Here is a 53,497-nt window from a genome sequence, read left to right on the forward strand (position 1 = left end):
CGCCAACGCCCAGGGCCTCTGCCACGTCGCCGACGTGAACTACGGGGCCGACGCCGGCGCCCGGGCGCAGCGCGAGCGCTGCCTCGCCGCGACCACCACCGGCACCAGCTTCACCCGGCACCTCCTGAACGCGCTCGGCTGGTTCTGAGCGATCGCGGCAAGCCTCTGTGAACCGTCCGGATCGATTCGCCCTGATCGGGGCGGCGCACACGCACTCGTGACTCGGGTCGCCCCGCGCCGGGCCGCTAGACTGGCCGCGGTGCATCATTCGAGGCGAGGGGCAAATGACCAGCGCATTTTCCACGGCGTTCCGCGCGACCGTGCCGGCGATTGCGGTTCTGCTCGCGGGACTCTCGTCGGCCGTGGCCGGGGACACGCCTATCCGGTCCGGATGGACCGAGATCGGCCCCTCGACGGCACAGTTCGGGCCGGTGCCGGTCATCCGGCTCGGCGCCATCGTCACGGCCGAGATGGCCGGTCCGGTGGTGATCCTGCGGACCGTCAAAGGCGAGATCCCGATCGATCGCGAGGCGTTCCTGCCGTATCTGACCGGTACGCCAGCCCCCGTGATGGCCCAGGGCGAAGATTAGAACGCTCCGCGCGCGCCGGCGCGTCGCCACGCGCGCTCTGCTATGATGGCCTGCGACGGGCCGGTCGGCGGGGCGGCCCGGGCGGAGCCGGCATGAGCCACGACATCTCCACCAAGGCGCAGGCGACCCGCGCGCACACGGCCCGCGCGGACTCGACCGACGTGCCGAGCCTCTATGACGCGGACATCCTGCTGTGGTCCGAGCAGCAGGCCGCGCTGATCCGCGCGCTCGGCCGCCGCCGCGACCTCCCGAACGACCTCGACATCGAGAACGTCGCCGAGGAGATCGAGAGCGTGGGACGGTCCGAGCTCGCCGCCGTCGAGAGCAAGATCGAGCTGATCATCTTGCATGTCCTGAAGCTGGTCCTGGAACCGGACGCGCCGCCGACTCGCCATTGGCGGGCCGAGATCGCCGGCTTCCATGCCGACCTGCGGCGCCGCTACAGCGCCTCCATGCGCCAGCGCATCGACCTCGACGCGCTGTGGCGGTCCGCCCGCCAGCAGGCCGCGCTGGCGCACGAGGGCACGCCGGTGCAGCCGGTCGTCGACGGCCTGCCGGAGGACTGCCCGTTCGCCCTCGACGACTTCTTGGGCGAACCGATCGATCCCGCCGCGCTGACGGCCCGGCTGCAGGCGCCGCCCTCGGCGCCCGCCTGATCGGGCTTTTACGCGCCCGCGGCCTCTGCCATCCGGGGCGGGACCGCCTCGCGCTGCGGCTGCATGAAGCCGTCGAAATACGCCGCCAGCGCCGCGTGGCCGTCGAGCGGCAGCACCTGCGCGACGTACTGGTCGGGCCGCACCACCACCATGCAGCCGGCGGCACGGTCGATGCCCCGCATGGCAAAGATGTCGTGCCCGCCCGTCCGGTGGTCGGCACAAAACACCTTCTCGTAGTCGCGTAAGCCGAGGCGGCCCTTGGTCGGCAGCAGCAGCGGCGGCAGTGTTCCGATGTCGAGCGTGCGGTGCGGCTCCTGGAACACCGCCCGCACGTCGATGACGGCGTCGATGTCCTCGCCGTCGCGTGTGTAGCGGTGCACCGGCGAAACCGGGTCGTCGGCGAGCCACGCGCACAGCCACCGCACCGTCGAGGTTTCGGCGGACAGATCACCGGCCGGGGCGAAGATAAAAATCCGGAAGCGCCCGTCCGCCTCGATCACGTGGCCGAGATGCACGGGCTTCGCGTCGGCGAGCCGCACCACGGGCGCCGAATGGAAGCGCGTTCCGACCACGAAACCGGTCGCGAGATGCTGGTGCCGCCCGTCGCCGGTCAGCAGCGCCGGCGCGTAGCGGGTCGCGGTGCCGGCCGTGTAGCGGCCGTGCGTGACGAAGTAGCGCCGCGTCGCCTCGGGGTCGACCTCGCGGCCGTCGGCATGTGCCGAGGCGAGCAGCGCGGCCCATTCGCGGTCGAAGTCGATCAGCTCCTTGGCGATGGCGCGCCGCTCGGCCGAGTAGGTGGCGAGCAGCCTCTCGGGGCTGCGCCCGCGCAGCACGGCGGCGAGCTTCCAGCCGAGATTGAAGGCGTCCTGCATGGAGACGTTCATGCCCTGGCCGGCCTTCGGGCTGTGGGTGTGGCAGGCGTCGCCGGCGATGAAGACCCGGGGCGCGTGGGTCGCGGTCTCGGCCTCCGGCACGTCGTCGAACTTGTCGGTGAGTCGCTGGCCGATCTCGTAGACCGACCACCACGGCACCTCCTTCGGGTCGAGCCGATAAGGATGGAGGATGCGCTGCGCCTTGGCGATCAACGCGTCGAGCGGGATGTGGCGGGCCGCGACGCGTTCGCCGGCGTCGAGCGCCGTCAGCTCGACATAGAGCCGCACCAGATGGCCGCCCTCGCGCGGGATCACGATGATGCTGCCTTCGTGCGCCGACTGGATCAGCGCCTTGCAGCGGATGTCCGGAAAGTCCGTGACGGCGAGCAGATCCATCACGCCCCAGGCGTGGTTCGCCGAGTCTCCGACGAGCTCGCGTCCGATCGCGGCCCGCACGGCACTGCGCGCGCCGTCGCAGCCGACGACGTATCGCGCCCGCACGGTCTCGGTCGTCGTGTCGTTCGCCGGCTCGGTGCGCTCCAGCGTCACGGTGACGCCGTCGGCATCGCGCACGAGCCCGACGACGCGCCGCGCGTAGAACGGCTCGAGCTTCGCCGCCGACTTGCGCATGCGCTCCAGATAGAAGTCGTGCACGCGCGCCTGGTTGAGCACGACGTGCGGAAACTCCGAGAGCCCGTCCTCGACGTCCTGCACGACGCCGCTGCGCGCGATCCTTTCGGGCGTCGCCGGGTCCGGGCGCCAGAAGGTCGTCTCGGTGATCCAGCACGCCTCCTTCAGCACCCGCTCGGCGAAGCCGAAGGCGTTGAACATCTCCATGGTGCGGCAGGCGATGCCGTCGGCCTGGCCGCGCCGCATCGGCTCGCTCTTCTGCTCGACGATGCAGGTTTTTATATCCGCGAAGGCGGCGAGCTGGGCCGCGAGCGTCAGCCCGGCCGGCCCGCAGCCGACGATCAGCACGTCGACCGACGCGGGGAGGGGTCCCTGCGCGCCGGCGAACGCGGGATAGCGATCCGCGGGATCGACAATCTCCGGATCGCCCGGCACGAAGCCGTCCTGATGGAACTGCATGCATCCTCCCGTCGGCGGACTTTTGTCTGTTGGCCGCCGTTGTCGTCCGCCGTCTTCGCCGTGCTCGTCCCACCCTCCGCTCATCCCCGCGAAAGCGGGGATCCAGGGCCATGGAGCGTGGAGCCTATGGGTCCCCGCCTTCGCGGGGACGAGCGGAAATTGGGTGTTCGCGCGACGACTGATATTGATCAGCATACTGACGATCAGTATGCTGTCAATCACGCGACACCCGACCGGACGCGACGTTCTCGAGCGAGGCCCGCATGGAGGATCCCAAGAACATGCCCGGCCATCTGGCGCGGCGGTTCCAGCAGATCGCCGTCGCCTGCTTCGTCGCCGAGGTGGAGAAGGCGGGCTTCGATCTCACGCCGGTGCAATACGCGGCGCTCGCCGCGATCGCCGCCCAGCCCGGAATCGATCAGATCGGGCTGGCCGGCCTGATCGCCTACGACCGCACCACCATCGGCGGCGTCGTCGACCGGCTGGTGCAGAAGGGTTTCGTGGTGCGCGAGGAGAGCCCGATCGACCGCCGCGCCCGCGTCCTCACCCTGACGCCGGCCGGCAAGACGACGCTGCGCGCCATCGGCCCGGCGGTCGCGGCGGCCCAGCGCACCATGCTGCGCGGCCTCGGCGCGCAGGAGCGCCGCGACCTCGTCCGCCTGCTGCAAAAGGCCGTCGCCGGCGGCAACGCGCTCAGCCGCGCCCCGCGGCGCGAGATGGCGGGGTAGGGCGGCGCGAAGCCGCCGTAGCCCGGCCGGAGCGAAGCGACGGCCGGGACGGGCCTCGCCGGAGGAATCGGCCGGGGAAGGGTCGGGGACAAGCCGCGCCGTGGGCTCCCGGGTTTCGCAGGCTCAACCCGGGCTACGGGTTCCATACGGGCACCGGTCGGATGCGGCGCGCCGTTGACCCGGCTCGCGGGGGGCGCCATGGTCCGCGCGCCATGACCATGTCCGTCACATTCGCTCCCTCGTCCGTCGTCGCCGTCGGCCCGTCCGAGAACCCGGTCCGGTTCGGCAATGCGCTGCCGCTGGCGCTGATCGCCGGCCCCTGCCAGATGGAGAGCCGCGCCCACGCGCTGGAGACCGCGGCGGCCGTCAAGGAGATCGCCGGGCGCGCCGGGATCGCCGTGGTGTTCAAGGCCTCGTTCGACAAGGCGAACCGCACCAGCCTGACGGGCGCCCGCGGGGTCGGGCTCGACGCGGCACTGCCGGTCTTCGCCGAGATCCGCGAGACGCTCGGGATGCCGGTGCTCACCGACGTGCACGACGCCGGCCAGTGCGCGCCGGTCGCCGAGGTGGTCGACATCCTGCAGATTCCGGCGTTCCTGTGCCGGCAGACCGACCTCCTGGTCGCCGCGGCGCGGACCGGGCGGATCGTCAACGTCAAGAAGGGCCAGTTCCTGGCGCCCTGGGACATGGCGAACGTCGTCGCCAAGGTGACGGGCGCGGGCAATGCGAACGTGCTGGTGACCGAGCGCGGCGCCTCGTTCGGCTACAACACGCTGGTCTCCGACATGCGGGCGCTGCCGATCCTGGCGCGCACCGGGGCTCCCGTGATCTTCGACGCCACCCATTCGGTGCAGCAGCCGGGCGGGCAGGGGACGTCGTCGGGGGGAGACCGCGCCTTCGTGCCTGTGCTGGCGCGCGCCGCCGTCGCGGTCGGGGTCGCCGGCGTGTTCATCGAGACGCATCCGGACCCGGACCGGGCGCCGTCCGACGGCCCCAACATGGTACCGCTCGCCGATCTCGAGGCGCTCCTGTGCCGCCTGGTCGCCTTCGACCGCCTCGCCAAGGAGGCTCTCGCCGAACCGGGTGATTGAACCCGCGGGCGCGGCGTCGCAACCTAGTCTCAGGACAAGGGGGAGACGCCATGCTGCTGCAATCGCTCGCCGGGCTGCCGGCCTTTCTGGCCTATCTGTGCACCGCGCTGGTCGCCTCGGTCCTCTACCTGTTGATCTACACGCGGGTGACGCATCACGACGAGTTCGTCCTGATCGCCAAGAACGTGCCGGGCGCCGCCGTGTCGCTCGGGCTGGCGCTGCTCGGCTTCGCGCTACCGGTGGCGAGCGCCATCGCCCACGCGGCCTCGATCCTCGACTGCGCCGTGTGGAGCCTGATCGCGCTCGCCGTGCAGATCGGCGTCTATTTCCTGGTGCGCATCCCGGTCCCGGATCTGTCGAACCGCATCGCCGCGGGCGAGCTCGCGCCGGCGATCTGGCTCGGCCTCGCCTCGCTCGCCGCCGGGGCGCTCAACGCCGCCTCGATGTCGTACTGAGCGCGGGCCGAAGGGGCCGAGGACATGAAACGCTCCACCCAGGTCGGGCTGGTGCTGATGTCGGCGCTCGGCGTCGGCGGCACCGCCTACATGCTGATGCCGGGCCGCGACTGCCGGCCGCCGGACACGCCGGAGCAGGCGGCGCTGCACGCACCGCTGACGCCCGGCGCCGCCGCCGCCGCGGTCCCGGCCCAACAGCAGAACTGCGCCCCGCGCGGCTCCTCCGGCTCGTCGGGACGCTGGAGCAGCAGCGGCTCGTCGTGGTGGCACGGCTCGTCGTCCTCGTCGTCGGGCCAGACCGGTCCGGTGGTCGCCAAGGCGGCGAGCGGCACCGCGTCGTCGGCCGCCTCGTCCTCCGGCATCGGCGCGACGCTCCGCAGCGGCTTCGGCTCGTTCGGTCGTGCCATGTCGTCGGGAGGCTGAGCGTGCAGCGCATCGCCTGCCCGGAGCGCGACGACTGGCGCGAGACCGCCGAGACGCACGGCTTCGCGTTCCACACCATCGACGGCGCGCCCTACTGGGACGAGACCGCCTACTATGGCTTCACGCTCGAAGAGATCGAGCGCGACATCGAGGCGCCGACCGCCGAGCTCGACGCGATGTGCCGCGAGCTGGTCGCCCGCGCGGTCGGGGACGAGCGGATCCTGACACTCCTGAAGATCCCGCAGGCCTACTGGACTTACATCGCGGCGAGCTTCAAGCGCGGCGATCCCTCGCTCTACGGCCGCTTCGACCTCTGCTACGACGGCACCGGGCCGGCGAAGCTGCTCGAATACAACGCCGACACGCCGACCGCGCTCTACGAGACCGGCGTGTTCCAGTGGCTGTGGCTGGAGGAGGCGATCGCGCGGCAGATCGTGCCGGCCGGCAGCGACCAGTTCAACGCGGTGCACGAGACGCTGATCGCCGGCTGGCGCAGCGTCGCCGACACGGTGGCGCGCCAGCAGGGCGAGCCGGTCGGCACCGTGCACCTCGCCGGCGCGCTGGAGAGCGCCGAGGATCTCGGCACGCTCTCCTATCTGGAAGACACGGCCCGGCAGGCCGGCCTCGACACCGTGACGATCGCGATGGACCGCATCGGCCGCAAGCGCAACGGCGACTTCGTCGACGAGCAGGACCGGCCGATGACCCTCGCCTTCAAGCTCTATCCCTGGGAGTGGATGTTCCGCGAGCAGTTCGGCCGGTATCTTCCCGGCGCGTCGACGCGCTGGATCGAGCCGCCCTGGAAGGCGATCCTGTCGTCGAAAGGCATCCTGCCGCTGCTGTGGTCGATGGCGCCGAACCATCCGAACCTGCTGCCCGCCTATTTCGAGGACGACCCGGAGGCGGGCCGGCTCGGCGAGTCCTACGTGCGGAAGCCGCTCTACTCGCGCGAAGGCGCCAATGTCGCCATGGTGGTGGGCGGCGAGGTGCTCGACTCCGACAGCGGGCCCTACGGCGCGGAGGGCTTCGTGCGCCAGGCCGTCGCCGCGCTGCCGCGCACGGCGGGCGGGTATCCGGTGCTCGGATCCTGGATCGTGAACGGCGAGGCCTGCGGCCTGTCGATCCGCGAGGACGCCTCGCCGATCACCAAGAACACCTCGCGCTTCCTGCCGCACGCGATCCTGCCCTGACGGCGGTGCGGACATTCCGGCGCGCCGCGATCTTGTCGCGCCGTCGCGGTCCTGTACAACACCGCGCATGAGTTCTCCCGCCAGCGACGACAGCGCCGACCCGCCGGGAACCGGACGGGTGCTGGCGGTCGTCGCGCTGGCGCTGTTCTCGACCAGCCTGTTCATGCGCGCCATCGACCCGGTGATCCCGCAGATCGCCGCCGGCTTCCAGATGGATGTCCGCACCGTCGCGCTGCTCTCCACCGCCTATGCGTTGCCCTATGCGCTCGCCCAGCCGGTGCTCGGCAGCCTCGGCGACACGGTCGGCAAGGTGCTGGTGCTGAAGCTCTGCCTAGTGCTGAGCATCTTCGCCGGCTTCCTCGGCGCCTTCGCGCCGGACTTTTCGACGCTGTTCGGATCGCGCGTGCTGGTCGGCATGGTGTCGGGCGGCATCTTTCCGATCGCGCTCGCCATCGGCGGCGATCTGGTGCCGGTCGCCAAGCGTCAGATCGCGTTCAGCCGGCTGCTCGCGGCCGCGATGCTCGGCAACGTGCTCGGCTCGCCGCTCGCCGGGCTGATCGCCGACACGGTCGGCTGGCGCGGCGTCTTCGCGCTGGTCGCGGCCATCGCGGTCGTCGCGCTCGTCGCCGTGCAGGTCGGATTTCGCGGCATGGCGATCGACACACGCACTCGCTTCGAGATGATCACCGTCGTGCGCGGCTACCGCGCCGTGTTCAGGAATCCGCTGGCGAAGTTCTGCTTCCTCGCCGTGTTCCTCGAAGGCACGTTCCTGCACGGGCTGTTTCCGTTCGTCGCGGCGCTGCTCGCCGAGCGCGGCGAGGGCCGCGCCGCGATCGCCGGCGTGGTGATCGCCGGCTTCGCAGTCGGCGGCTTCGTCTATTCCGGGCTGATCTCGGTGCTGCTGCGCCGGCTCGGCGAGCGCGGCCTGATGCGCGGTGGCGGCGCCTTGATGGCGATCGGCCTCGCTGTGGTGACGCTCGGCTTCGTCTGGCCGGTCGAGTTCATGATCTTCATGGTGATCGGGCTCGGCTTCTACTCGCTGCACGGCGTCATCCAGATCTACGTGACCGAGCTGGCGCCGTCGGCACGCGGCACCGCGGTCGCGCTGCACGGCTGCTCGTTCTTCCTCGGGCAGGCGCTCGGCCCGGTCGTCTACCGCACCGGCTTCGACCATGTCGGCGTCTCCGCCACCAGCACGCTCGCCGGCCTGGTGCTGTTCGGCACCGGGCTGATGTGCGCCGCGGTCCTGCGGCGACCGGCGAAGCCGGAGCCTGACGCGCGCGGCGGCTGATCGCCGAACGTCCCACGTCGCGCCGCGACCCATCGTGATCGCGCATCGCCGCTCCGCTCTTGCGGCGGCGGCCCGGATCGTCCATCATTCCCTCACGGCCTGGGGTGCCGCGCAGGTGCGCGGCTGAGATCACACCCACTGAACCTGTCTGGGTCATTCCAGCGAAGGGAGCCGCCGATGGCAGCTGAATCACGTCCGTATTCTGAAACGAACGCCACGCGGGCGCGCGCGCCCGATCAGGCCCCGGCCCCCGATGTCGTGATCATCGGGGCCGGCGTCTGCGGGCTGGGCATCGCCTGGCGACTGGCGCAGCGCGGCCTCGCCGTCACGGTGCTCGACCAAGGCGCCCTCGGCGCCGCGGCGAGCTGGGTCGCCGGCGGCATGCTGGCCGCCTGCGCCGAGGCCGAGCCCGGCGAGGAGGAACTGGTCCGGCTCGGCCGGCATGCGCAGCGCCTGTGGCCCGGCTTCGCGACCGAGCTTCTGGAGGCGACCAGCATCGACGTCGATCTGCGCACCGAAGGCACCCTGGTGGTGGCGCCGACCGCCGACGAGCGCGCCCGTCTCCTCCATCATCACGCGTTCCAGACAGGCCTCGGCCTGACACTCGACTGGCTGACGCCGGCGGAGGTCCGCCGGCGCGAGCCGCATCTCGCAGCCGGGATCACCGGCGCGGTGTTCAGCCCGGAGGACCATCAGGTCGCGACCCGGTCGCTCACCACGGCGCTGATCCGCGCGGCCGAGCGGGCCGGCGTCACCCTGCGGCCGCACACCGCGGTCGCGCGCATCGTCGTCGAGAACGGCCGCGCCACCGGCGTGGAGCTTTCCGACGGCACGCGCATCGCCGCCGGAACCGTGGTGCTGGCCGCCGGGGCCTGGTCGCGCGGCATCGAGGGGGTCGCCCCCGCCGCCCGCCCGCCGGTGCGGCCGATCAAGGGGCAGGTGATCGTCCTGAAGATGGATGCCGCCGCGCCGCTGCTGACTCACGTTCTCTGGGCGCCGGGTTGTTATCTGGTGCCGCGCCGCGACGGCCATCTGATCCTCGGCGCCACCGTCGAGGAGAAGGGCTTCGACACCGCGATCACGGCCGGCGGCATCTTCGCATTGCTGGAGGCCGCGTGGCGGGTGCTGCCGGCGATCGAGGAGCTGCCGATCGTCGACACGGTCGTAGGCCACCGGCCCGGCAGCCGCGACGACGCGCCGATCCTCGGCGCTTCGGAGGTGCCGGGGCTCGTCTACGCCACCGGCCACCACCGCAACGGCATCCTGCTGGCGCCCGTGACGGCCGACGCCGTCGCCCGGCTGGTGGCCGGCGAGGGGACCGATCCGGCGATCGCCGCGTTCGGCATGGAGCGGTTCGCGGCGAAAGCCGCGGCCTGACCGGCGCGAGGATCAACAATGACCGATGTGACACCGGCGCCCGGCGGCGCCGGCGAGACCAATGCGAGAGACACCATCACGGTGAACGGCGTCGCGGAGCCGCACGTCGCGGCGACGATCGCGGCGCTGCTGACCGAGAAGGACATCGACTCCGGCGCCCGCGGCATCGCGGTCGCCGTCAACGGACGGGTGGTTCCGCGCACCGCCTGGAGAACCACGGCGCTCGCATCCGGCGACGCCGTCGAGATCGTGCGGGCACGGCCCGGAGGCTGACATGAGCATCGAGACCAACACCGACCCGCTGGTGATCGCCGGGCGCAGCTTCGCGTCGCGCCTGTTCCTCGGCACCGCCGGCTACCCGAACCGCAAGGTGATGCTCGACGCGATCGCGGTGAGCGGCACCGAGATGGTGACGGCGGCGATCCGCCGGATCAGCCTCGCCGGCGAGGAGGAGAGCCTGGTCGACCTGATCGGCGACAAGGCGCACTTCCTGCCCAACACGGCCGGCTGCCAAACGGCGCGAGACGCCGTGCTGACCGCCGAGCTCGCCCGCGAGGCGCTCGGCACCGACTGGATCAAGCTCGAGGTGATCGGCGACCGCGAGCTCCTCTATCCCGACGTGGAAGAGCTTCTGAGGGCGACCGAGACCCTGGTCGCGGCCGGCTTCACGGTGCTGCCCTACTGCAACGACGACCCGATCACCTGCCGGAAGCTCGCCGATGCCGGGGCGGCGGCCGTGATGCCGCTCGGCGCGCCGATCGGCTCGGGCCTCGGCATCTGCAATCCGGTGATGATCGAGACGATCTGCGCCCGCTCGCCCGTGCCGGTGGTGCTCGACGCCGGCATCGGCACGGCCTCGGAGGCGGCGCTCGCCATGGAGCTCGGCTGCTCGGCCGTGCTGCTCAACACGGCGGTGTCGAAGGCCAACGACCCGGTGCGGATGGCGGCCGCCATGCGGGCCGGCGTCGAGGCCGGGCGGCTCGCGTCGCGGGCCGGCCGCATCCCGCGCAAGCGTTACGCCGAGCCGTCGAGCCCGCAGCTCGGCCTGGTCGGCACGTGAATGCTACCGCACCCGACGAGCCGTCATGCGCGGCCTTGTGCCGGGCATCCACGTCTCTCGGCCGCCGGTCATGGCGAAGACGTGGATGGCCGGGACGAGCCCGGCCATGACGGCGCTGAAGTCCCCCGACCGCCTGCCGGCACGGCTGCTGCTGGTCACCGACCGGCGGCAGGCGGTGCGGCCGCTGGCCGAGATTCTTCAGGCGGCCTTCGCGGCCGGCTGCCGGTTCGCCAGCATTCGCGAGAAGGATCTCAGCGAACCCGCGCAAGTCGTCTTGACGAAAGAGTTATTGCCGATCGCCGAGCGGCACGGCGCGATCCTGGTGCTGCATGGACGGCCGGAGGTCGCGCGCGCCGCCGGCCTCACCGGCGTGCATCTACGCGGCGGGTCCGACCCGCGTCCGGCTCGCGACCTGTTCGGCCCGGTCGGGCTGATCGGCGTCTCGGTGCACGCGCCGGCCGAAGCGGGGCGGCTCGATCCCGACCTCGTTGCCTGGGCGATCGCCGGCCCGGCTTTCGCGACCGCCAGCAAGCCGGGCTACGGGCCGGCGCTCGGACCGGCGGGCGTCGGCGCGATCGCGGCGGCCTGCCCGGTGCCGGTCCTGGCGATCGGCGGCGTCACGGCCGAAGCCATCCCGGACCTGCTCGCCGCAGGGGCCGCCGGCGTCGCCGTGATGGGCGCCGTGATGCGGGCGGGCGACCCGGGCGCCGAGATCGAATCGCTGCTCGCCGCGCTGGCCGCGGCGGCGCCGGCTCAGCCGCGCCCCCGGTAGGTCGGGACCCCCTGGTCCGGCACCCAGACGCCGGCCGGCAGCTTGCCGGCCTGGAAGAACACGTCGATCGGCATGCCGCCGCGCGGATAGAAGTAGCCGCCGATCCGCAGCCAGCGCGGCTTCAAAGCGGCGACCAGCCGCTTGCCGATCGCCACGGTGCAATCCTCGTGAAATGAACCGTGGTTGCGGAAGCTGTTGAGATACAGCTTCAAGGATTTCGATTCGACCAGCCAGGCGGCCGGCACGTAGTCGATGACCAGGGTCGCGAAGTCGGGCTGGCCCGTCACCGGGCACAGCGAGGTGAACTCGGGGAACGTGAAGCGCGCCACATAGGGCGTGTCGGCGTGCGGGTTCGGCACCCGGTCGAGCGTCGCCGTCTCGGGCGAATCGGGGATCGGGGTCGGCGTGCCGAGCTGCAGCGGGGCGCCGGCGCGGCGGCCGGGCGACGGGCGGGGGCGGGCGGTGCGAGGCATGTCGTTCTCCGGTCGCGCGAGGCGACCATGATGGCTCGGCGTGCGCGACCATGATGCCGCGGCATGCGCCGAGGACGCTTGGCCGGTTCGGTTAGGCCTGTTAAGACACCGTCACCCCCCAGACAAGCCATGCGGGAGCCTTTGATGACCGCCATCGTGGACATAATCGGCCGCGAGATTCTCGATAGTCGCGGCAATCCGACCGTCGAGGTCGACGTGGTGCTCGACGACGGCTCCAAGGGCCGCGCCGCGGTTCCGTCCGGTGCCTCGACCGGCGCCCACGAGGCCGTCGAGCTGCGCGACGGCGACAAGGCGCGCTACGCCGGCAAGGGCGTCACCAAGGCGGTCGAGGCCGTCAACGGCGAGATCTACGACGCCATCTCGGGCTTCGACGCCGAGGAGCAGGTGCTCATCGACGACACGATGATCAAGCTCGACGGCACGCCCAACAAGGCGCGCCTCGGCGCCAACGCGATCCTGGGCGTTTCTCTCGCAGTTGCGAAGGCGGCGGCGACCGCCAAGGGCCTGCCGCTGTATCGCTATGTCGGCGGCACCTCGGCCCGCGTCCTGCCGGTTCCGATGATGAACATCGTCAACGGCGGCGCCCACGCCGACAATCCGATCGACTTCCAGGAATTCATGATCATGCCGGTCGGCGCGGCGAGCTTCGCCGAAGCGCTGCGCACCGGCGCCGAGATCTTCCACGTGCTCAAGGCGGGCCTCAAGGCCGCCGGCCACAACACCAATGTGGGCGACGAGGGCGGCTTCGCGCCGAACCTGCCGTCGGCCGACGCAGCGCTCGACTTCGTCGTCAAGGCGATCGAGAAGGCCGGCTACAAGGCGGGGCAGGACGTCTATATCGGCCTCGACTGCGCCTCCACCGAGTTCTTCAAGGACGACGCCTATCACTATGAAGGCGAAGGCAAGAAGCGCTCCCGCGACGAGCAGGTGAAGTACCTCGCCGACCTCGTGGCCCGCTACCCGATCGTCACCATCGAGGACGGCATGGCCGAGGACGACTGGGAGGGCTGGAAGGCGCTCACCGACGCCATCGGGGCGAAGTGCCAGCTGGTCGGCGACGACCTGTTCGTCACCAACGTCGCCCGCCTCTCGCAGGGCATCAAGAAGGGCATCGCCAACTCGATCCTGGTGAAGGTCAACCAGATCGGCTCGCTCACCGAGACGCTCGCCGCCGTCGAGATGGCCCACAAGGCCGGCTACACGGCGGTGATGTCGCACCGGTCGGGCGAGACCGAGGATTCGACCATCGCGGATCTGGCGGTCGCGACGAACTGCGGGCAGATCAAGACCGGCTCGCTCGCCCGCTCCGACCGGATCGCCAAGTACAACCAGCTCCTGCGCATCGAGGAGGAGCTCGGCAGCCAGGCGATCTATGCCGGCCGCGGCGCGCTGAAGGCGCTGGCCTGATCCGACCCGCGACCGGTGTCGCGGCGGCGACGCCCCGACGCCTCGACACCACTCACCGCGACCGAAAAGACACGGAAGCCGGCGCCTTGCGCCGGCTTCCTGCTGTGAGAGTACGGATTAAACCGCATTTTAACGGACGTGGCGCCCTATGGGCTCATTATGGTGTCGCGTCCCCGTATAAGATCGATCGTCACGGCGCTCTGCCTCTATGTGCTGGCGTCGCTGATGATCGGCTATTTCGGAATCAACGCCTACACGGGCAGTCGCGGCATCAACGCGCGCAAGGATCTCGATGCCCAGATCGCCGAGCTGACCGCCGATCTCGCAGTTGCGAAGGCGGAGCGCGAGGTCTGGCAGCGGCGCGTCGCGCTGCTGAAATCCGAAAGTCTGGATCCCGACCTGCTGGACGAGCGGGCGCGGTCGCTGCTCAACTTTGTCGATCGCCGCGACATCGTGATGATCGTCAAGTCGCGCTGATCCGCCACGGCGGCCGGCGGTGGCATGGCTTGCTCCCTGCAAGCCCAAGCCACATATGAAAAATCAGCACAGGTTTCGACGTCCGGACCATCCTTTCGTAGCGTCTCGAATTCGGCTATGGGGTTGATCGTTCGTCGCCACACCCCGAGGTCACGATGGCTTCCCAAAAGAAAGTCGCCGACACGCCTGCGCCGACCAGCCGGCCGTCGATCCTGCCCATAGACGCTTCTCCCGTGCAGGAGCTCGGCCGCGACGCGGATCTGAAAGCGTATCGCGACATGCTGCTGATCCGCCGCTTCGAGGAGAAGTCGGGTCAGCTCTACGGGATGGGGCTGATCGGCGGCTTCTGCCATCTCTACATCGGCCAGGAGGCCGTGGTGGTGGGCATGCAGCTCGCCATGACGGAGGGCGACCAGGTCATCACCGGCTATCGCGACCACGGCCACATGCTCGCCTGCGGCATGGATCCGCGCGGCGTGATGGCGGAGCTGACCGGCCGGCGCGGCGGCTACTCCAAGGGCAAGGGCGGCTCGATGCACATGTTCAGCCGCGAAAAGCACTTCTACGGCGGCCACGGCATCGTCGGCGCCCAGGTGTCGCTCGGCACCGGGCTCGCCTTCGCCAACAAGTACCGTGACAACGGCAATGTCTGCCTCACCTATTTTGGCGACGGCGCCGCCAATCAGGGCCAGGTCTACGAGAGCTTCAACATGGCGGCGCTGTGGAAGCTGCCTGTCGTCTACATCATCGAGAACAACCGCTACGCCATGGGCACCTCGGTGCAGCGCGCCTCGGCCCAGGTCGATCTCTCCAAGCGCGGCGCCTCGTTCAACATCCCGGGCGAGCTGGTCGACGGCATGGACGTGCGCGCCGTGAAGGCCGCCGGCGACCGCGTGCTCGAGTACTGCCGCAGCGGGCAGGGGCCCTACATCCTCGAGATGAAGACCTACCGGTATCGCGGTCACTCGATGTCGGATCCGGCCAAGTACCGCACCCGCGAAGAGGTCGAGAAGGTCCGCGTCGAGAGCGATCCGATCGAGCAGTCGCGCGCCCGCATCCTCGCCCACGGCTGGGCCGACGAGGACGCGCTCAAGGCGATGGACGCCGACGTCCGCAAGATCGTCAACGAGGCCGCCGAGTTCGCGACCTACGATCCGGAGCCGGACGCCTCCGAACTCTACACCGACATTCTGCGCTGATCGCGGCGCCATCCGGACAACGAGGGTCGAACCCCCATGCCAACCCAGATCCTGATGCCGGCTCTCTCGCCCACGATGGAGAAGGGCAACCTCTCCAAATGGGTCAAGCAGGAGGGCGACAAGGTGAAGGCCGGCGACGTGATCGCCGAGATCGAGACCGACAAGGCGACCATGGAGGTCGAGGCGATCGACGAGGGCACGCTCGGCAAGATCCTGGTGCCGGCCGGCACTGCCGACGTCGCCGTCAACACGCCGATCGCCGTGATCGTCGCCGACGGCGAGGATGCGAGCGCCGCCGCGACGCCGGCCGCCCAGAACAAGGCGTCACAGTCGGCCCCGCCCGCGGCGGCTCCCGCCGCGGCACCGACCCCGGCTGCTGCGCCAGTCCCGGCCGCGCCCGCCGTGCCGGAGCTCGCCGAAGAGACTCACGAAGGCGCCGAGCTCGTCACCATGACGGTGCGCGAGGCGCTGCGTGACGCCATGGCCGAGGAGATGCGCCGCGACGGCGACATCTTCGTCATGGGCGAGGAGGTCGCCGAGTATCAGGGCGCCTACAAGGTCACCCAGGGCCTCCTTCAGGAGTTCGGCGCGCAGCGCGTCGTCGACACGCCGATCACCGAGCACGGCTTCGCCGGCCTCGGCGTCGGCGCAGCGCTCGCCGGCCTCAAGCCGATCGTCGAGTTCATGACCTTCAATTTCGCCATGCAGGCGATCGACCAGATCATCAATTCGGCCGCCAAGACGCTATACATGTCGGGCGGTCAGATGGGCTGCTCGATCGTCTTTCGCGGGCCCAATGGGCCCGCCGCGCGCGTCGGCGCCCAGCACAGCCAGGACTACTCGTCCTGGTACTCGCACATCCCAGGCCTCAAGGTGGTGGCGCCCTACACGGCGGCCGACGCCAAGGGCCTCTTGAAGGCCGCGATCCGCGATCCGAACCCGGTGATCTTCCTGGAGAACGAGATTCTCTACGGCCAATCGTTCCAGGTGCCGAAGGTCGACGACTGGCTGGTGCCGATCGGCAAGGCGCGGGTCGCCCGCACCGGCAAGGACGTCACGCTGGTCGCCTGGTCGATCGGCATGACTTATGCGCTGAAGGCCGCCGAAAAGCTGGCGGAGCAGGGGATCGACGCCGAGGTGATCGATCTGCGTACCATCCGCCCGATGGACACCGAGACGATCGTCGCGTCGGTGAAGAAGACCGGCCGCTGCGTCGTCGTCGAGGAGTGCTGGCCGCAGTCCGGCGTCGCCTCCGAGATCGCCACCCGCATCATGGAGCACGCCTTCGACTGGCTCGATGCGCCGGTGGCGCGCGTGTCCGGCAAGGACGTGCCGATGCCCTACGCCGCCAATCTCGAGAAGCTGGCGCTGCCGTCGGTCGACGAGGTGGTCGAAGCGGCGCGCGCCGTCACGTATCGGTGACGCCATGGCACGCTCCAAGACCGACGACCTCTACCACGCGCTGCCGATCGCCGAGGATGCGCTCGCCAATGGCGGCGTCGAGATCCTCCGGGCCGGGCTGATCGACGACGAGCTGTTCGTCACCGCCCGCCATGCCTTCGACGACCCCGCCACCTGGGGCGAGGTCCTGGCGGAGATCACCCGCAAGCTCGCGCAGATCTACTCGCTGGAGACCGACCTCACCGAGGCCGAGGCGCTGGCCGAGATCGAGGAGGCCTACGCGGCCGACCTCGGCGCCAAGGAGGTGGACGACACGCCGCCGCCCCGTCCGGCGACCTCGCGAAAGTCGCCGGCCCGCAAGGCGGCCGCTGCGCCTGCCGGAAAGCGGGCACCCGCGAAGCCCGCGACCGCCAAGAAGACTCCGACGAAGAAGCCGGCCGCCGGCAAGTCTGTCGCCGCCAAGGCGACCAAGATACCGGCCAAGACGACGGCGAACAGCAAGCCCGTCGCGAAGAAGCCGGCGCCGCGCGCCCGGCCGCGCTGACGCGCCGCGTTCCGCGGCCGGCACGTCCGGCCGCGCCCGATCCGAGACGGCGCCCCCCGTGACCGGCGCCGACCGTCGCGCCCAACTGGAAGACACTCCCGATGCCCATCAACATCCTGATGCCTGCGCTCTCGCCCACGATGGAGAAGGGCAACCTCGCCAAGTGGCTCAAGAAGGAGGGCGACAAGGTGCGCTCCGGCGACGTGATCGCCGAGATCGAGACCGACAAGGCGACGATGGAGTATGAGGCGGTCGACGAGGGCACGATCGCCAAGATCCTGGTGCCGGCCGGCACCGCCGACGTCGCCGTCAATGCGCCGATCGCCGTGCTGGCGGTCGAAGGCGAGGTGGTCACCCAGGTCGCTGCGGCCGGGGCGAAGGCCGGTGCGAAGCCCGAAGCGCCGAAGGCCGATGCCAATCCGGCCGCGAGCGCCGCCCAAGGAAGCGCCGCGCAGGGGCAGGGGGCTCCGCCGCCCGCCTCCGCGCAGGCCTCCGCCGGGGCGGCCGGCACGGTGCCGCGCGCCGGCCTGCACGACACGGCGTCCGGACCGGCCGCGCATCAGGCGAACGGCGGCACCCGCCAGTTCGCCTCGCCGCTCGCCCGCCGGCTCGCCAAGGAGGCCGGCATCGATCTCGGCCGCGTCGAGGGCTCGGGCCCGCACGGCCGCGTCGTCGCCCGCGACATCGAGGCGGCGCGTGGCGGCAAGGGCCTGAAGCCCGCGGCTGCGGCGACGCCCGGCGCGCCGGCGGCCGCCCCGATGCCGGCGCTCGCGCCCTCCGACGAGGCGATCAAGGCGCTCTATCCCGAGGGCTCCTACGACTTCGTTCCGCACGACCAGATGCGCCGCATCATCGCGCAGCGCCTGCAGGTCGCGAAGCAGACGATCCCGCATTTCTATCTCACCGTCACCTGCACGATCGACGGCCTGCTGGCGGCCCGCGAGGCCGTCAACGCCTCCGCGCCGAAGGACAAGGACGGCAAGCCGGCCTGGAAGCTCTCGGTCAACGACTTCGTCATCAAGGCGCTGGCGATGGGCCTGAAGACGGTGCCGGACGCCAACGTCACCTGGACGGAGGCGGGGCTGCTCAAGCACAAGTCCGCCAACGTCGCCGTGGCGGTCGCGATCCCGGGCGGCCTGATCACGCCGGTGATCCGCAGCGCCGACACGAAGTCGTTGTCGGTCATCTCGGCCGAGATGAAGGATTTTGCGACACGCGCCCGGTCGCGCCGGCTGAAGCCGGAGGAGTATCAGGGCGGCGCGACGGCGGTGTCGAATCTCGGCATGTACGGCATCGAAGAATTCGCCGCCGTGATCAACCCGCCGCACGCGACGATCCTGGCGGTCGGCGCCGGCGCCCAGGTGCCGGTCGTGAAGGACGGCGCGATCACGGTCGCCACCCAGATGAAGATCACGCTCTCCACCGACCACCGCGCCGTCGACGGCGCGCTCGGCGCCGAGTTTTTGGGGGCGATCAAGCGCTTCATCGAGAACCCGGTGATGATGGTGGTTTGAGCACGCGGCGCGACCACGCGGAGACGCGGAGCCGGGAAGGGGTCCGATGAGCGACGGCGGCGGCACCGCGAAGAACGTGGTGGTGACCTTCTTCCCGATGGCCATCGCTGTGCTGTCGCTCGTCACGTCGATCTACAACGGCTGGCTCAACAACAAGTTCGTCGGCATCATCCAGGGGAATGTCGGCCGCGTCGAGTACATGCGGACCTGCAAGGAGATCATCGACGCCTACTTCCTCGTGAAGGTGCGGGTGGGGTTGCTGGCCGACGCCGCGCGTGGCGCACCGGCCGGAGCGGAGCTCGGGCGCGAGCGGGCCGAGGCGGAGGTTGCGGTGGCGAAGTTCGCGGCGCTCGGCACCTATCTCGCCAATCTGCGCGACGAGGCGATCCGGGCCCGCTACACCGAGCTGTCGCGCCGGCTCGAGGCGCTCGTCCGCGAGCGCGGCGGGTCGGGCGACGCAGCGACCCGCTTCCAGGCCGCCGACACGATCTTCGCCGAGCTGAACGCCGACTGCGTCAGGAGCGCCAAGGACATGCCGCTGTGAGCGAGACGAAGGCACCGGCGGGACGCTTGCACCGGCACGCGGCGATGCCCATGTCGCACCGTGTGCGGACCAGGAGACCGGCATGACCGAGCCGAGCGACGCCATCATCCCGATCCTGCAACGAATCCAGGCGGGTATCGCCGAGACGAAGCGGGACATCGGCCGACGCATCGAGACGGTCGGCGAGACCCTGGCACATCACGGCGAGAAGCTCGAGACGATCGAGGGATATCTGACCTACGGCCTCGGTCTCACGGCCCGAAATCTTTCCGACATCGAAACCCTCAAGGCCGACATCGAAGAGATCAAGCGCCGCGTCGCGGCCTTGGAACGGCGCTGAAAATTATCCCCCCGAAGCGCCCGCCGCTCCCGGCGGGCCGCCTCTCCGCCCGGAGAGGATCAGCCGACCAGAGAAGCGAATGTCCGACACCTCCTTCGACGTCATCATCATCGGCTCCGGCCCCGGCGGCTACGTCACGGCGATCCGCGCCGCGCAGCTCGGCTTCAAGACCGCGATCGTCGAGAAGTCGCACCTCGGCGGCATCTGTCTCAACTGGGGCTGCATCCCGACCAAGGCGCTGCTGCGCTCGGCCGAGATCTATCACTACATGCAACACCCCGAGGTCTACGGGCTGAAGGCCGAGAACGTGTCGTTCGATCCGGCCGCCGTGGTGAAGCGCTCGCGCGGCGTCTCGAAGCGGCTCAACGACGGCGTCGGCTTCCTGATGAAGAAGAACAAGGTCTCGGTGATCTGGGGCGCCGCCACGGTCGACGCGCCCGGCAAGATCTCGGTGGCGGCGTCGAAGACCGAGGCGCCGAAGGGCGCGCTCGGCCCGGGCAGCTATCAGGCCAAGCACATCATCGTGGCGACCGGCGCGCGGCCGCGCGTGCTGCCGGGGCTCGAGCCCGACGGCAAGCTCGTGTGGACCTATTTCGAGGCCATGGTTCCGGAGAAGATGCCGAAGTCGCTCCTCGTCGTCGGCTCCGGAGCCATCGGCATCGAGTTCGCCTCGTTCTACCGGACCATGGGCGCCGACGTGACGGTCGTCGAGGTGCTGCCGCAGATCCTGCCCGTCGAGGACGCCGAGATCGCGGCGTTCGCGCGGAAGCAGTTCGAGAAGCAGGGCTTCAAGATCCTCACCGGCGCCAAGGTGACGAAGCTCGACAAGAAGGCGGACAGCGTCACGGCGACGATCGACGACGGCAAGGGCGGCACCCAGACGCTCACGGTCGACCGCGTGATCTCGGCCGTCGGCGTCGTCGGCAACATCGAGAACCTCGGATTGGAAAAGCTCGGCGTGAAGACCGACCGCGGCACGATCGTCACCGACGGGCTCGGCAAGACCAACGTGCCGGGCCTCTACGCGATCGGCGACGTCGCCGGCCCGCCGATGCTGGCTCACAAGGCCGAGCACGAGGGCGTCATCTGCATCGAGGCGATCAAGGGCCTGCACCCGCATCCGCTCGACAAGTCGAAGATCCCGGGCTGCACCTACTGCTCACCGCAGATCGCCTCGGTCGGCCTAACGGAAGCCAAGGCGAAAGAGCAGGGGCTCGACATCCGGGTCGGCCGCTTCCCGTTCGCCGGCAACGGCAAGGCGATCGCGCTCGGCGAGGATCAGGGTCTCGTCAAGGTGATCTTCGACAAGAAGACCGGCCAGCTTCTCGGCGCCCACATGGTCGGCGCCGAGGTGACCGAGCTGATCCAGGGCTATGTCGTCGCGATGAATCTCGAGACGACCGAGGAAGAGCTGATGCACACGGTCTTCCCGCATCCGACCCTGTCTGAGATGATGAAGGAGGCCGTGCTCGACGCCTACGGCCGCGTGCTCAACGCCTGATCTCCGGGACCCCGGCGCGCCCTGCGCCGGGCTCCCTTCGGGCGCGACGACGGCCTGCGAGCCGAACACCAATGCCGAGGCAAGGGAGCCTGACCGATGACGGATCACACCTACAAGCTGGTCGAGCTGGTCGGCTCGTCGCCGAACAGCATCGACGACGCCATCCGCAACGCCATCACGCGCGCCGGCAAGACGGTGCGCAACATGCGCTGGTTCGAGGTGGTCGGCACCCGCGGCCACATCGAGGACGGCAAGGTGGCGCACTTTCAGGTGACCCTGAAGGTCGGCTTCACGCTGGACGACGCCGGCTGACGGGGGCGTCCGCGGCCGTAGCCGTTGCCGTCTCGGGTCCGCAGGCCTCGTCGAGGACCGCCTGGACGAGATCGAGCGCCGCGACGACGGTGCGGTAGCGGATCTCGCCGCGGCCGATCTCGCCGAACCGGCAGACCCGGTGGCGGGCCGGCATGCCGCGCCGGCCGGCGGCGACATGGACGAGGCCGACCGGATTGCCGTCCTCGTCGCAGGCCGGCCCGGCGACGCCCGTGACGGCGACCGCCAGGTCGGCGCAGGAACGCTCCAGCGCGCCCGCCACCATGGCCCGGGCGACGTCCTCGCAGACCGCCGTGCTGTGTTCCAGGAGTGCCTCGGGCACGCCGAGCGCCACGGTCTTCTGGACCTTGGTGTAGACCGCGAAGCCGCCGTGGAGCTGCGAGCCGGCGCCGGGCGCCTCCGACAGCACGGCCGCCAGAAGGCCGCCGGTGCAGGATTCCGCCGTGACCAGGGTCAGGCCGCGCTCGCGCGCCCGGTCGATCACGATCGCCGCACGGCGGACCAGCGGGGCGTCGATGGCGGTGAACTCGAGCTCGCTCATGCGGTGGGACTGGCGTGCGAGGCGTCTGGCGGGCCGGATGCGGCACCGACGGCGGATCCTGGGAAGAGGCGGACGATCCGAGGCTTGAACGCGCCCGCCGGCGCCATCGTTCCCAACGGATCGATCCGAGCGGCGACGCGCCGGACGCGGCTGCAGTGCCAGCCTCGACGCAGCATCCTGTGCCAAGCGGCTGAATTTCTGCACAATTCCGGGCCCGTGGTGTCGGCCCGTTTATATTCCATAATATGTCTTATGCGAATTACAGACATGGCCGGAGACATGTCCCCACCGGTCCGGCCGGCTGCTCGCATCGCTCTCGATCGCTGACCGGACCGGCGTGCCGCGGGGTCGTCTCGGCGCGCGCCGCCGTCTATGGTGCGGCCCGCACGTCATGTCGAACGAGTCTGGAATGACCCAGTCGGACTTTGCGGTTCCGGTCGCGGACCGCCACTTCGAGGACTACGTCCCCGGGCGGACCTACGAGTACGGGTCCGTCACGGTGACCGAGGCCGAGATCGTCGAATTCGCCCGGCGCTTCGATCCGCAGACCATGCACACCGAGCCCGAGGCCGCCGCCCGTGGCGCCTTCGGTGGCCTGATCGCCTCGGGCTGGCACACGGCCGCCATGACCATGCGGATGCTCGCGGACGGCTGGCTGACCGCCACCCAGAGCCTCGCCAGCCCCGGGGTCGACGAGCTGCGCTGGATCAAGCCGGTCCGGCCCGGCGACACGCTGCGCATCCGGGTCACCACGGTGTCGGCCGAGCGGTCGCGCTCCAAGCCGGACCGCGGGCTGGTCCGTTCCTTCGTCGAGGTCCTGAACCAGCGCGACGAGGTGGTGATGAGCATGATCGGCATGGTCCTGATCCGTTGCCGGACGCTTCCACCGTGAGGACCGCGCCATGACGGAGCCCGAGAAGTCGCCGACGATGACGCCCTCGCGCGGCATCGCGCGGCTCCTGGAGATCATGGCGGCGCTGCGCACGCCGGGCTCCGGCTGCGCCTGGGACCTCGCCCAGGACTTTTCCTCGATCGCGCCCTACACGATCGAGGAAGCCTACGAGGTCGCCGACGCGATCGCCCGGATGAACCTCGCAGACCTCGAGGACGAGCTCGGCGATCTCCTGCTCCAGGTCGTCTTTCACGCCCGCATGGCCGAGGAGCAAGGTGCCTTCGACTTCGGCGGCGTGGTCGAGGCGATCACGAGGAAGATGCTGCGCCGGCATCCGCACGTGTTCGGCGACGCCACGGGCGAGACGCCAGAGGTGGTCGCGGGCCTGTGGGAGCGCATCAAGGCCGAGGAGAAGGCCGAGCGCGCGGCACGTGGCGGTGGACGCGACGAGCAGCGCGCGTTGGCAGGGGTTCCGACCGCCCTGCCCGCCCTCACCCGCGCCCTCAAGCTGCAGCAGAAGGCCGGCCGCGTCGGCTTCGACTGGAACGATCCGCGGGCCGTGATCGCGAAGATCCGCGAGGAGACCGACGAGATCGAGGCGGCGCTCGACGCCGCCGATCGTGATCACGCCGGCGCCGAGGTCGGCGATCTCTTGTTCGCCGTCGTCAACCTGGCGCGCCATCTCGATGCCGATCCGGAGCGGGTTCTGCGCGAGACCAATCAGAAGTTCGAGCGCCGCTTCGGCTTCATCGAGCGCGCGCTTCTCGCGCGCGGAAGGACGCCGGCGGAGTCGACGCTCGACGAGATGGACGCGCTGTGGACCGCCGCGAAGGCGGAGGAACGGCGCTAGGCCGACGCCGCCGGCCGATGCGCGTGTTCGTGCGGATCGGCATTGGTTCAGGAGCGACGCACTCTCGGTGTGCGATTCCTCTCGCGGCCCGCCACGCCGCGGTTCATAGTCGAAAGAGTCACGAACGCCATCGCGCCGGGCCGACAAGCGCGGGATCCGAGAGCACGACATGACCGACGATCCGATCGAGCTCGATCAGCACCGCGGGATGGCCGCCCAGAAGGCGACCGAGCTGCGGCGTCTGCGCGTCGATGTCGAAGCGAACGCCAAGGCGTTGATGGAGAGGCAGACGGAACTCGAGACGCACCTTCTCGCGGCGCCGGCCCAGACCTGGCCCGAGGCGGCCGAGAAGGCTCATTATCTGCTGACATTGTTCGCCGCGAGCCCGGCCGCCCAGGACCCGCGACGTCAGCGGCTGATCTCGGATGTTCTCGAGGATTTCCGCCGCCTGTCGAACGAGACCGGCGGCTGACGACGATCCGTATCGTCGAACTCCGCTACGACCTCCGGGGCGTCAGGCCGGACGTGGGAGCGTCGTGCCGCCGCCGGCGAGACCACCCGAGGGACCGCCGGCGCGCAGCCCTGCCCCGCGCTTCGCCGCGACGACCTTCTTCTTGGGGGCCGCGATCTCGCCCTCGCGCACGGCCTTCTTGCGCGCGAGCTTGCGGGCGCGACGCACCGCGTCGGACTTCTCACGCGCCAGCTTCTCCGACGGCTTCTCGTAGAAGCGCCGGCGCTTCATCTCCCGAAAAATCCCGTCTCGCTGCATCTTCTTCTTGAGGACGCGGAGCGCCTGATCGACGTTGTTGTCACGAACGAGGACTTGCACGGGACCATCTCCTTCCGGCGCGTCGGACCGTCGGTCCGGTCGCGTCGTGAAAAGCGAACCCCGCGCTCGTGGCCGAACGCGGGGTTCTGCTCGGTTCATTCGGGCGGCAGGTCCGGCTTGGACGCTGGCCCGAGCTTGTTGCGCGTCGTTCAGACGACGCGGAGATTCTCGGCCGAGGACTTTCCGGTCCGCCGGTCGGCGACGACGTCGAACGTGACCTTCTGACCTTCGTCGAGCCGGCTCAGGCCCGCCCGCTCGACCGCGCTGATGTGCACGAACACATCATTGCCGCCGCCCTCGGGCGCGATGAAGCCGAAGCCCTTCTGACTGTTGAACCACTTCACGGTTCCAGTGCTCATGGAGTCGTATCTTTCGTGTGCACGAGTTTGCCGCGGCGGCGCACTACGCCGCCGGTTCGTTCGAGACTCTGGAAAACCGTCAGTCGGACGCGACGAGGGGGCCAGCCAGGTCGTTTCGGTCGGTTCTGTCGTTTCGGCCATTTCTCTTTGAACGGGGCCGACCATGGCATCGGGGTCGATCCAGAGCAATACGACGATCCGAGCCGAGGCCCGCCCGAACCGACGGGCCGGTCGGCTCCGGCGCTTCGGGAAGGCAGAGAAAGATCAGCATGGCCCGCGGCTTGTCCCGACGAGCAGACCGCGTGCGCGGCGCCGACCCGACCCGGGCTTTTATTTTTCGTAGGGCTGGTCCGATCGCGAGCCGCGTGAGAGGCGCTCGATCAGACCGCGCGCTCGAGCTCTTCCTCGCCGACGACGCGCTCGTACTGCTCGCTGGAGCTCTTCACCCGATACCGGAAGCCGCTGTCCTCGAGCGGCAGCTGGCGCGTCACCTCGTAGGGTCCGTTCGCGGTCGCGCTGAAGCGGCTGGTCCGGACCAGCCGGACGCGCTGTCCGAGCTGATATTTGTGCAGGTCGGCCATCGTCTTCACCTCGCTAGCTCGATGCCATGTCGATTCGCGTGACCCAGGCCCGTCCGCATCCGCTGCAGGCCCAATGATGCTCGATCGCGCCGCCGGAGACGTAGTCGGAGCGCCAGGGAGCGACCGGCGCACGCGCCGCGCAATCCTCACAGCAGCCCGGCGTGGCGACGGAGTCGTGAGTCTGCGCGGTCGCGACGGCCTGCGCGCTGCGGCGCAGCCACTGCCTGTCGTTCTTGCGGATGAGATGAAGCGGATAGGTCACCGACACGGTCGTCTCCTCGATGGGCGGGAAGCACGACCGCAACAGTCAGAAGTGCCACAGCGGGTCTGCGATCGTCCTGATATGGGAACGGCACGACCGGTTGTCGAGGGGGCCTAGCTCTTCGGATCGATCTCACCCGGTCGGCCAAGTTGTCGGACGTCGCCAGATCAGCACGGCGGATCGGCGTGTCGCCGGACCGTCGTCAGTCCGCTACCGCGGCCCGCACCCGCTCGCCGAACTTCGCCCGCACCTGCCCTTCCCGGCTCGGATGGACGCGCAGATGCACGGTGGTGACCCCGTCGTCGGAGGTCGCGGTGTCGAGCACGTCGCCGGTGCGGTGGAGCCAGCTCAGCGCGGCGCCGTCGGCGGCGTCGACCGCGACGGTCAACGCGACGCGGGTGCGCGCCACGCGTTCGGCGATCGTCGCGACGAGGCCATCGAGCCCCTCCCCGGTGATCGCCGAGACGAGGCGGGGCAGCCGCTCGGCAGGCTGCCGGGCAGCCAGGTTCTCCAGGCGCTCGCGCTCTTCGGCGGGCACCTGGTCGATCTTGTTCCAGACCTCGAGGATGCGCTCGTCCTGCGGCGGGATGCCGAGCTCCTCGAGCACCTGGTCGACGTCCTTGGACTGCGCCTGGGTGTCGCCGTGCGACACGTCGCGCACGTGGAGGATGAGATCCGCCTCGATCACCTCCTCCAGCGTCGCCCGGAAGGCGGCGACCAGCATGGTCGGGAGATCGGAGATGAAGCCGACCGTGTCGGAGAGGATCACGCGCGGGCCGTTCGGCAGGTCGACGGCGCGCAGCGTCGGATCGAGGGTGGCGAACAGCATGTCGGCGGCGAGTACACCTGACCGCGTCAGCCGGTTGAACAGCGTCGACTTGCCGGCGTTGGTGTAGCCGACCAGCGCGACGATCGGGTACGGCACCCGCTTGCGGCTGGTGCGGTGGAGGGTGCGGGTGCGCTTGACGCCTTCGAGGTCGTGCTCGATGCGCCGGATGCGGTCCTGGATGAGCCGCCGGTCCGTCTCGATCTGGGTCTCGCCCGGCCCACCGAGGAAGCCGAAGCCGCCGCGCTGGCGCTCGAGATGGGTCCAGGAGCGGACCAGCCGGCTCTTCTGGTAGGTCAGATGGGCGAGCTCGACCTGCAGCGTGCCCTCACGGGTCGCGGCGCGCCGGCCGAAGATCTCCAGGATGAGGCCCGTGCGGTCGAGCACCTTGGTGCTCCAGGCCCTTTCCAGATTGCGCTGCTGCACGGGCGAGAGCGCGCAGTCCATCACCACGAGGCCGATCTCGAGGCTCTTCACCAGGCCGGCGAACTCGTCGACCTTGCCTTTGCCGAGGTACGTCGCCGGGCGGATCGCCGACAGCATGACGATGCCGCTCTCGACCACGTCGAGGTCGATCGCCCGCGCCAGACCGGTCGCCTCGGCGAGCCGGGCCTCCGGCGCGCGGACGATCGTCTCGGGACGCACGCCGACGTCGGCCCGGGCCGTACCGGCCCGCGCCTCGGCATTGCGCAGATAGGGTCCGATGACGAGGCAACGCGTCACGGCCGCACCCGTCGGGGTCGGCGTCAGGCGTTGCGGGTCGTCGCGGTGTCGTGGCTCCAACTAGGCCTTTTCCGCTGCTTCCTCGGCCCCTTCGAACAGCTGGATCGGGTGACCCGGCATGATGGTCGAGATCGCGTGCTTGTAGACGAGTTGGGAGTGGCCGTCCCGCCTCAAAAGCACACAGAAGTTGTCGAACCAGGTGACAACGCCTTGGAGCTTGACTCCGTTCACGAGAAAAATGGTGAGCGGCGTCTTGTTCTTGCGAACATAGTTCAGGAAGGTGTCTTGTAGGTTTTGTGAGCGATCGGCTGCCATGGCCGTTTGTTTCCGTTGTACTCGCGGTCCCCGTTCGCGAGGTGGCGACTTTTTCGCGCCCGACGCGCGCCGTCGTTGCGGCGCCCGCGGGCGTGGGCATCGGTATTAGATTGCACCGCGGTAACGAGCGCAAGCCCAAGCTGGCCGATTACCGCCTGAATTCGCAGCAGCTTCGTCCGTCAGGAGAATTCGGCGTGGGCATGGAAGGCGGCGCGCAGCCGCGCGGCGACCGGGCCGGGCGTCCCGCCGGCGACCGGCTGACCGTCGATCCGCACCACCGGCATGACGATCTGGCTCGCCGCCGTGACGAAGGCCTCGCGGGCCGCGAGCGCCTCGTCGACCGTGAACGGCCGCTCGACCAGGGTCAGGCCCTCGGCCGCCGCGACGGTCTTGACCACCTCGCGCGAGATGCCGCGCAAGATGTCCGGGCCGACCGGGCGGGTGACCAGCTCGCCCTGGTCGGTTACGATCCAGGCGTTCGAGGAGGCGCCCTCGGTGACGAAGCCGTCGCGGTCTACGAACCAGGCCTCGCGGGCGCCCTGCTCGCGCGCCGCCTGCTTGGCGAGAACGTTGGGCAGGAGCGCGATCGCCTTGATGTCGACCCGGGCCCAGCGGGTCTCCGGCACGGTGACGACCGCGATGCCGGCGCGCGCCGCCGCCTCGCCGCCCGCCGGGTCGATCCGCTTGGCCGAGACGACGAGGCTCGGCCGCGTGCCGGGCGGCGGGAAACCGTGGTCGCGGCGGGCGACGCCGCGGGTGACCTGCAGATAGACGAGCCCATCCCGCACCCGGTTGCGCCGCACCGCCTCGTGCAGGACGACGCTCAGCGCCGACAGGGGCAGCGGCAGCGGGATGCGCAGCTCCGACAGCGAGCGGACGAGACGATCGGTGTGGCGACGCTCGTCGACGAGCCGCCCTCCCCGCACCTCGCAGACCTCGTAGACACCATCGGCGAACTGATAGCCGCGGTCCTCGACATGGACCACGGCGGAGCGGAACGGCCGCCACTGGCCGTTCACGTAGACGACACGAGACATGACGTGATCAGAACGAATCGACGCTTCTGCGAAACGTCGATTCGTTCGTTCCTTCTTGTTGGAGCATGATCGGATCCGAAAACCGAAGGTCCCTTATCGGGATCATGCTCAGTCCATTCCCAAGGCCTTGAGCTTCCGGTGCAGGGCCGAACGCTCCATGCCGACGAACTCGGCGGTGCGCGAGATGTTGCCGCCGAAGCGGCTGATCTGGGCGCGCAGATACTCCCGCTCGAAGGCCTCGCGGGCGTCGCGCAGCGGCATGCCCATCAGATGCTCGCCGCCGTTGCCGCGCGGCATCGCCGGCACCATCGAGCCGACGTCGGGCGGCAGCATCGAGGCCGTGATGATGGCGTCGGGATCGCCGCCGGCGAGAATCATCAGCCGCTCGACGTTGTTGCGGAGCTGGCGGACGTTGCCGGGCCAGTCGTGCGACTGGAGCACGGCGAGCGCGTCGTCGCCGATGCGGCGCTTGGGCAGGCCGGTCGCCTGCGAGATCTGGTCCTGGAAGTGCTCGACGAGATCCGGGATGTCGTCGCGCCGCTCGGCGAGCGGCGGCACCCGGATCGGCACCACCGAGAGCCGGTGATAGAGATCCTCGCGGAACCGGCCCGCGGCGATCTCCTCCTCCAGGTTGCGCGCCGTCGAGGAGACGATGCGCACGTCGACGGCGACCTTCGTCGTGCCGCCGACCCGCTGGAACTGCTGGTCGACCAGGACGCGCAGGATCTTGCTCTGCGTCTCCCGCGGCATGTCGGCGATTTCGTCGATGAACAGCGTGCCCCCGTGGGCCTCCTCCAGGGCGCCGACCTTGCGGGTCTCGCTGCCGTTCGACTGCTCGATGCCGAACAGCTCGACCTCCATCCGTTCCGGCGTGATGGCGGCGGCGTTGATCACCACGAAGGGACCGCTGGCGCGCCCCGAGAGGGCGTGCACGGTGCGGGCCGTGAGCTCCTTGCCGGCGCCCGAGGGGCCGACGATGAGAATGCGGCTGTTGGTCGGCGACACCTTCTCGATGGTCTGGCGCAGGTGGTTGATGGCGGTCGAGCGGCCGACCAGCGTGGTCGGGAACGGCGCCAGCTGCTTGAGCTCCTTCACCTCGCGCTTGAGCCGCGACGTCTCCAGTGCACGATCGGCGACCAGCACCAGCCGGTCGGCCTTGAACGGCTTCTCGATGAAGTCGTAGGCGCCCTGCTTGATGGCGGCGACGGCGGTCTCGATGTTGCCGTGGCCCGAGATCATCACGACCGGCAGCTCGGGATTCTCCGCCTTGATGGTGGAGAGGAGCTGCAGCCCGTCGAGCTTCGAGCCCTGCAGCCAGATGTCGAGGAACACGAGGCTCGGGCGGCGCGCCTGGATGGCGCGCAGCGCGTCGTCGGAGTCGCGGGCCGTGCGGGTGCCGTAGCCCTCGTCCTCCAGGATGCCGGCCACCAGCTCGCGGATGTCGGCCTCGTCGTCGACGATCAGGATGTCAGACGCCATGTCGTTGCTCGCCCTGCTGCTGGTCTTGGTCGGCGGTGGCCGGTTCGGCGGCGAAACGCAGACGGAACCAGGCGCCGCGCCGGCCCGGCTCGCGCTCGGCTGCGTCGTGCAGCTCGATGCGTCCGCCGTGCTCCTCGAGAATCTTGCCGACGATCGCGAGGCCGAGCCCGGTGCCCTTCTCGCGGGTCGTCACATAGGGCTCGAGCAGCCGCCGCCGGTTCTCCTTCGGCAGCCCGATCCCGTTGTCGATCACGTCGATCACGATGTCGTCCCCCTCCCGCGCCGCGGCGACGTGGATGTGCCCCTTGTCGAGCTCGGCGGGCGGGACCGCGGCGATGGCTTCGGTCGCGTTCTTGATGATGTTGGTCAACCCTTGCGAGATCAGGCGCCGGTCGAATCGCGCCGGCATCGGACCGTCGGGGATGTCGGCGGTGATTTCGACATCGGCGTGGCCGACCCGCATGAGGAACACGGCCTGCCGCACCGTGTCGGCGACGTCCTCCTCGGTCATCACCGGCTTCGGCATGCGGGCGAAGCGCGAGAACTCGTCGACCATGCGACGGATGTCCTCGACCTGCCGGACGATCGTGTCGGTGCACTGCTCGAAGATCTGCTTGTCCTCGACGATCACCTTTCCGTACTTGCGGCGCAGCCGCTCGGCCGAGAGCTGGATCGGGGTCAGCGGGTTCTTGATCTCATGGGCGATGCGACGCGCGACGTCGGCCCACGCCGAGGTCCGCTGCGCCGTGACCAGATCGGTGATGTCGTCGAGCGTGAACACGTAGCCGTGCTCGGGATCGGCGGACTGCTCGGTGGTCATCCGGATCGAGACGGTGCGCTCGCGCCCTGCCCGGTTGATCGACGCCTGCCCCTGCGCGAAGCGCTGGCCGGTGGTGCGGGCCGAGAGGAACATGTCGGCGAGCTCGGGCAGCACCTCGGCGAGCGGCTTGCCGAGCACCTCCTGCTCGGTCGCCCCGATCAGCTTCTCGGCCGAGCGGTTGAGGATGCTGATCCGCCCGTCGGCGCCGACGCCGACGACGCCGGCCGAGGCGCCGGCCAGCACGGCCTCGGTGAACCGCCGCCGGCTGTCGATCACGTCGCGGGCCCGCACGATGTCGTCGCGCTGCGTGCGCAGCTCGAACGTCATCTTGTTGAAGGTCTCGCCGAGCTGGGCGAGGTCGCCCTCGGATTGGCGCACCGGCACCTGGACGTAGAGATTGCCGGTCGAGACCACGTTGGCGGCGCCGATCAGGCGGCGGATCGGCGCGACCAGCCGGTTGGCGAAGTTGAAGCCGATCCACACGGCCGAGAGCAGCACGGTGAGGGCGATGACCGTGAACATCAGCGCGAAGGCGATCTGCACGCCGAGCCGCCGCTTCTCCAGCTCGGCGAACTCGCTCACCGTCGTCTGCGTCTCGCGGAACTGCGACACGACCAGCGGATTGAGCGGCCGGGCGACGAACAGGATCGTGTCGTCGTAGTTGCGCAGCTTGAGCGCGCCGGCGACGTAGTTCGCGTCAGGATTGACGATCACCTGCGGCTCGGTCTCGCTGACGCCGGCCAGCATCGCGGCGGTCGGCCGCGGCGCCTCGTGCGCGAGCTTGATGTCGGCGCGCTCGATCACGGCCAGGTTCTTGTCGAGCAGCACGGCGATCGGCAGGCCGCGCACCTGCGCCTGCGCCGTGAAGAACTGGCGGAAGCGATCGCGGTCCTGGTCGAACAGCGGCCGGGCGCGGCCGACGTCGAAGGCCATCGCCTGCGTCTCGCTGCGCAGCGACTGGGCGTGCTCGTTGAGATAGACCTCGGCGACGACCAGCGAGTTGGCGATGACGCCGCGGGTGCGCTGGGTGAAGAAGCGATCGAGACCGCGGTCGAGCGTGATCGAGGCGACCACGGCGACCAGGATGGCGGGTGCCGCCGCGATCACCGAGAACAGCCCGACGATGCGCACGTGCAGCCGCGCGCCCGCGGTGCCGCGCCGGCGGGCCTGGACGATCTGCCAGACCTCGCGGCCGATCACCCCGAGCAGCAGCGCCACCGCCGTGCCGTTGACCATCAGCAGGCTGACGACGACGTTGTGGGTCGGCACGATCGGGGTCAGGCCGGCCAGCACCAGAAAGGTGACGAGCGCCGACAGCAGCGCGGCGGCGACGCCGATCGGTCCCAGGATCCGGGTCCCGGAGCCGCTGCCCGGCTTGACCGCCTCGGCCAGCCCGGCGCTCGTCGCCTCGTCCACGGTTGCCATGCACCCCCCTCGGCCGCATCGACTTTGACGCGCCGTTACTGCCTCTCTGGCTGAGGCGTTTGTACAACAATGTTGCCGAATTGAGACGATTCAACGGCGCCCTCGTCTTCACGAGAGCGCGAGCGGAATCGCCGATTCCGGGCGAGCCCGGATAACCGCACCGGCCTAGGTGCTGGTCCGAATCACCCGGATGTCGAGGTCCCGAATCTTCTTGCGCAGGGTGTTGCGGTTGACGCCCAGGAGCTCGGCCGCACGGATCTGATTGCCGCGGGTCGCGACCAGCGCCGCCGAGAGCAGCGGGTGCTCCACCTCGCGCAGCACGCGATGGTAGAGGCCGGGCGGCGGCAGGCTATCGTTGAAGCCGCCGAAATAGCGCGTCAGGTGGCGCTCGACCGCCGACGACAGGTTCTCGTCGGGCCGCGGCTCGTCGCTGGTCGCGCTGGTGGTCGGCTGGGCGAGCTCGCCGTCGATGACGGCGGCCGTGATGGTCTCCTGCGGGTAAAGCGCGGCGAGACGGCGGGCGAGATTCTCCAGCTCGCGGACATTGCCGGGCCAGCGGTAGCGCTTGAGCCGGTCGAGCGCCGCCTTCTCGATCTGCTTGGCCGGCAGCCCTTCCCGCTCGGCGATGGCGAAGAAGTGGTGGATGAGGTCCGGCACGTCCTCGGTGCGCTCGCGCAGCGGCGGTAGGCGCAGCGGCACGACGTTGAGGCGGAAGAACAGGTCCTCGCGGAATAGCCCCTGCTGGATCAGGATCCGCAGGTCCTTGTTGGTCGCCGCGATGATGCGCACGTCGGTCTTGATCGGGGTGCGGCCGCCGACCGTCGTGTACTCGCCCTGCTGCAGCACGCGCAGGAGGCGGGTCTGCGCCTCCATTGGCATGTCGCCGATCTCGTCGAGGAACAGCGTGCCGCCCTCGGCCTGTTCGAAGCGGCCGGCGCTGCGCGAATTGGCGCCCGTGAACGCCCCCTTCTCGTGGCCGAACAGCTCGGACTCGATGAGGTCGCGCGGGATCGCCGCCATGTTGATGGCGACGAAGGTGCCGCTGCGCCGCTTGCCGTAGTCGTGCAGGGCGCGCGCGACCAGCTCCTTGCCGGTGCCGGATTCGCCCGTGATCATCACGGTCAGGTCGGTCTGCATCAGGCGGGCGAGCAGGCGGTAGATCTCCTGCATGGCCGGCGAGCGGCCGACCAGCGGGATCGCCTCCATCTCCTCCGGCGCCGGCGCCTTGACGGCGACCTCCTTGGGCTCGGCGAGCGCCCGGCCGACGATGGTGATCAGCTCCTTCAGGTCGAAGGGCTTGGGCAGATACTCGTAGGCGCCGCGCTCGGAAGCGCGGATCGCCGTCATGAAGGTGTTCTGCGCGCTCATCACGATCACCGGCAGGTCGGGCCGGAGCTTCTTGATGCGCGGCAGGAAGTCGAAGGCGTTCTCGTCCGGCATCACCACGTCGGTGATGACGAGGTCGCCCTCGCCCTGGCTCACCCAGCGCCACAGGGTCGCGGCGTTGCCCGTCGAGCGGACCTCGTAGCCCGCACGCGACAGGGCCTGGTTGAGCACCGTGCGGATCGCGGCGTCGTCGTCGGCGACCAGAACTCGACCGGTGGGCATCGTCATCCTCGCGAGAGCGGAGCGCCGCGCTCGGCGGCGTCGTCGCCCGTGTACATCGGCATCAGAACGCTGAACGAGGTCCGGCGCGGCTGCGACTCGCACTCGACGATGCCGCCGTGGTCCCCGATGATCTTGGCGACCAGCGCCAGGCCGAGGCCCGAGCCGGTCGGCTTGGTGGTCATGAACGGCTCGAACAAATGCGGCCGGAGATCCTCCGGCACGCCGGGGCCGTTGTCCTTCACGCAGAACTCGAGCGGCAGCGACACGCGCGTCTTGCTGCCGGGCAGCGACAGGCGCACGCCCGGCCGGAACGCCGTGGTGAGATGGATCTCGCCGTCGGTCGCGTTGGGGCCGATCGACTCGGCGGCGTTCTTCACCAGATTGAGGAACACCTGGATGAGCTGGTCGCGGTTGCCGAGGATCGCCGGCAGTGACGGGTCGTAATCCTCGACGAAGCGGATGTGGCGGGCGAAGCCCGACTGGGCGAGCCGCTTCACGTGCTCCAGCACGACATGGATGTTGACCGGCTCGCGATCGACCGGCCGCTTGTCTGCGAACACCTCCATGCGGTCGACCAGCTTCACGATGCGGTCGGCCTCGTCGCAGATCAGCCGCGTGAGCGTGCGGTCGTCGTCGCTCGCCGACTGCTCCAGGAGCTGGGCGGCCCCGCGGATGCCGGAGAGCGGGTTCTTGATCTCGTGCGCCAGCATGGCGGCGAGCGCCGTCACCGAGCGGGCGGCGCCGCGGTGGGTGAGCTGGCGGTCCATCTTCTCGGCGATCGAGCGCAGCTGCAGCATCACGACGACGTGGCCGGGCTGCTCCGGCACCGGCGCGACGTGGAGGTCGACGATGCGTTCGCCCGGCATGCGCGGGGTCGCGAGGTCGACCTTGTACTCGTTGACGGCCGCGCCCCGGACCCGGACCTGCTCGATCAGCGCCAGTACCGGGCTGCCGAACGGCACCAGGTCGCGCAGCTTGTAGCGGCGCAGGAACGGCGCCGACATGTCGAAGAAGTGCTCGGCCGCCGTGTTGGCGTCGGCGATCTCGCCGTCCGGCCCGACCACGACGACGGAATGCGGCAGCGAGTTGAGCACCGCCTCGGCCGACGACATGCCGAGCGGACCCTGGCCGGACCAGTGCGGGCGAGCTTCGATGGGGGCGGATTTCATGCGGCGACCTTCCACTTGAACGCGGCATATGCGTCGCGCAGCCGGCCCTGGACCTCGGCCGGCTCGTCGATGGTGAGCACCCGCGCCCGCCACGCCTTGACGTCGGCGGGCGTGGCCCCGGCGCCCGCGGCGGCGGCGTCGAGCGCCCAGCCGAGATGCTTGCGGGCCTGCCGGCCGCCGAGATGGGTGCCGTAGAGGGTCAGCATCTCGTCGTGGAGCTGCAGGAGCCAGGCGAGCTGGGTGTCGAGATCCGGGGTGGCCTCGCGCCGTCCGGTCGCGAGGAAGCGGGCGATCCGGCCGGGCAGCCACGGCTTTCCGCACGCGCCGCGGCCGATCATCACGGCGTCGGCGCCGGAGCGGGCGAGCGCCGTCACGGCGTCGTCCTCCGACCTGACGTCGCCGTTGACGACGACCGGGATCGAGACCGCGTCCTTGACGGCGCGGACCGCGTGCCAGTCGGCCGTGCCGGTGTAGAACTGGTTGCGGGTGCGCCCGTGCACGGTGACGAGGCGGACGCCGGCCTGTTCGGCGCGGCGGGCGAGCGCCGGGGCGACGATCGAGGTCTCGTCCCAGCCGAGCCGCATCTTCAGGGTGACCGGGACGTCGACCGCACCGACCGTCGCCTCGATCAGCGAGACGGCGTGGTCGAGGTCGCGCATCAGCGCCGCGCCGGCCTCGCCGCTGGTCACATTGCGGGCCGGGCAGCCCATGTTGATGTCGATGATGTCGGCCCCCGCCCCGGCGGCGATGCGGGCGCCCTCGGCCATCCAGCGCGCCTCGCGGCCGGCGAGCTGCACGACGTGCAGGCCGACGCCGTGGCCCTCCAAGCGGAGCTGGGCGAGCGCCTTGCCGGCCACCAGGGCCGAGGTCGCCGTCATCTCGGAGACGACGAGGCCCGCCCCGAGCCTTGCCACGAGGCGCCGGAACGGTGCATCCGTAATGCCGCACATGGGCGCGAGGAAGACGGGATTCGGAAGTGCGATCGAGCCCACCGTCAGGTCGCGCGAGGGTCGGGGGCTATGAGAATGCATATTTGCCTAGTCTTTGGGCGTAGCCATGATTTGCATAGACCTTAGCCATTCCATGCGCCAAATCAAGCCTTCCGCACAGGCACACTTAAGTCGAAGTCACCGTCGCTGACGGAAAAACGGCCCCGCGACACCCCGCGAGAATGTTCAACCGAAGCTAGAGAATAATCGGTCAGGAGCTTGAAATCATGAGGCGAGTGGCAGCCGTCGTCGTCGCCGGAGGGCGCGGCCTGCGGGCCGGCGGCGACGTTCCGAAGCAGTACCGCTGCATCGGGGGCATGGCGGTTATTCGTCGCACACTCATGGCGTTCACTGCCCATCCCGGCATCGCCAACATCCAGCCGGTCATCCATCCCGACGACGAGGCCCGTTTCGCGAGCGCCGCGGCGGGGCTCCCGGTGCTCGTCCCGACCCATGGCGGCACCACCCGGCAGGCCTCCGTGCATGCCGGCCTGGAGGCCCTCGCCCCCCGGGCGCCCGAGATCGTGCTGGTGCACGACGCGGCGCGGCCGTTCGCCTCGCCGGCCCTGCTCGACCGGGCGATCGCGGCCGGCCGGGGGGGCGCGGCCATTCCGGGGCTCGTCGTCAGCGACACCGTCAAGGTGGTCGACGGCTCCGGCCTGATCGTCGAGACGCTCGACCGCAGCCGGCTGCGAACCGTGCAGACCCCGCAGGCGTTCCGGTTCGACGCCCTGCTGGCCGCGCATCGCACGGCGGCGGCGGCGGGGCGCGACGACTTCACCGACGACGCCGCGCTCGCCGAATGGGCCGGTCTGCCGGTCGCGATCTTCGAAGGGGAGGCCACCAACGTGAAGCTCACCACGCCGGACGACTTCCGCCGCGCCGAGGCGGAGCTGCTCGCCGATCTCGGCGACGTGCGGGTCGGTTCCGGCTACGACGTCCACGCCTTCGCCGAGACCGGCGACCATGTCTGGCTCGGCGGCGTCAAGATCCCGCACGACCGCTCGGTCGAGGGCCACTCCGACGCCGATGTCGCGCTCCATGCGCTGGTCGACGCCATCCTGGGGGCGCTCGCCGAGGGCGACATCGGGGTCCACTTCCCGCCCAGCGACCCGCAGTGGAAGGGCGCGTCGTCGGACCGCTTCCTCGCCTATGCGGTCGAGCGGGTGAAGGCGCGCGGCGGCCAGATCGCCCATGTCGACCTCACTTTGGTGGCCGAGGCGCCGCGGCTCGGCAAGTACCGCGACGCCATCCGGGCCCGGGTCGCCGAGATCGTCGGCATCTCGGTCGACCGGGTCGGGCTGAAGGCGACCACCAGCGAGAAGATGGGCTTCATCGGCCGCCGCGAGGGGCTGGTCGCCTACGCGACCGCCACGGTCCGCCTGCCCTGGACGACGCCGTGACCGAGACGCCCGCCACCCCCCGGGCGCTCGCCGACACGACGACCGCCGATCCGGACGCCGACCCCGTCGCCGCGCTGGCCCGCCGGGTGCTCGACATCTGCCGGGCGCGGCGCCTCACCGTCGCCACCGCCGAATCCTGCACGGGCGGGCTCGTCGCCGGCGCGTTGACCGCCGTCGCCGGCTCGTCGGACGTGGTCGAGTCGGGCTACGTCACCTATTCGAATGCCGCCAAGGAGCGCCTGCTCGGCGTGCCGCACGACACGCTGCTGCGGCACGGGGCGGTGAGCCGGGAGACCGCGGAGGCGATGGCGCTCGGGGTGCTGGCGCACGCCCCGGTCGACCTGTCGGTCGCCATCACCGGGATCGCCGGGCCGGGCGGCGGCTCGGACGAGAAGCCGGTCGGCCTCGTCCATTTCGCCGCGGCGCTGCGCGGCCGCCAGCTCCTGCACCGCGAATGCCGCTTCGGCGACCGCGGCCGCGAGGCGGTGCGGCGCGCCGCCGTGCTGGAGGCCCTGTCGATGCTCGAACAGCTCGCCGACCGCCGGTCGGTCCGACGCTGACCCGTCGCAGCGGCGGCTGAACACACCTCCCCCCGGCGCGTTGTCCCCCCGGAACGCGAACCGGTTACCGCGCGGGGACCGACATGGTGCCGAACGACGAACGAGCGCGCGAATATCTGCGCGCCATCACGGGATTCACCCGCCTCGCCGGCGAGCCGGTGTCGCCCGACCGCCTGATGCAGCACGCCGTCGCCCAGGTGTCGCGCGTCACACACATCCGGCACGTCAAGGTGCTGCGCCACCGGCCCGAGCACGGTGACCTGCTCGTCGAGGCGGGAGTCGGCTGGAAGGAGGGCGTCGTCGGCCATGCCACGCTCGGGGCCGAGATCAGCTCGCCGCCCGGCCGCGCCGTGCAGACCGGCGCCGCCGTGATCATCGACGACCTGCGCAACGATCGCGAATACCGGATCTCGAAGCTCCTTCAGGAGCACGGCGTCATCGCCCTCGCCAACGTGCCGATCATGATCGACGGCCAGACCTGGGGCGTGCTCGAGGCCGACTCCGAGACGCCGCGATGCTTCGACGAATGGGATGTCGACTTCCTCTCCGCGATGGCCAACACGCTCGGCTGCGCGCTCAGCCGCCACGCTGCGGCCGAGGGCCTGCTCGCCGCCGAAAACCGCACCGCCCGCACCCAGGCCCACGCCGACATCACGCTGCGTGAGTTCCAGCACCGAGTGAAGAACAACCTGCAGCTCATCGTGTCGTTCATGTCGCTCAAGCGCCGGGAGAGCGCCCAGGAGGAGACATGGGACGTGCTCGGCACCGCGATGTCGCGCGTCCAGGCGATCGCGGTCGCGCACGACCTCCTGTCCAAGGGCAAGGACGCGACCGGGATCTCGTTCGATCAGTATCTGCGCGCCCTGTGCGCCAATCTGGCGCCCGACGAGCGCGACGTGTCGATCCGGGTGACGGCCGCCGACGCGCTCCTGCCGCTCGACCGGGCCGTGCCGGCGGCCCTGATCGTCAACGAGCTGGTCACCAACGCACTCAAATACGCGTTCGGCGAAAACGGCGGGACGGTGCGGGTGGGCTTCGACCTCTCGGGCAACGGCAGCGAGGCGGCGATCTTCGTCGAGGACGACGGAGCCGGGCTGCCGGAGCCGCGCCGGCCGGGCTTCGGCATGAAGATGATCGAGGCCTTCGCCCAGCAGCTCGCCGGCCGCGTCTCCTATGGCCGGGCCGAGCGCAGCGGCACCGGCACCCGGATCGAGGTGCGATTTCCGGTGCTGGCGGGGCCCGTCTGAGCGGCTCGCCCCGGCCCTATTCCGCCACCACGGCGGCGCGCCCGCCGGTGCCGTAGATCACGTCGGCCCGCGCCTCGAAGGCGCCGGCGAATTTCCGGAATGCCGCGTCGAACACGGCGCCCATCAGGTGCGACAGCATCCGGCTCTTGAACTCGTAGTCGATGTAGAACTCGACCTCGGACGCCGTGTTACCCAGCGGCTTGAAGCTCCACCGGTTGGACAGCACCTTCAGCGGGCCTTCGAGATAGTCGACCGCGATGAACAGCTCCGGCCGGTGCATCGTCACCTTGGTGGTGAAGTGCTCGTGGAAGACCTTGTAGGACACGGTCATCCGGGCGATCGCCGTCTCGATCCCCTCGTCCACCTGGGTGCGGCCGCGCACCTTCATGCCGGTGCACAGCGGCACGAACTCCGGATAGCTGTCCATGTCGGCGACGAGGTCGAACATCCTGTCGGCCGCGTGGTGGACGCGGCGGCGGGCGCGGAAGCGCGGCATGGCGCTCAGCGCCTTCCGGCGCGGGCGGCCTGCAGGCGACGGAAATCGTCGCCCGCATGGTGCGAGGAGCGGGTCAGGGGCGAGGCGGAGACCATCAGAAATCCCTTGGCGTAGGCAATCGTCTCGAGCGACTTGAACTCGTCCGGCGTGAGGAAGCGGGCGACCGGATGGTGCTTGCGGGTCGGCTGCAGGTACTGGCCGATGGTGAGGAAATCGACGTCCGCGGCGCGCAGGTCGTCCATCACCTGGAGAATCTCGTTCCGGGTCTCGCCGAGCCCGACCATGATGCCGGACTTGGTGAACATCGTCGGATCGATCTCCTTGACCTGCTGCAGGAGGCGGATCGAGTTAAAGTAGCGGGCGCCCGGCCGCACCGTCAGATAGAGCGACGGCACCGTCTCCAGATTGTGGTTGAAGACGTCGGGCTTGGCCGCAACCACGACCTCGGCGGCGCCGGCCTTGCGCAAGAAGTCCGGGGTGAGGACCTCGATCGAGGTTTGCGGGGCGCGGGCCCGGATCGCCCGGATCACGGCGGCGAAATGCGCCGCGCCGCCGTCGTCGAGGTCGTCGCGGTCGACCGAGGTGACGACCACGTGGGAGAGGCCGAGCGTCGCGGTCGCCTCGGCGGCGCGGGCCGGCTCGTCCGGATCGAGCGGCTTCGGGATCCCGGTCGAGACGTTGCAGAACGCGCAGGCGCGCGTGCAGGTCTCGCCCATGATCATCAGCGTCGCGTGCTTCTTCTCCCAGCACTCGCCGATGTTGGGGCAGCCGGCCTCCTCGCAGACGGTGTGCAGGCCGTGCGCCCGCACGATGCCGTGGGTCTCGCCGTAGCCCTTCGACACCGGCGCCTTGACCCGGATCCAGTCGGGTTTTCGCAGGACCGGCTGGTCCGGACGGTTGGCCTTTTCCGGGTGTCGCGGGCGCTGCGGCCCGCCGACGGTGTCGAGCACGACGACCATGGCGACCTTTCGGGAGATTGTGGGGTCTACTTACGCATCGCCGCCCGTGACCGCAAGGCGGCCGACCGCAAGGCGGCGCCCTGCCCCGCGGCCGGCACCGGCGTCGATCCGATGGCCGCGTCGGACCCGTTGCGCGGCTCGACGAGAGACCGATCGCGCGTCCGGTCGCGCACGGCCGACGGGAACCCCTCGAGGCCGGCCACGTGGGCGATCAGCGCCGCGTCGCCGGCGCGGGCGAGCGCGCGGCCGCTGCGCCCGGCCTCGCGGGCCGCGAGCGCCGCCTCCATCCACACCTTCGCGGCGTCCGACCGCGTCATCCACCGGCGGCCGTAGCAAACCCGGGGATCGCCGAGGCAGCGGCCGTGGCGCCGGCAGCTCGCCCGATGGCAGCCGGCCGGATGGCCGAGCCAGGTCATGAAGGCGGCCAACGCCGCGGCCGAGAGACGCGACGGATCGATCCAGGCGGACGGCATCGGGGGGCCCGAGGGCGGGGCTTTCGGGTCGGTCTCTCGTCGTCGGTGCCGGGTCATGGTCGCCTCTTACGTAGCCCGGGTTGAGCCTGCGAAACCCGGGTTCCCCACGGCACGGCGCTTCCTCGATTGGTTCCGGCCGTGCCCTCCGGCGAGGCTTGTCCCGGCCGCCGCTGCGCTCCGCCCGGGCTACGAAAAACACTCCGGCACGTCCTCCCCGCGCCCGCGACGCGCGCGGCGCCCGGGGTGTGCCCATGACCTGCACCCGGCCCTTCCCTTGAAAAGACCGAGGGAGGCGGAGCGCCGGGAGGCGCCACACCATTTGTCCGCGCGTTTGGGAGCGCGGCGCGCATCGCGCCCCGAAGAGCCCGACACGCGCGCCTCCCGGCGCTCCACCGCGGCGATTTCGGTTGTTCGGCCGCGCTTGGGGTCCGACCGACCGGGCCGAGACCTCGTCAGCGATGCTCCTCGCGCCCGGGTCGTCTTGCCCGGAGGGCGGGGCCCGAACACCCCCGGGAGCGCGGCGGACGAGGCCGCGCCCGCAGGCGCCGCATTCGCCGGCCGGTTTCCCGGTTGGTCCGGCGACCGGAGCGAGCGCGAACGCCAGCCCCGGCCCGCTCCGCCGCCCGACGTCACCGGTCGACGTCCCTCGTGGAGCAGGACGGAAGGAGTATAGGAATTTTGTCCGCTGGCGCAAGGTGGGCCATCGTGCTGTAGCCCGGGTTGAGCGCAGCGAAACCCGGGACAGACCTCGCGGCGAACCCCTCCCCGGCCGTCGCTTCGCTCCGCCCGGGCTACGGCCGGCTCGGCTCCCCGAAATCCCCCTCGTCGCACCGCGCGTCGCCGCCCCAATCGGCCGGTACCAGGCCGAGGCGGACGAACCGGTGGAACGACGACCACGGCCAGTCGCACGCCCGCCCGACGAGCCCGTGCTTCACGGGATTGAAGTGCACGTAATCGACATGACGCGCGTGATCACGATCGTCACGGATCGTGTGCTCCCAGAACCGCCGTTGCCACAGCGCCGGCTCGCCGTTCCGGTGGCGGCCGACCGGCCCGCCCGCCGCGGCGACGGCGTCGGTGAACCGGCGCTTGATAAGCGCCCATCGCGTGGAGAAGTCGGCATCCCCGGCCGGCAAGCTCATTACCGCATGGAGATGATCAGGAAGCACGACGATCGCCTCGACCGCGAACGGGTGGCGTGCGCGCACATCGCGAAACGCCGCGCGCAGCGCGTCGACATGATCGACGAGCACGCGCGACCGCCGGTCGGCGAGCGTCACGGTGAAAAAGTACGTTCCGCCCTGGACGAAATTCCGCCGGTATCGGACCATGCCGAATTGTAATCGAAGCCGGCCACAAATCGTAGATCGTAGATCGTAGCCCGGGTTGAGCGCAGCGAAACCCGGGAATCCCGGGCGAGGCCCCTCCCGGCCGTCGCTTCGCTCCGCCCGGGCTACGAAGAATCCGGGCTACGCTTGCTACGAAGGACGCGGGCTGCGCTTGCTGCGACGAATGCCATCTGCGCTTGCCGATGAGACGCGAAATGCCGATTGCCGACCCACATCCTGCGGTCCCGAGCCCCCCGCCTGACGATCAAAGCATTTGGCGATTCATGTCTCTGGAAAAACTTCTCGACCTTCTTTTAGAGCAGTCCTTATACTTTTCACAAGTCAAAGAGCTGCAAAGTCAAGATCCATTTGAAGGTCATCATTCAAGAGGTTCAATCCATTTGAATCTTCAATTTTTGAATGACCCGGAACTTTTAAGGTCTGTGGTTGAGCAAAACTGGAGAGGATCGAAAATACCAGACCTTAACAACCCAGAAATTTTAGGTAGAATAATGGGAATTTTTCATCCTAGTACACTTGAGTTGCTCGCCAATTTTTCCGCATCACATCTTACGTAAACTGCTGGCACATAAATGATCACGAATCCGCCGCCTTGTGGAAATTGTACTGCCCGGGCGAATCGGGGTATTCTATTAGGTCAAGTATAGGAAGATTAAAGGAGTCTCTTTCTAGTTGCCCGAAAGAAATTTTTGTTGGGCAGGTTGATTATATCGATTACGATACAAAGCCGACTTCTGCCGGGAACTTCCTTGATCCTATATTTAAGAAGCGGATCAGTTTGCTCACGAACGAGAATTGAGATTGTGCTTTACTGAAATTCCGCAACTACGAGACGGAGATGATCTTAATAACGCGATGAGCATCATACACAGAAATCCTCCCGGAATAACGGTTAATTGCAATACGGAAGTACTCATTAATGAAATTGTTGTCAGCCCAACGAGCCCACCTTGGTGTTTTAATTCGGTTAGGAAAATGGTCGGACGACTTTTCCCGAGTATTATAGTTAGGAGATCGACGTTATTAACATCTCCAAAGTACACATTCTGAAATTCGCGAGAAATGTAGCCCGCCGGGTTGAGCCTGCGAAACCCGGGATCGGCGGCACGGCCCGTCCCGGCCGTCGCTGCGCTCCGCCCGGGCTACGAGCGGCTACGAGGCGTCCGGCCCCTGCCCGCTCCGCTCAGAACGCCGTCCCGAACCACTTGGTCGCGACCGAGCCGTCGTCGTCGACCCACGGAATCGGCGGCAGGGTCGGCAGGTGCGAGGCGTAGGGCATCACCTTGGCGAGCGGGATGATCACCCGGAAGAAGCGGGCGCGGAAGCTGTCGTGCATGCCGCCGTCGAGGCCCGTGTAGATCGGCGCGGCCGGCACGCCGTCGGCCATCTGTTGAGCGACGAGGCGCGCCGTCTCGGCCGCGTCGGCGCGCTGCTTCTCCTGCGCCGGGCCGGCGATCTTCGGATCGATCAGATGCGGCGGGCATTTCCCCACCGGATCGAACACGAACGGCGTCGAGGCGTTGGGCAGCGGTCGCGCGTCGAACACGTAGCGGCGCTCGCACACGTCGACCCGCGGCTCGCGCCGCGACGTCTCGAAGTGATCGTTGCCGATCTTCAGCATCGTCCAGAACGGCAGGTTCGGACTGTTCCGATGGCGCGCCAGGTTCGCCGGCGTGAGGCGGAACGGATAGGCCTGGACCTGGAACGACGGCCGGCCGGCGAGCGCGTCGCGGGCGAGCCCGTAGATCTCCTCGATCTGCGGGTCGGTCATCGCGAAGCAGCCGGCCGAGGCACAGATGCCGTGGATCATCAGCAGGCTGCCGGTGCGGCCGTTGGCGCGGTCGAAGGCGTTCGGGTAGCCGGTGTTGATGGCGAGATGGAAGGCGGAGTGCGGGTTCATCAGCGCCGGCGTGACCGTATAAAACCCCTCCGGCGCCTGGCGGTCGCCCTCGAAGTGCTTCGGCCCGAGATCGCCCGACCATCGGCAGATCGGATAGGTCTTCAGGTGCGCGAAACGCCCGCTCGCGTCCTGCTTCCACACCTCGAGCTCGCCCTCCTCCTTGAAGACGCGCATCACGATCGGCGAATTCTTCGGCATCCGCTTCTCGCGCAGCAGCGCCAGCAAAGCCGGCGGCAGCTCCTTGGTGGCCTTGGCGGGCAGCGGCTTCTCGGCGGGGCGGCTCGTCGCGTCGGGGCGTTTGGGGTCCTGGGCCGGCGCGGAAGGGGGCTTGCCGTCCTGGGCGAGCGCGCGCACCGGCACGGCCGCCACCAGCGCGGCGGCGAGCGCCACGGCCAGCAGGCGCCCACGCTCACGGGTGACGCGGATCATCGCCCTCCCCTCCGACGGAGCCGACGATGTGCGGTCCGCTCGCGGCTTTCGTATGGCGCTCACGGCCCGGCGGCGCGGGAGAGAATCGTCGCCATGAAGGCGCCGGGCGGCTGGCCGGCCGTCTCGGCCTGGCGGCGCAGCCGATCGTAGACGGCGGGCGGCAGCGGCACGTCGGCGAGGATCTCGGCCCCCTGCGGCAGCGCGGCGGCGCCGAGCGCGCGATAGACGGCGCGATCGAACTGCCGCATCAGCCGCCACCGCTGCGCCGGCGTCGCGCTCGTGCGGGCGACGATCGGGCAATAGGCGCCGATCAGCATGTCGCCGATCAGGTCGTCGGAGGCCGACGGGGTCGCCGCCTTGGCGCGCGCGACGAGGCCGCCGACCTCGTCGGCGAGATCGGCGGCGTTGCCGCTGGTGAGCCGGCCGATCTCTTTGTCGTCGATGGCGAGCGGCGGCACGCCGCCCGGGCCGACCACGGGGCAGTCGAGCCCCGCCGCCCGCGCCGGCGCGGTGGCCGACAGTCCGATCAGAACGGCGGCGACGAGGGCCGCACCCGGCATTCCGGCACGCATGGTCACCTCCCGAGATCTGTCCCGCCGCGAGGGTGCCACGGACCGGCGGGCCGGCCAAGGCCCCCCGAAGACGCCACGACGGGCGGATCCTGGAGGATCCGCCCGTCGTGGTCGCGCCGTCACGGGGGTCGGGCGGCGCGCACGGCCCGCCGGGCCGCGCCGGTCATTCGAGCCCGGTCGTTCGAGCCCGGTCGTCCTGGCTCAGTTGTTCAGGTTGATGACGCCGGTCTTGGCGATCTCGGCCCAGCGCGCCGAATCCTTCTTCATGAAGGCGGCGAACTCGGCCGGGCTGTTGCCGACCGGGCGGGCGCCCTCGGCCTCCAGGCGCTGCTTGACGAGCGGCGTGTTGATCGCGTCGACGGTCGTCTTGCGCAGCGTCTCGATCACGTCCTTCGGCGTGCCGGCCGGCACCACGAAGCCGTACCAGGCGGTCGACTCGTAGTCGGGCCAGCCGCTCTCGGCGACGCTCGGCACGTCGGGCAGCACGGTGACGCGGTCCTTCGAGGTGACGGCGAGGGGCCGCAGGAGCTTGCCCTCGATCATGCCGAGCACCGAGGGGATGGTCGTCACCATGAACTGGGTCTGGGCGCCGAGCAGATCGTTCAGCGCCGGGCCGGCGCCCTTGTAGGGCACGTGGACGGTCTCGATCTTGGCGACGACGTTGAGCAGCACGGTGGCGAGATGGCTCGCCGAGCCGTTGCCGGCCGAGCCGTAGGTGAGCTTGCCCGGATTGGCCTTGGCGTAGGCGATCAGCTGCTTGATGTCGGTGAACTCCGACTTCGGCGGCACCACGACGACCAGCGGCGCCGCGGCGATCAGCGTGATCGGGTCGAAGGCGGTCAGCGGGTCGACCTTGATGTTCTTGAAGATGTGCGGGTTGACGGCCATCGGCCCCTGGTTGGCCTGCAGCATCGTGTAGCCGTCGGCCGGCGCCGAGGCGACGTTCTGGGTGGCGAGATTGCCGCCGGCGCCGGTGATGTTCTCGACCACCACGGACCAGCCCGCCTTCTCGGCCATCGCCTGGGCGACCATACGGGCGAGCGCGTCGGTGCCGCCGCCGGCCGCGTAGGGCACGACGAGGCGGATCGGCCGCGCCGGAAAGGTCTGGGCGTGCAGGATCGAGGGGGCGGCGGCGACGAAGGGCGCGGCGAAGAGGCCGGCACAGAGCTGGCGGCGGTCCATCATGGTCTCTCTCCCGGATATCGTGCGTCTGTTCGACGGACTGATCGTATTTTCGGTCTTCACGGTCTGGCTCGTCTCGCGACGACCAGGCATGCCTCGTATGGAAAGCCGGATCAGGCGGCGAGCGTCGCCGCCGGCACCAGCAGATTGCCCTCGAAGATGCGGCGCGCCGTGCGGATGACCCCGGCACGGGCGACGCTGCCGTCGGCCGCGAAGCCGAGGTCGATGTCGATGCGTCCGCTCGGATGCTCGATCGCGACGGCGCCGCGGGTCGCCTCCGACGCCGACGGCGCGGCGAGATCGTACGCCACCGTGCCGGGCGTGCGCGACGCGACAGCGACGCACAGGGCGCCGGTGACGGCGTGGCTCTTGTGGCAGCGGTCGGGCACGAAGTAGCGCGACGTGATGGTGCCGCCGCGGCGCGGCGCCGACAGGAGCCCGACCTTCGGGATGACGAGCTTCGAGACGTCGCCGAGCCCCATGCGGCGGCCGGCCTCGAGCCGCAGGTCCTGGATGCGGGCGAGCAGCGCCGTATTCGCGTCCAGCACCTCGGCCGTCTCGTCGCCGGCGATGCCGAGATCGGCGGCCGCCGCCAGCATCATCGGCATGGCGTAGTCGGCGAGCGTGACGCGCACGCCGTCGATGATCTCGCTGGTCTGCCCGGTCGGGAACAGGCCCGAGGTCTTCGAGCCGACCGCGTCGAGGAACACGAGCCGGATCGGCGCCGCCGTGCCGGGCACGCCGTCGATCGCCGCCTCGCCGTCGTACTGCACGACGCCGTCCGGGGTGCGGATCGTCGCCTCGACCAGCGCCTTGGTGTTGCGGTTGAAGATGCGCACCGTCGTCTCGCCGTCGCGCGCGGCGACGAGCCCGCTCTCGATCGCGAACGGGCCGACGCCGGACAGCATGTTGCCGCAGTTCGGGCTGGTGTCGACGAAGGCGCGGTCGACCGACACCTGCGCAAACAGATAGTCGACGTCGGCGTCGGGGCGCTCGGAACGCGACACGATCGCCACCTTGCTGGTCAGCGCATGGCCGCCGCCGATGCCGTCGACCTGCAGCGTGTGCGGCGAGCCCATCGCGGCGATCAGCACGCGGTCGCGCGCCGCCGGATCGGCCGGCAGGTCGGAGGCGAGGAAGTACGGCCCGCGCGACGTGCCGCCACGCATCAGCACGCAAGGAATCTTGATCGAGCCGGCAGGCTTGGACGCGGGATTCGACGCATTTTGCGACATGGGCGCAGCGACCGTGTGGCAGGCGGGGGACAGGACCGACGGGCAGGTGGCGCTTGTCATGCCAAGTCGCCTAACGATTGTAAATTGCAAAAATCGGCGCTATTGATGCGCCATGAACAAGAATTTCGAGGCCATGGATCTGCGCGCCTTTCTGGCGGTGGCGGAGCACGGCAGCTTCCATGCGGCGGCGGATGCGCTCCACGTCTCGCAGCCGGCACTGAGCCGGCGCATCCAGCGCCTGGAGGCGATGGTCGGGGCCGCGCTGCTCGAGCGCACCACGCGCCGCGTCGCCCTCACCGCTTTCGGGCGCGAGCTGGTGCCGCGGCTGCAGCGGCTGCTGGAGGAGCTCGACGCCTCGCTGTTCGGCCTGCGCGACGCCGGCGGCCGCGACACGCCCGTCACGCTCGCCTGCGTGCCGACCGCGGCCTTCTACTTCCTGCCCGCCGTCATCGCCCGCTTCGGCGAGCTCTATCCCGAGGTGCGCTTCCGCATCCTCGACCTCTCGGCGACGGCCGGGCTCGAGGCGGTGTCGCGCGGCGAGGCCGATTTCGGCGTCAACTTCCTCGGCGCCTCCGACGCCGCGCTGTCCTTCGCGCCGCTCTTGGAGGACCCGTTCGTCCTCGCCTGCCGGCGCGACCACCCGCTCGCCTCCCGCGACGCGGTGGACTGGGCGGATCTGGAGCCGTATCGGCTCGTCACGGTCGGCCGCGAGAGCGGCAACCGCGTGCTGCTCGAGACCGCGCTCGGCCGCGCCGAGGTGCGCATGCGCTGCTTCTACGAGGTGACGCATCTCTCCACCTCGCTCGGCCTCGTCGAGGCGGGTCTCGGCGTCTCGGTGCTGCCGCGCCTCGCCACCCCGCAGGGCGACCATCCGATCATCGTGACGCGGCCGATCACGCCGCGCGTCACCCGCACCATCGGCCTCGTGGCGCGCCGCGGCAGCCCGCTGGCGCCGGCCGCGGCCCGCTTCCGCGATCTCCTCACCGAGACGTGGGCGGACAGGAGCGGGGCAGACAAGGGTTGGGCGGACAGGAGCAGCGACAGGGTGCATGGATCGGCGTGAACCCGGTGCCGGCGCGCCGCGACCACTCGGCGGACCGGCGCCTGTCGCGGCCGGCCGAACCGACATCGACACCGCGATGCGCGCCGCCCTCGTCCTGCTCACCGTCACGGCCGCGCTCGGCCTGCTCGCCAGTGCGGTCCTGGCCGGGATGGCGCTCGCCGGCGCGCCGCTCCCGTCCAAGGACGCGTCGACGCTCGTGGTGCGCCTCGCCCTGTTCCCCGTCATGCTGGCCGCGCTGCTGGTCCACTGGCCGGCCGTGCGGCGGCGGACCGGCGCGCCCGGCGGGCAGGACGACGACACCTGGTCGCGGCTGCTCGTGTCGGCGCCCGGCCCACTGATCGTCCTTCAGCGACTTCTCCTCGTCTGGGTCGTCGTCGACTACGGGCGCACCGCGATCGCCGCCGTGACGGGCTGGCCGATCGCCCCGCTCGATACGTCCGGCGAGGTCGACCCGTGGAGCATCTGGGTCTTTCTGTGGGCCGTCACCCTGTCGCTGGCCGTGGTCGCGCTGCGACGCGCCCGCGCGACATGACAGCACCCCGAATGACGCGCCTGGAATGACGCTCCTGGGACTGCACGCGGGATGACGCCGCACGACCGCCGCGCTAGGCTCGCGCCGACGCGGTGATCACGACTCGGCCGACTCGCGACCGGTCCCCGTTCGACCGGCAATCTCACGGCGGGCCAGCTCACGATCGACCAGGTCGCGACCAGCCGACGCCGGCGATCCGGCCGAACCGACCGCGCGACCGGTTCGGCCCGAGCGAACGAACCGACCCGCGCGAACGGAGGACGCCATGCGGATGCGCAAGCGCAACACGCTCCTGGTCCTCGCCCTCCTGTGGGCCGTGCTGGCATGGGGCGTGATCGACAGCGCCCGGCGCGGCGATCTCTCGGCCGGCACGACGGCCGCCCTCCTCCTGCTCCTCGCCGCGCTGGCACCGCTGTTCTGGCGCCTGTTCGCGCGAGCGCGGATCCAGGGGCCGTAGGCCGAAGAAGGGCCGTCGTAGTAGGGCCGTAGCCCGGGTCGATTGAAATGAAACCCGGGAGCGGCGCCGCGGCCGCCCTGGGCGGCTGCCGAAGTCCCTCGGAAACGCTCGCCCCGGACGTCGCTGCGCTCCGTCCGGGCTACGATCGTGACGACCGCAAGGCCGTCGGCCGTAGCCCGGGTCGAGGGAAACGAAACCCGGGAGCAGCGCCGCGGCCGCGCTGGGCGGCGGCCGAAGTCCCTCGGAAACGCTCGCCCCGGACGTCGCTGCGCTCCGTCCAGGCTACGATCGTTCCGATCGTGGCCGGGCTATGCTCGGCCCGGCGTCTCGCCCGCCTTGAACCGCAGCCAGTCGGCCCGCAGGCAGATCGCGCAGGGCCGATAGCCGGCCGCGACCGCGGTCTCGGCGTCGGCGAAGAACACGCGGTTCTCGACGTAGTGGCCCTTGGCGATCCAGCGCAGCGCGTTCGGACAGTCCAGCCGCCCGTAGATCCGTAGCCGCCGATTGCCGCCGAGCGTCCCCTTGCTGGCACTGTCGTAGAAGCGACGGTCGGCGCCGAGCAGACGATAGGTGCGGGTCAAGAGAGGCTCCGGGCGAGGCGAGGCCATCGAGACCGTAGCCCGGGTTGAGGGAAACGAAACCCGGGACCGGCGGCCCGGCCTCCTCGGCGGCGGCCGAAGTCCTCGGGACTGCCCGCCCCGGACGTCGCTGCGCTCCGTCCAGGCTAAGAGCGGCTCGCCACGCCGTGCTGCGGCATGCCCCCTCCCCGACCCTCCCCCGCTAGCGGGGGAGGGAGAAGAGATCGCCCGCCCTACTTCACGTCCAGGAGCTCGACGTCGAAGATCAGGGTGGCGTTGGGCGGGATGACGCCGCCGGCGCCGCGGGCGCCGTAGCCGAGCTCGGGCGGGATCACCAGGGTGCGCTTGCCGCCGACCTTCATGGTGGCGACGCCCTCGTCCCAGCCCTTGATCACCCGGCCCATGCCGAGCGGGAACGAGAACGGCTGGCCGCGGTCGACCGAGGAGTCGAATTTCTTACCCTTGGCGCCGTTCTCGAACAGCCAGCCGGTGTAGTGCATGACGCAGGTCTGGCCGCGCGCCGGCGTGGCGCCGGTGCCGACCGTGGTGTCCGTGATGGTGAGGCCCGAGGCGGTGGTCATGGGTTTTCCGGTCTGAGCGGTGGCGGGGCGGACGAGGCCGATGAAGGCCGCGGATGCGGCGAGGCCGGTGAGGGCCGACAGGACGGTTCGGCGGGTCGAGGCGAGCATGCCGTCTCCTTGCAGGACGGCCGACCCGACGGCCGGCCGCGGACGCGGCACGTCCCGGCGCGCCGGCGCCGGGAGCCGCAGGGGGCGCGACCCTAGCCCGAAGCGGGCCGGCTCGCATCCCGGATTTTTCCGTCGAAACCCGGCCCCGCCCGATGCGTTGTCCCGACAGCACGCGCCGGATGACAACCGGCCGCAACAGGGACGATGGACGCAGCCATTTTGCCGGTTTCTCGCTGCGACATCAGCGCATTGGTACGCGCCGACATCTGACCTGTTTCCGGCGCGTGCGACTGTCTCGTGGTCCACGCCGACGACTCGTCGCCGATCGCCCCGCCTTGGGCGATGCCCCCGCTCCGCCCGAATCCGCTACACTGATCCGGCGATCCGACCGTCGGACGCAGCGGACGAGCGGACGACCATGGCCCTCGATGCGGAGCAGCGCGGCGTCGCCCGCGGCATGGCGGCGGGCGCCCTCTTCTCCGCCGTGGTCGTCGGCGCCGGCCTGATGCTCCCGCCGATCGCCCTGCCCGCCGCCGACACGACCGCGTATCGGCTCGCCTTCGCGCTGCGGTGCGACCTCGTCGTCGCGCTGTGGCTGATCGCTACCATCGCGGCCGTCGCCAACGGCCGGTTCTTCTCGGCCCGGGACATCGCCGGCAGCGCCTTCGCGCCGCCCTCGGAGCGCATCGCGATCCCCCGCGCCGTGCTGCAGAACACGCTCGAGCAGGCCGTGGTCGCCATCGCGGCGCATCTCGCGCTCGCGACCGTGCTGCCGTTCCGGGCGCTCGGGCTGATACCGCTGCTGGTGGTGCTGTTCAGCGTCGGCCGCGCCGCCTTCTGGGCCGGCTATGGGCGGGGTGCGCACGCCCGCGCCTTCGGCTTCGCCACGACTTTCTATCCAACGATCTTTGCCGCATTGCTGGCGCTCGGGCTGAGCGTCGGTCCGAACGTCCTGCCGTGACCCGCCGGCGCGTGCCGTCGCCCTATCCGGCCAGCATGCGCTCGATCCGGGCCCGGCAGGCCTCGCACACGCCGTAGCCGACCAGGATCGGCGCGTCCTGGCTCGGCGGCGTGCCGCCCGGGATCCCGACGGCCTCGGCCGAGAACCGGACGGTGTCCGGCTCGTGCCAGCCGGAGGCGTCGCGCACGCGGTTGCACGAGCTGCAGCGGATGATCGCCGGCCCGCGCGGCGCCCCCGGCCGGGCCGGCGCGAAGCGCACCGGGCGCTGCATCGGCTCGCAGCGCAGGAGCCGGTGCTCGAACGTGACGGTCCCGTCGGGCGCCGGCGTCAGCGTCATCTCCATCCAGCGCTTGAGACCCGGCGTGTCGCAGCGGTAGGGCACGGTGCGCGGCGTACCGAAGCGGCGCACCCGATCGAGCACGGTCAGGACCAGCATGCGGGCCGGATCGCCGTGGACGTGATCGAGCAGCCCGGTGCCGAGCACCCGCGCGACGACCGCGGCGGCGCCGCCATTGGCGATCGCGACCTCGTCCCACGGCCCGCCGACCGCGACGATGCGGTTGGAGCGATCGACGCGGATGCTGAGTGGATCCACGGGCGTTGGTCCCTGCGCCGCATGCGGCCGCGCGACGGCATCGGCCGGATGCTAGGGCGGCGTGCCGCGGTGCGCCATGACCCGACCGGGCGACTTTTCGACCCGGCCGCGACATTGTTGGTCCTGGGGGCCGGGCGTCAGGTCTCCGGCTCGGTGGTGAAGAACAACGGAAAGCCGTTCGCCTTGCCGAGCTCGGTGGCCTCGGTCGCCTTGGTCTCGGCGACGTCGCGGGCGAACACGGCGACCACGCAGGCGTTCTTGCGGTGCGCCGTCATCATCACGGCGAGCGCCTGGCTCTCGTTCATCCGGAACACCGCCTTCAGCACCTCGACGACGAATTCGCGCGGCGTATAGTCGTCGTTGAGCAGGATCACCTTGTGGAGCGGCGGGCGCTGCGTCTTCGGCCGCGTGGCGACGCGCGGCCTCAGCAGAGGCTGGCTCATCGATTGCTCCTCGACACGGACCGGGAAAAACACGCCTCCGCGGCTTCGGCAGCGCGGCGCGGCGCCGTCACCTTAGCGCGGCGCGGCGAGTCACGCGGTGACGGTGCGATCACGATCGCGTGAAAGCGCGGTCGCTCGTCCCGGACACGGGGCAACGCACCGCGAGCCGGGACCCAGGGCGACAATGCGAGACGGTCGAGACGAGGTGCCGTGCGGCCCCTCGGCCCCGGCTCTGCGGTGCATCAGGCCTGCGGCCTGACGCACCTTGTCCGGGGCATGCGGAGGGGCGGGAGCGTCACTCCGGCTTGATGCCGGCCTTCTCGA

At 70.1% G+C, this 53,497-nt stretch carries 60 protein-coding genes, 2 pseudogenes and 1 riboswitch (2 of these 63 running past the window's edge); of the genes and pseudogenes, 34 read left to right on the top strand and 28 right to left on the bottom strand.

All coding sequences use genetic code 11. The annotated features are described in order from the left end of the window. The 3 genes from CCR97_RS08770 to CCR97_RS08780 form a co-directional block, all read left to right on the top strand. Nucleotides 1–148 carry the 3' portion of a hypothetical protein gene (locus CCR97_RS08770; protein ID WP_111356520.1) on the top strand. Its footprint begins 92 nt before the window's first position, so 148 of the gene's 240 nt are visible here — the last part of the coding sequence; its start codon lies beyond the left edge, outside the window; the stop codon is at nt 146–148. 136 nt (nt 149–284) lie between these two features. Continuing rightward, nucleotides 285–590 carry a hypothetical protein gene (locus tag CCR97_RS08775; RefSeq protein WP_111356519.1) on the top strand — a complete coding sequence of 102 codons (306 nt, stop codon included), beginning with the start codon at nt 285–287 and terminating at the stop codon, nt 588–590. A gap of 92 nt (nt 591–682) precedes the next feature. Then, on the top strand, nt 683–1,246 hold the full coding sequence (locus tag CCR97_RS08780) for a DUF29 domain-containing protein (RefSeq protein WP_111356518.1): 564 nt from the start codon (nt 683–685) through the stop codon (nt 1,244–1,246). 8 nt (nt 1,247–1,254) lie between these two features. Here CCR97_RS08780 and CCR97_RS08785 read toward each other — a convergent pair whose 3' ends face one another. Next, on the bottom strand, nt 1,255–3,207 hold the full coding sequence (locus CCR97_RS08785; protein ID WP_111356517.1) for an FAD-binding monooxygenase: 1,953 nt from the start codon (nt 3,205–3,207) through the stop codon (nt 1,255–1,257). Nucleotides 3,208–3,470: 263 nt separating this feature from the next. Between CCR97_RS08785 and CCR97_RS08790 the strand changes: the two genes are divergently transcribed. From CCR97_RS08790 to CCR97_RS08835, 10 genes are all read left to right on the top strand, one after another. Then, nucleotides 3,471–3,935 carry a MarR family winged helix-turn-helix transcriptional regulator gene (locus CCR97_RS08790; protein ID WP_111356516.1) on the top strand — a complete coding sequence of 155 codons (465 nt, stop codon included), beginning with the start codon at nt 3,471–3,473 and terminating at the stop codon, nt 3,933–3,935. Nucleotides 3,936–4,153: 218 nt separating this feature from the next. Further along, a complete protein-coding gene (gene kdsA / locus CCR97_RS08795; RefSeq protein ID WP_111356523.1) occupies nt 4,154–5,026 on the top strand; it encodes a 3-deoxy-8-phosphooctulonate synthase in 873 nt (290 codons plus the stop codon). 50 nt (nt 5,027–5,076) lie between these two features. Beyond that, nucleotides 5,077–5,481 carry a DUF350 domain-containing protein gene (locus CCR97_RS08800; protein ID WP_111356515.1) on the top strand — a complete coding sequence of 135 codons (405 nt, stop codon included), beginning with the start codon at nt 5,077–5,079 and terminating at the stop codon, nt 5,479–5,481. A 24-nt stretch (nt 5,482–5,505) separates the two neighbouring features. Further along, a complete protein-coding gene (locus CCR97_RS08805; protein ID WP_111356514.1) occupies nt 5,506–5,904 on the top strand; it encodes a hypothetical protein in 399 nt (132 codons plus the stop codon). Nucleotides 5,905–5,906: 2 nt separating this feature from the next. After that, nucleotides 5,907–7,094 carry a glutathionylspermidine synthase family protein gene (locus CCR97_RS08810; RefSeq protein WP_111356513.1) on the top strand — a complete coding sequence of 396 codons (1,188 nt, stop codon included), beginning with the start codon at nt 5,907–5,909 and terminating at the stop codon, nt 7,092–7,094. Between the two features lie 67 nt (nt 7,095–7,161). Continuing rightward, entirely contained in the window at nt 7,162–8,385 is a 1,224-nt protein-coding gene (locus tag CCR97_RS08815; RefSeq protein WP_111356512.1) for an MFS transporter, read from the top strand. 89 nt (nt 8,386–8,474) lie between these two features. Further along, nucleotides 8,475–8,572, top strand: a riboswitch (TPP riboswitch). After that, nucleotides 8,563–9,762, top strand: coding sequence for a glycine oxidase ThiO (thiO, locus tag CCR97_RS08820; protein WP_111356522.1), 1,200 nt, complete (start codon nt 8,563–8,565; stop codon nt 9,760–9,762). (Overlaps the previous riboswitch by 10 nt.) An 18-nt stretch (nt 9,763–9,780) precedes the next feature. After that, entirely contained in the window at nt 9,781–10,035 is a 255-nt protein-coding gene (gene thiS, locus CCR97_RS08825; RefSeq protein ID WP_111356511.1) for a sulfur carrier protein ThiS, read from the top strand. Between the two features lies 1 nt (nt 10,036). Beyond that, complete coding sequence (thiG, locus tag CCR97_RS08830; RefSeq protein ID WP_111356510.1) at nt 10,037–10,822, top strand: thiazole synthase; 786 nt, start codon at nt 10,037–10,039, stop codon at nt 10,820–10,822. 70 nt (nt 10,823–10,892) lie between these two features. Continuing rightward, complete coding sequence (locus tag CCR97_RS08835; protein ID WP_170145759.1) at nt 10,893–11,594, top strand: thiamine phosphate synthase; 702 nt, start codon at nt 10,893–10,895, stop codon at nt 11,592–11,594. Here the strand turns inward: CCR97_RS08835 and queF are convergent. Continuing rightward, the gene (gene queF / locus CCR97_RS08840) at nt 11,576–12,067 is read right to left on the bottom strand and encodes a preQ(1) synthase (RefSeq protein WP_111356508.1); all 492 of its coding nucleotides are present in this window, start codon (nt 12,065–12,067) and stop codon (nt 11,576–11,578) included. The two genes, CCR97_RS08835 and queF, sit on opposite strands and share 19 nt — an antisense overlap. Nucleotides 12,068–12,211: 144 nt before the next feature. Here queF and eno point away from each other — a divergent pair, with 144 nt between their 5' ends. From eno to CCR97_RS08890, 10 genes and pseudogenes are all read left to right on the top strand, one after another. Further along, nucleotides 12,212–13,495 (top strand): phosphopyruvate hydratase, encoded by a 1,284-nt coding sequence (gene eno, locus CCR97_RS08845; protein ID WP_111356507.1) that lies wholly within the window; start codon nt 12,212–12,214, stop codon nt 13,493–13,495. A gap of 225 nt (nt 13,496–13,720) precedes the next feature. Beyond that, the gene (locus CCR97_RS08850; protein ID WP_338049063.1) at nt 13,721–13,972 is read left to right on the top strand and encodes an FtsB family cell division protein; all 252 of its coding nucleotides are present in this window, start codon (nt 13,721–13,723) and stop codon (nt 13,970–13,972) included. A gap of 248 nt (nt 13,973–14,220) precedes the next feature. Beyond that, nucleotides 14,221–15,171: pseudogene (gene pdhA / locus CCR97_RS08855) on the top strand (pyruvate dehydrogenase (acetyl-transferring) E1 component subunit alpha); the annotation flags it as partial. Nucleotides 15,172–15,207: 36 nt separating this feature from the next. Beyond that, nucleotides 15,208–16,593, top strand: coding sequence for a pyruvate dehydrogenase complex E1 component subunit beta (locus CCR97_RS08860; protein ID WP_111356504.1), 1,386 nt, complete (start codon nt 15,208–15,210; stop codon nt 16,591–16,593). A 4-nt stretch (nt 16,594–16,597) separates the two neighbouring features. Beyond that, the gene (locus CCR97_RS08865) at nt 16,598–17,116 is read left to right on the top strand and encodes a DUF5076 domain-containing protein (RefSeq protein WP_111356503.1); all 519 of its coding nucleotides are present in this window, start codon (nt 16,598–16,600) and stop codon (nt 17,114–17,116) included. 101 nt (nt 17,117–17,217) lie between these two features. After that, on the top strand, nt 17,218–18,630 hold the full coding sequence (locus CCR97_RS08870; RefSeq protein ID WP_201159434.1) for a pyruvate dehydrogenase complex dihydrolipoamide acetyltransferase: 1,413 nt from the start codon (nt 17,218–17,220) through the stop codon (nt 18,628–18,630). 46 nt (nt 18,631–18,676) lie between these two features. Then, entirely contained in the window at nt 18,677–19,174 is a 498-nt protein-coding gene (locus tag CCR97_RS08875) for a hypothetical protein (protein ID WP_111356147.1), read from the top strand. 82 nt (nt 19,175–19,256) lie between these two features. After that, a complete protein-coding gene (locus tag CCR97_RS08880) occupies nt 19,257–19,514 on the top strand; it encodes a hypothetical protein (RefSeq protein WP_111356146.1) in 258 nt (85 codons plus the stop codon). Between the two features lie 79 nt (nt 19,515–19,593). Then, on the top strand, nt 19,594–21,015 hold the full coding sequence (gene lpdA, locus CCR97_RS08885) for a dihydrolipoyl dehydrogenase (protein ID WP_111356145.1): 1,422 nt from the start codon (nt 19,594–19,596) through the stop codon (nt 21,013–21,015). A gap of 96 nt (nt 21,016–21,111) precedes the next feature. Next, entirely contained in the window at nt 21,112–21,327 is a 216-nt protein-coding gene (locus CCR97_RS08890) for a dodecin (protein WP_111356144.1), read from the top strand. Here CCR97_RS08890 and CCR97_RS08895 read toward each other — a convergent pair. Beyond that, the gene (locus tag CCR97_RS08895) at nt 21,305–21,886 is read right to left on the bottom strand and encodes a CinA family protein (RefSeq protein WP_111356143.1); all 582 of its coding nucleotides are present in this window, start codon (nt 21,884–21,886) and stop codon (nt 21,305–21,307) included. The two genes, CCR97_RS08890 and CCR97_RS08895, sit on opposite strands and share 23 nt — an antisense overlap. 409 nt (nt 21,887–22,295) lie before the next feature. Between CCR97_RS08895 and CCR97_RS08900 the strand changes: the two genes are divergently transcribed. The 3 genes from CCR97_RS08900 to CCR97_RS08910 all read left to right on the top strand — a co-directional run bounded on the left by CCR97_RS08900 (nt 22,296) and on the right by CCR97_RS08910 (nt 24,100). After that, the gene (locus CCR97_RS08900; protein WP_111356142.1) at nt 22,296–22,778 is read left to right on the top strand and encodes a MaoC family dehydratase; all 483 of its coding nucleotides are present in this window, start codon (nt 22,296–22,298) and stop codon (nt 22,776–22,778) included. A gap of 37 nt (nt 22,779–22,815) precedes the next feature. Further along, nucleotides 22,816–23,628 carry a nucleoside triphosphate pyrophosphohydrolase gene (mazG, locus tag CCR97_RS08905; protein ID WP_111356149.1) on the top strand — a complete coding sequence of 271 codons (813 nt, stop codon included), beginning with the start codon at nt 22,816–22,818 and terminating at the stop codon, nt 23,626–23,628. 169 nt (nt 23,629–23,797) lie between these two features. After that, the gene (locus CCR97_RS08910) at nt 23,798–24,100 is read left to right on the top strand and encodes a hypothetical protein (RefSeq protein ID WP_111356141.1); all 303 of its coding nucleotides are present in this window, start codon (nt 23,798–23,800) and stop codon (nt 24,098–24,100) included. Between the two features lie 42 nt (nt 24,101–24,142). On the opposite strand, the gene rpsU is transcribed toward CCR97_RS08910, so the two are convergent. The 12 genes from rpsU to dusB form a co-directional block, all read right to left on the bottom strand. Next, nucleotides 24,143–24,457, bottom strand: coding sequence for a 30S ribosomal protein S21 (gene rpsU / locus CCR97_RS31580; protein WP_111356140.1), 315 nt, complete (start codon nt 24,455–24,457; stop codon nt 24,143–24,145). Between the two features lie 149 nt (nt 24,458–24,606). Beyond that, the gene (locus CCR97_RS08920; RefSeq protein WP_111356139.1) at nt 24,607–24,816 is read right to left on the bottom strand and encodes a cold-shock protein; all 210 of its coding nucleotides are present in this window, start codon (nt 24,814–24,816) and stop codon (nt 24,607–24,609) included. A 380-nt stretch (nt 24,817–25,196) separates the two neighbouring features. Then, the gene (locus CCR97_RS08925; RefSeq protein ID WP_146618670.1) at nt 25,197–25,397 is read right to left on the bottom strand and encodes a hypothetical protein; all 201 of its coding nucleotides are present in this window, start codon (nt 25,395–25,397) and stop codon (nt 25,197–25,199) included. Nucleotides 25,398–25,410: 13 nt separating this feature from the next. Continuing rightward, nucleotides 25,411–25,665 carry a hypothetical protein gene (locus CCR97_RS08930; protein WP_146618669.1) on the bottom strand — a complete coding sequence of 85 codons (255 nt, stop codon included), beginning with the start codon at nt 25,663–25,665 and terminating at the stop codon, nt 25,411–25,413. Nucleotides 25,666–25,861: 196 nt separating this feature from the next. Further along, the gene (hflX, locus tag CCR97_RS08935; RefSeq protein ID WP_111356136.1) at nt 25,862–27,268 is read right to left on the bottom strand and encodes a GTPase HflX; all 1,407 of its coding nucleotides are present in this window, start codon (nt 27,266–27,268) and stop codon (nt 25,862–25,864) included. Next, nucleotides 27,269–27,523, bottom strand: coding sequence for an RNA chaperone Hfq (hfq, locus tag CCR97_RS08940; protein ID WP_008385166.1), 255 nt, complete (start codon nt 27,521–27,523; stop codon nt 27,269–27,271). A gap of 179 nt (nt 27,524–27,702) precedes the next feature. Beyond that, nucleotides 27,703–28,560: a D-amino-acid transaminase gene (locus CCR97_RS08945; protein WP_111356135.1), complete on the bottom strand. Its 858-nt coding sequence runs from the start codon at nt 28,558–28,560 to the stop codon at nt 27,703–27,705. 108 nt (nt 28,561–28,668) lie between these two features. Then, nucleotides 28,669–30,039 (bottom strand): nitrogen assimilation response regulator NtrX, encoded by a 1,371-nt coding sequence (gene ntrX / locus CCR97_RS08950; RefSeq protein ID WP_111356134.1) that lies wholly within the window; start codon nt 30,037–30,039, stop codon nt 28,669–28,671. After that, complete coding sequence (locus CCR97_RS08955) at nt 30,029–32,284, bottom strand: sensor histidine kinase NtrY-like (protein WP_111356133.1); 2,256 nt, start codon at nt 32,282–32,284, stop codon at nt 30,029–30,031. The genes ntrX and CCR97_RS08955 overlap by 11 nt, the downstream gene beginning before the upstream one ends. A 165-nt stretch (nt 32,285–32,449) precedes the next feature. Beyond that, on the bottom strand, nt 32,450–33,892 hold the full coding sequence (gene ntrC, locus CCR97_RS08960; protein WP_111356132.1) for a nitrogen regulation protein NR(I): 1,443 nt from the start codon (nt 33,890–33,892) through the stop codon (nt 32,450–32,452). Between the two features lie 2 nt (nt 33,893–33,894). Then, the gene (locus CCR97_RS08965) at nt 33,895–35,004 is read right to left on the bottom strand and encodes a two-component system sensor histidine kinase NtrB (protein ID WP_111356148.1); all 1,110 of its coding nucleotides are present in this window, start codon (nt 35,002–35,004) and stop codon (nt 33,895–33,897) included. Nucleotides 35,005–35,057: 53 nt separating this feature from the next. Next, a complete protein-coding gene (gene dusB, locus CCR97_RS08970; protein ID WP_111356131.1) occupies nt 35,058–36,092 on the bottom strand; it encodes a tRNA dihydrouridine synthase DusB in 1,035 nt (344 codons plus the stop codon). Nucleotides 36,093–36,277: 185 nt separating this feature from the next. Here dusB and CCR97_RS08975 point away from each other — a divergent pair, with 185 nt between their 5' ends. The 3 genes and pseudogenes from CCR97_RS08975 to CCR97_RS08985 all read left to right on the top strand — a co-directional run bounded on the left by CCR97_RS08975 (nt 36,278) and on the right by CCR97_RS08985 (nt 39,260). Next, entirely contained in the window at nt 36,278–37,453 is a 1,176-nt protein-coding gene (locus CCR97_RS08975) for a bifunctional 2-C-methyl-D-erythritol 4-phosphate cytidylyltransferase/2-C-methyl-D-erythritol 2,4-cyclodiphosphate synthase (RefSeq protein WP_111356130.1), read from the top strand. A 74-nt stretch (nt 37,454–37,527) separates the two neighbouring features. Next, nucleotides 37,528–38,094 (top strand): annotated as a pseudogene (locus tag CCR97_RS08980) (CinA family protein); the annotation flags it as partial. A 2-nt stretch (nt 38,095–38,096) separates the two neighbouring features. Next, a complete protein-coding gene (locus CCR97_RS08985) occupies nt 38,097–39,260 on the top strand; it encodes a sensor histidine kinase (protein ID WP_111356128.1) in 1,164 nt (387 codons plus the stop codon). A 16-nt stretch (nt 39,261–39,276) separates the two neighbouring features. On the opposite strand, the gene CCR97_RS08990 is transcribed toward CCR97_RS08985, so the two are convergent. From CCR97_RS08990 to CCR97_RS09005, 4 genes are all read right to left on the bottom strand, one after another. Further along, the gene (locus tag CCR97_RS08990) at nt 39,277–39,756 is read right to left on the bottom strand and encodes a type II toxin-antitoxin system RatA family toxin (protein ID WP_111356127.1); all 480 of its coding nucleotides are present in this window, start codon (nt 39,754–39,756) and stop codon (nt 39,277–39,279) included. A gap of 5 nt (nt 39,757–39,761) precedes the next feature. Next, nucleotides 39,762–40,715 carry a lipoyl synthase gene (gene lipA / locus CCR97_RS08995; RefSeq protein ID WP_111356126.1) on the bottom strand — a complete coding sequence of 318 codons (954 nt, stop codon included), beginning with the start codon at nt 40,713–40,715 and terminating at the stop codon, nt 39,762–39,764. A 26-nt stretch (nt 40,716–40,741) separates the two neighbouring features. Then, complete coding sequence (locus tag CCR97_RS09000; RefSeq protein ID WP_111356125.1) at nt 40,742–41,188, bottom strand: hypothetical protein; 447 nt, start codon at nt 41,186–41,188, stop codon at nt 40,742–40,744. 791 nt (nt 41,189–41,979) lie between these two features. Then, the gene (locus tag CCR97_RS09005) at nt 41,980–42,519 is read right to left on the bottom strand and encodes an REP-associated tyrosine transposase (RefSeq protein WP_201159435.1); all 540 of its coding nucleotides are present in this window, start codon (nt 42,517–42,519) and stop codon (nt 41,980–41,982) included. 212 nt (nt 42,520–42,731) lie between these two features. Here CCR97_RS09005 and CCR97_RS09010 point away from each other — a divergent pair, with 212 nt between their 5' ends. Continuing rightward, complete coding sequence (locus CCR97_RS09010) at nt 42,732–43,094, top strand: hypothetical protein (RefSeq protein WP_146618906.1); 363 nt, start codon at nt 42,732–42,734, stop codon at nt 43,092–43,094. Nucleotides 43,095–43,720: 626 nt separating this feature from the next. Here the strand turns inward: CCR97_RS09010 and CCR97_RS09015 are convergent. The 4 genes from CCR97_RS09015 to CCR97_RS09030 form a co-directional block, all read right to left on the bottom strand. Next, nucleotides 43,721–44,866, bottom strand: coding sequence for a L,D-transpeptidase family protein (locus CCR97_RS09015; RefSeq protein WP_201159436.1), 1,146 nt, complete (start codon nt 44,864–44,866; stop codon nt 43,721–43,723). 59 nt (nt 44,867–44,925) lie between these two features. Further along, nucleotides 44,926–45,438, bottom strand: coding sequence for a hypothetical protein (locus tag CCR97_RS09020; RefSeq protein WP_201159437.1), 513 nt, complete (start codon nt 45,436–45,438; stop codon nt 44,926–44,928). A 201-nt stretch (nt 45,439–45,639) separates the two neighbouring features. Next, nucleotides 45,640–46,623, bottom strand: a complete 984-nt coding sequence (locus CCR97_RS09025) for a Bug family tripartite tricarboxylate transporter substrate binding protein (protein ID WP_244670328.1) — start codon at nt 46,621–46,623, stop codon at nt 45,640–45,642. 110 nt (nt 46,624–46,733) lie between these two features. After that, nucleotides 46,734–47,855 (bottom strand): 4-oxalomesaconate tautomerase, encoded by a 1,122-nt coding sequence (locus tag CCR97_RS09030; RefSeq protein WP_111359582.1) that lies wholly within the window; start codon nt 47,853–47,855, stop codon nt 46,734–46,736. Between the two features lie 112 nt (nt 47,856–47,967). Here CCR97_RS09030 and CCR97_RS09035 point away from each other — a divergent pair, with 112 nt between their 5' ends. The 3 genes from CCR97_RS09035 to CCR97_RS09045 all read left to right on the top strand — a co-directional run bounded on the left by CCR97_RS09035 (nt 47,968) and on the right by CCR97_RS09045 (nt 49,907). Then, nucleotides 47,968–48,918 carry a LysR family transcriptional regulator gene (locus CCR97_RS09035; RefSeq protein WP_111359583.1) on the top strand — a complete coding sequence of 317 codons (951 nt, stop codon included), beginning with the start codon at nt 47,968–47,970 and terminating at the stop codon, nt 48,916–48,918. 76 nt (nt 48,919–48,994) lie between these two features. Next, nucleotides 48,995–49,450, top strand: a complete 456-nt coding sequence (locus CCR97_RS09040; protein WP_146618890.1) for a hypothetical protein — start codon at nt 48,995–48,997, stop codon at nt 49,448–49,450. Between the two features lie 265 nt (nt 49,451–49,715). Beyond that, nucleotides 49,716–49,907, top strand: coding sequence for a hypothetical protein (locus tag CCR97_RS09045; protein WP_111359585.1), 192 nt, complete (start codon nt 49,716–49,718; stop codon nt 49,905–49,907). A 308-nt stretch (nt 49,908–50,215) separates the two neighbouring features. Here the strand turns inward: CCR97_RS09045 and CCR97_RS09050 are convergent, their stop codons facing one another. Beyond that, the gene (locus CCR97_RS09050) at nt 50,216–50,488 is read right to left on the bottom strand and encodes an Ada metal-binding domain-containing protein (protein ID WP_244670329.1); all 273 of its coding nucleotides are present in this window, start codon (nt 50,486–50,488) and stop codon (nt 50,216–50,218) included. 230 nt (nt 50,489–50,718) lie between these two features. Next, nucleotides 50,719–51,174 carry an FKBP-type peptidyl-prolyl cis-trans isomerase gene (locus CCR97_RS09055; protein WP_244670330.1) on the bottom strand — a complete coding sequence of 152 codons (456 nt, stop codon included), beginning with the start codon at nt 51,172–51,174 and terminating at the stop codon, nt 50,719–50,721. A 418-nt stretch (nt 51,175–51,592) separates the two neighbouring features. Between CCR97_RS09055 and CCR97_RS09060 the strand changes: the two genes are divergently transcribed. Beyond that, on the top strand, nt 51,593–52,135 hold the full coding sequence (locus tag CCR97_RS09060) for an MAPEG family protein (RefSeq protein WP_111359471.1): 543 nt from the start codon (nt 51,593–51,595) through the stop codon (nt 52,133–52,135). A gap of 22 nt (nt 52,136–52,157) precedes the next feature. Here CCR97_RS09060 and CCR97_RS09065 read toward each other — a convergent pair whose 3' ends face one another. The 3 genes from CCR97_RS09065 to CCR97_RS09075 all read right to left on the bottom strand — a co-directional run. Further along, the gene (locus CCR97_RS09065) at nt 52,158–52,730 is read right to left on the bottom strand and encodes an SRPBCC family protein (RefSeq protein ID WP_111359470.1); all 573 of its coding nucleotides are present in this window, start codon (nt 52,728–52,730) and stop codon (nt 52,158–52,160) included. Nucleotides 52,731–52,867: 137 nt separating this feature from the next. After that, nucleotides 52,868–53,173, bottom strand: a complete 306-nt coding sequence (gene clpS, locus CCR97_RS09070) for an ATP-dependent Clp protease adapter ClpS (RefSeq protein ID WP_111359469.1) — start codon at nt 53,171–53,173, stop codon at nt 52,868–52,870. 295 nt (nt 53,174–53,468) lie between these two features. After that, nucleotides 53,469–53,497 carry the 3' end of a Bug family tripartite tricarboxylate transporter substrate binding protein gene (locus CCR97_RS09075; RefSeq protein WP_111359468.1) on the bottom strand. It continues 973 nt past the right edge of the window, so only the last 29 of its 1,002 coding nucleotides appear in the window; the start codon falls outside the window, past its right edge — the gene reads right to left on this strand; the stop codon is at nt 53,469–53,471.

The organism is Rhodoplanes elegans (assembly GCF_016653355.1).
Lineage (GTDB): Bacteria > Pseudomonadota > Alphaproteobacteria > Rhizobiales > Xanthobacteraceae > Rhodoplanes > Rhodoplanes elegans.

What these genes read in the sequence shown, in the direction of transcription:
- CCR97_RS08775 (WP_111356519.1), top strand. Translation starts at nt 285, where the DNA reads ATGACCAGCGCATTTTCCACGGCGTTCCGCGCGACCGTGCCGGCGATT.
- CCR97_RS08780 (WP_111356518.1), top strand. Translation starts at nt 683, where the DNA reads ATGAGCCACGACATCTCCACCAAGGCGCAGGCGACCCGCGCGCACACG.
- CCR97_RS08785 (WP_111356517.1), bottom strand. Translation starts at nt 3,207, where the DNA reads ATGCAGTTCCATCAGGACGGCTTCGTGCCGGGCGATCCGGAGATTGTC.
- CCR97_RS08790 (WP_111356516.1), top strand. Translation starts at nt 3,471, where the DNA reads ATGGAGGATCCCAAGAACATGCCCGGCCATCTGGCGCGGCGGTTCCAG.
- kdsA (WP_111356523.1), top strand. Translation starts at nt 4,154, where the DNA reads ATGTCCGTCACATTCGCTCCCTCGTCCGTCGTCGCCGTCGGCCCGTCC.
- CCR97_RS08800 (WP_111356515.1), top strand. Translation starts at nt 5,077, where the DNA reads ATGCTGCTGCAATCGCTCGCCGGGCTGCCGGCCTTTCTGGCCTATCTG.
- CCR97_RS08805 (WP_111356514.1), top strand. Translation starts at nt 5,506, where the DNA reads ATGAAACGCTCCACCCAGGTCGGGCTGGTGCTGATGTCGGCGCTCGGC.
- CCR97_RS08815 (WP_111356512.1), top strand. Translation starts at nt 7,162, where the DNA reads ATGAGTTCTCCCGCCAGCGACGACAGCGCCGACCCGCCGGGAACCGGA.
- thiO (WP_111356522.1), top strand. Translation starts at nt 8,563, where the DNA reads ATGGCAGCTGAATCACGTCCGTATTCTGAAACGAACGCCACGCGGGCG.
- thiS (WP_111356511.1), top strand. Translation starts at nt 9,781, where the DNA reads ATGACCGATGTGACACCGGCGCCCGGCGGCGCCGGCGAGACCAATGCG.
- thiG (WP_111356510.1), top strand. Translation starts at nt 10,037, where the DNA reads ATGAGCATCGAGACCAACACCGACCCGCTGGTGATCGCCGGGCGCAGC.
- CCR97_RS08835 (WP_170145759.1), top strand. Translation starts at nt 10,893, where the DNA reads ATGGCGAAGACGTGGATGGCCGGGACGAGCCCGGCCATGACGGCGCTG.
- queF (WP_111356508.1), bottom strand. Translation starts at nt 12,067, where the DNA reads ATGCCTCGCACCGCCCGCCCCCGCCCGTCGCCCGGCCGCCGCGCCGGC.
- eno (WP_111356507.1), top strand. Translation starts at nt 12,212, where the DNA reads ATGACCGCCATCGTGGACATAATCGGCCGCGAGATTCTCGATAGTCGC.
- CCR97_RS08850 (WP_338049063.1), top strand. Translation starts at nt 13,721, where the DNA reads ATGATCGGCTATTTCGGAATCAACGCCTACACGGGCAGTCGCGGCATC.
- CCR97_RS08860 (WP_111356504.1), top strand. Translation starts at nt 15,208, where the DNA reads ATGCCAACCCAGATCCTGATGCCGGCTCTCTCGCCCACGATGGAGAAG.
- CCR97_RS08865 (WP_111356503.1), top strand. Translation starts at nt 16,598, where the DNA reads ATGGCACGCTCCAAGACCGACGACCTCTACCACGCGCTGCCGATCGCC.
- CCR97_RS08870 (WP_201159434.1), top strand. Translation starts at nt 17,218, where the DNA reads ATGCCCATCAACATCCTGATGCCTGCGCTCTCGCCCACGATGGAGAAG.
- CCR97_RS08875 (WP_111356147.1), top strand. Translation starts at nt 18,677, where the DNA reads ATGAGCGACGGCGGCGGCACCGCGAAGAACGTGGTGGTGACCTTCTTC.
- CCR97_RS08880 (WP_111356146.1), top strand. Translation starts at nt 19,257, where the DNA reads ATGACCGAGCCGAGCGACGCCATCATCCCGATCCTGCAACGAATCCAG.
- lpdA (WP_111356145.1), top strand. Translation starts at nt 19,594, where the DNA reads ATGTCCGACACCTCCTTCGACGTCATCATCATCGGCTCCGGCCCCGGC.
- CCR97_RS08890 (WP_111356144.1), top strand. Translation starts at nt 21,112, where the DNA reads ATGACGGATCACACCTACAAGCTGGTCGAGCTGGTCGGCTCGTCGCCG.
- CCR97_RS08895 (WP_111356143.1), bottom strand. Translation starts at nt 21,886, where the DNA reads ATGAGCGAGCTCGAGTTCACCGCCATCGACGCCCCGCTGGTCCGCCGT.
- CCR97_RS08900 (WP_111356142.1), top strand. Translation starts at nt 22,296, where the DNA reads ATGACCCAGTCGGACTTTGCGGTTCCGGTCGCGGACCGCCACTTCGAG.
- mazG (WP_111356149.1), top strand. Translation starts at nt 22,816, where the DNA reads ATGACGCCCTCGCGCGGCATCGCGCGGCTCCTGGAGATCATGGCGGCG.
- CCR97_RS08910 (WP_111356141.1), top strand. Translation starts at nt 23,798, where the DNA reads ATGACCGACGATCCGATCGAGCTCGATCAGCACCGCGGGATGGCCGCC.
- CCR97_RS08920 (WP_111356139.1), bottom strand. Translation starts at nt 24,816, where the DNA reads ATGAGCACTGGAACCGTGAAGTGGTTCAACAGTCAGAAGGGCTTCGGC.
- CCR97_RS08925 (WP_146618670.1), bottom strand. Translation starts at nt 25,397, where the DNA reads ATGGCCGACCTGCACAAATATCAGCTCGGACAGCGCGTCCGGCTGGTC.
- hfq (WP_008385166.1), bottom strand. Translation starts at nt 27,523, where the DNA reads ATGGCAGCCGATCGCTCACAAAACCTACAAGACACCTTCCTGAACTAT.
- CCR97_RS08945 (WP_111356135.1), bottom strand. Translation starts at nt 28,560, where the DNA reads ATGTCTCGTGTCGTCTACGTGAACGGCCAGTGGCGGCCGTTCCGCTCC.
- ntrX (WP_111356134.1), bottom strand. Translation starts at nt 30,039, where the DNA reads ATGGCGTCTGACATCCTGATCGTCGACGACGAGGCCGACATCCGCGAG.
- CCR97_RS08955 (WP_111356133.1), bottom strand. Translation starts at nt 32,284, where the DNA reads ATGGCAACCGTGGACGAGGCGACGAGCGCCGGGCTGGCCGAGGCGGTC.
- ntrC (WP_111356132.1), bottom strand. Translation starts at nt 33,892, where the DNA reads ATGCCCACCGGTCGAGTTCTGGTCGCCGACGACGACGCCGCGATCCGC.
- CCR97_RS08965 (WP_111356148.1), bottom strand. Translation starts at nt 35,004, where the DNA reads ATGTCGTCGGCCGAGGCGGTGCTCAACTCGCTGCCGCATTCCGTCGTC.
- dusB (WP_111356131.1), bottom strand. Translation starts at nt 36,092, where the DNA reads ATGCATTCTCATAGCCCCCGACCCTCGCGCGACCTGACGGTGGGCTCG.
- CCR97_RS08975 (WP_111356130.1), top strand. Translation starts at nt 36,278, where the DNA reads ATGAGGCGAGTGGCAGCCGTCGTCGTCGCCGGAGGGCGCGGCCTGCGG.
- CCR97_RS08985 (WP_111356128.1), top strand. Translation starts at nt 38,097, where the DNA reads ATGGTGCCGAACGACGAACGAGCGCGCGAATATCTGCGCGCCATCACG.
- CCR97_RS08990 (WP_111356127.1), bottom strand. Translation starts at nt 39,756, where the DNA reads ATGCCGCGCTTCCGCGCCCGCCGCCGCGTCCACCACGCGGCCGACAGG.
- lipA (WP_111356126.1), bottom strand. Translation starts at nt 40,715, where the DNA reads ATGGTCGTCGTGCTCGACACCGTCGGCGGGCCGCAGCGCCCGCGACAC.
- CCR97_RS09000 (WP_111356125.1), bottom strand. Translation starts at nt 41,188, where the DNA reads ATGCCGTCCGCCTGGATCGATCCGTCGCGTCTCTCGGCCGCGGCGTTG.
- CCR97_RS09005 (WP_201159435.1), bottom strand. Translation starts at nt 42,519, where the DNA reads ATGGTCCGATACCGGCGGAATTTCGTCCAGGGCGGAACGTACTTTTTC.
- CCR97_RS09010 (WP_146618906.1), top strand. Translation starts at nt 42,732, where the DNA reads ATGCCGATTGCCGACCCACATCCTGCGGTCCCGAGCCCCCCGCCTGAC.
- CCR97_RS09015 (WP_201159436.1), bottom strand. Translation starts at nt 44,866, where the DNA reads ATGATCCGCGTCACCCGTGAGCGTGGGCGCCTGCTGGCCGTGGCGCTC.
- CCR97_RS09020 (WP_201159437.1), bottom strand. Translation starts at nt 45,438, where the DNA reads ATGCGTGCCGGAATGCCGGGTGCGGCCCTCGTCGCCGCCGTTCTGATC.
- CCR97_RS09025 (WP_244670328.1), bottom strand. Translation starts at nt 46,623, where the DNA reads ATGATGGACCGCCGCCAGCTCTGTGCCGGCCTCTTCGCCGCGCCCTTC.
- CCR97_RS09030 (WP_111359582.1), bottom strand. Translation starts at nt 47,855, where the DNA reads ATGTCGCAAAATGCGTCGAATCCCGCGTCCAAGCCTGCCGGCTCGATC.
- CCR97_RS09035 (WP_111359583.1), top strand. Translation starts at nt 47,968, where the DNA reads ATGAACAAGAATTTCGAGGCCATGGATCTGCGCGCCTTTCTGGCGGTG.
- CCR97_RS09040 (WP_146618890.1), top strand. Translation starts at nt 48,995, where the DNA reads ATGCGCGCCGCCCTCGTCCTGCTCACCGTCACGGCCGCGCTCGGCCTG.
- CCR97_RS09045 (WP_111359585.1), top strand. Translation starts at nt 49,716, where the DNA reads ATGCGGATGCGCAAGCGCAACACGCTCCTGGTCCTCGCCCTCCTGTGG.
- CCR97_RS09055 (WP_244670330.1), bottom strand. Translation starts at nt 51,174, where the DNA reads ATGCTCGCCTCGACCCGCCGAACCGTCCTGTCGGCCCTCACCGGCCTC.
- CCR97_RS09060 (WP_111359471.1), top strand. Translation starts at nt 51,593, where the DNA reads ATGGCCCTCGATGCGGAGCAGCGCGGCGTCGCCCGCGGCATGGCGGCG.
- clpS (WP_111359469.1), bottom strand. Translation starts at nt 53,173, where the DNA reads ATGAGCCAGCCTCTGCTGAGGCCGCGCGTCGCCACGCGGCCGAAGACG.